Raw genomic sequence first — 49136 nt, 5'->3', positions numbered from 1 at the left:
GCCGCGCCTTGCATCTGGAGCTTTTTGAACGGCCTCGGGCGGTAGTTTATCAACACGTTTATTGCTTTTTCAATGTGTTTTTCAACACTCTCCTAGCAGCGGTGTTTTTCGACTGTAATTTGGTCTTTATGCAAGCAGGCCACCAGTGGACCCTTAATATTTTTGTCGAACTGGGAGCTGTGGGCGGAAATGCCCCCAATCCCAAGCACCACGGGATCAAAGGTCATGGCCAGGATAACTGCTCCGGGGGCGCCGTTCATACCGGCGCGCACCGTGCCCCGGCAGTGCCCTGAGATCAATACGCTTCCTCCGGCAATGACTTCCGAGCCGGCGTGAACATCACCCAGAATGACTATGCTTTCAGAACTTGTGACCTTTTGGCCCGACCTTAAGGTTCTGTTTACCAGCAGCGCCTTCTCTCCCGGGATTTCCGAGGGCAAATTGACACGGCGGCGTAATGGCAGAACCACCGGGGCCTCCCCGGAATTGCGCGGGGGCTCGGAGGTTTTGGAGACGAATTTGTTTTTTACGGCCGGAGGCCAGCAGATGTCCGGCGACGGCACCAGCCCGTAGCGCCTGCATATGTCCTCAAGCTCCATATAATTTCCCGCAGCGGCGCTCTGGTGTTCGTAAACCGCAAACTTGGCTCCTTTAAAAAAGCCCTTGGAAGATTCCATCTTTGTAAGAAGGTTCTTTTTTATTTCCTCGTATTCCATGCTTGTGTCAATAAGAATTACCAGGCCTTCCCTGGTGCCTTTTATACTTACCGCTTCACCAGACAATGGAGACAACCCCCTCCAGTATATGAGCCGATAATGGTAATTTCGATAAATACAAATTTTTTCCTCTTATTTTTTATGATGTTTGAGCCAAAATTAATTGAATAGTATATTGTGACGATATTTACGCCGGCGGGAAAATAATTTTTGGGGCTGTTTATTTAAAAAATTAATATTGGTGGAATACTAAACGCCAGAAATTGTTGTTTTAATTGTAAAGGAGGATTAGTCTAAAACCCTACATACACCCAAAAGAGCGGGGAGGTAACTAGGTATGTTTGACAGACCGTTGAAAATTCTGCTGGTTTCTTCCGAGGTGGTACCCTTTGCCAAAACCGGCGGCCTTGCGGATGTGGCCGGTTCTCTGCCCAAGGCCCTTGCAGTGGTGGGTAACGACAATATGGGAAACGACGTCAGGGTGATAATGCCCCACTATAAAGGTATAGAGGGAGCCTCCTACCGTATGGACTTTCCCGTGATGTTCAACAACAGGGCCGAAACGTCAATCATCAGAGAATCCACAATAGAGGCTCATTTTCATGGGCAGCACCGTATTATTCCGGTATATATGGTGGATAACCACCACTATTTTTACCGGGACAGAATGTATATGTTTCCGGACGAAGCCGAGCGCTACACCTTCTTCTGCAGGGCGGTGCTGGAGATGCTGCCCAGGCTGAACTGGCAGCCCGATGTAATTCATTGCAACGACTGGCAGTCAGGCCCAATCCCCTTTTTTATAAAAACCAGGTACCGGCATGATCCATTTTATGCCAAAATCTCCACCGTATTTACCATCCACAACCTTCAGTATCAGGGTAATTACCCCAGGGAGTCCCTGCGGGTACTGGGGGTGGGTGACGAGTATTTTACTCCGGACCAGCTTGAGTTCTACGGCTCGGTCAGCTTCATGAAAATGGGACTGGTATATTCCGACGTCATAAATACTGTCAGCAGAACCTATGCGGCGGAGATTCAGCGGCCGGAGCTGGGAGAGAGGATGGACGGCCTCCTGCGCAAGCGCTCACATGACTTGTACGGAATAGTGAACGGTATTAACTACCACGAATTCAATCCCAAGACCGATCACCGTATCTACCGCAATTACGATTACGATAGCATAGAGTATAAAAAGGAAAACAAATACGCCCTGCAAAAGGAGTTGGGCCTGCCGATAAGGGATGTGCCGGTGATAGGACTTATTTCCAGGCTGGTGGATCAAAAGGGACTGGACCTTATTTCGGAGATAGGCGACGAGCTTATGCACCTGGACCTTCACTTTGTGGTGCTGGGCAGCGGCGAAAAGCATTATGAGGAAATGTTCAACAGGTTAAAATCGAAGTATCCGCAAAAAATGGGGGTATATATAGGTTTTAACTCTATTCTGGCCCAGAGGATTTATTCCGGGGCCGATATGTTCCTCATGCCGTCAAGGTTTGAGCCCTGCGGGCTGGGACAACTTATTGCCATGCGCTATGGCACCATACCCATCGTCAGGGCCACCGGGGGGCTGGCGGACACAGTGCATGACTACAATCCCGCAACCGGCTCCGGAAACGGTTTTGTCTTTTCCGAATATAACGGCAGAGCCCTTTATCATGCCATTGCCAGGTCACTGAAGGTTTACCGGGACGACCAGGAGCAGTGGAGTAAACTGGCCAGGAATTGCATGGAAATGGATTTCTCCTGGGCGCGTTCGGGAGTGGAATACCTGCAGCTTTTCCAGGAAGCCATAAGCAGGCACGTGGGAAGAGCCCAAACCGCGTAATAATTGATGAAAAAAGGAGTCTGGACTTTCAGGCTCCTTTTTATGCGGTATATATTGAGGCCGGCTTTTTTAATAATTATATAAAAACTTCTGTACATCGTGTTTTTAAGTTGTTAAAATATTCAAAGAAGTCAAAAAACAAACCCGGCGGTGATGTTTTGCTGCACTCTGAAAAAGAACATAATTACGGCAACGCCCCACGGCGGGAGGTATTTACGGCGGAGCGGCTGATGCAGACAATCTTCAGCAATAATCATGAGGCCCTGCTGGTGGTCACCAGGGACGGGGTAATTAGTCAAATCAGCGCTTCCCTTGCGCAGTCCATGAACAGGCAGCCTTCTCAGTTAATTGGCTTGCCGCTGTCCGATTTAAACGGTTTTGATTTTTTAAAGAGGCTGGAAAGCGTATTGGATACCGGCAGCCAGGATATAGGACAAATAGAATTGCTTGCCGGGAGAAGCATACTGGTTGACTATATACCGATAATGGAGGGAGAAAGCGTGTCCGGCGCCCTGGCCAAGGTTACTTTTTACAGTCCGGACGGCAGCCATGAGAAAGAAGAAGGGACTTCGCCCAGGGGGAAGAAAAAGGCCCGCCAGGCGGGGCCGGGGATTTTATATACAGTGGATAGTATAACGGGATCCAGCCCGCAGATGCTGGATTTAAAGGAAACCCTATTAAAAATTTCTCCCAGAATCTCCAACGTGCTGATAAGTGGAGAGTCCGGGACCGGCAAGGAGTTGTTCGCCCACGCCGTACACGCGGCCAGCCTGCGCCGTTCGGGACCTTTTATTAAAATAAATTGCGCGGCGATACCGGAGAATTTGCTGGAGTCCGAATTCTTCGGCTATGAAGACGGAGCCTTTACCGGCGGGAAGAAGGGCGGGCAACTGGGCAAGCTGGAACTGGCCCATGGAGGTACCGTATTTCTGGATGAAATAGGCGAACTGCCGTTTTCTCTGCAGGCAAAGCTGCTTCGCTTCATTCAGGAAAAAGAGATACAGAAATTGGGGGGCAGGGAGGTGTCCATCGCCGACGTAAGGGTGGTGGTTGCCACAAATGTCAATCTGGAGCACCTTGTAAAATATAAAAAATTCAGGGAAGATTTGTACTACAGGTTGAATGTGGTAAACCTGACCATTCCTCCCTTAAGAGAAAGAAAAGAGGATATTCCCGAACTGGTGGACAAATTCGTTGATAAATTCAACAAAATGTTTGGATTTAAGGTTACAGGCGTGGCTAAAGACGTTATGCTGGCCCTGCAAAAGTATTCATGGCCGGGAAATGTCAGGGAACTGGAAAATGTAATAGAAAGATCCTTTAATGTCATGGACGGCAATAAAATAATGCTGCAGCACCTGCCGTCAAATGTAAGCTGTTTGCCCGACAAAAAAACAGGTTTAAATAAAAGCGACAACGCTTCGGGCAGTAATTTCGCCGCGGCTTTAATGGCCGGGCACAGCTTGGAGGAAATAATGGATCAAACCGAAAAGTTAATAATACTTCAAGCATTGATGATCTGCCAGGGAAACAAGGCCAGAACCTCCCAGTTGTTGAATATTTCCCGGCCGGGTTTATACAAAAAACTGATTAAATACGGGCTGGTTTAAGGGCATAATGTAAACCCGGGTTACTGTAAAAAAAATATGCCCCTGCAATTACAACGGGGGTTCTTTTTGTTTACACCTGTTGTATTAAAAAACGTTAATCGGGGTTAACGCCTTATGCTCCAATTACTTCCCTGCCGGTTGCCCTGTTAACCGTTCGGAGCGGCATTTCGACCATTGAAGACTTCCAGGATACCCTTGGCCGGAGAATTAATGGCTGCCAACATCATATTTGCAACTTTCCCAAATATCAGAAAAGACTGTCAATTAAAGGGGGAGTGGCATATGGATTTTGATCTTACCAGGGATCAAAAGATGATCCGGGACGTTGTAAGGGATTTGGCCCGGAATGTAATAGTTCCCAGGGCGCAGGAAATAGACCGCACAGGGGCTTTTCCCGTTGACATTGTCGGCAAGCTGGCGGAGCTTGATCTGATGGGGCTGCCTTTTCCCGAGCAGTACGGCGGGGCCGGGGGCGATTACACCAGTTACTGCCTGGCGGTGGAGGAAATATCCAGGGCCTGCGGTTCAACGGGGTTAACCTACGAGGCGCATATATCGCTGGGCTGTATGCCTATTTATCTTTTTGGCACGGAGGAACAAAAAACAAAGTATCTGACCAGGCTCTGCCGGGGAGAATGTCTGGGTTCCTTTGGTTTAACCGAGCCAAATGCCGGTTCGGACGCCGGGGGCACGCAAACAACCGCGGTTCGGGATGGTGACCAGTGGGTTATAAACGGCTCAAAATGCTTTATCACCAATGCCGGCTACGCGGACTTCGTAACCATAACGGCGGTGACCGATAAGGGCCGGGGTAAGAATGGAATCAGCTCCATAATAGTTCCCACCGGCACTGCCGGTTTTACCGTCAGGGCAAGCTATGAAAAAATGGGATTGCACGGTTCCAACACCACGGAACTTTTTTTCGAGGACGTGAAGGTACCCCTGGAAAACCTGCTGGGGGTAGAGGGTGAAGGCTTCAAGCAGTTTTTGAAAGTTCTCGACGGCGGCAGGATTGCCATTGCGGCAATGTCCACCGGCCTGGCCCAGGCTTCCCTGGATGCTTCAATAAAGTATTCCCGGGAAAGGACTCAGTTCGGGCAAAGCATATCTAATTTTCAGGCCATACAGTTTAAAATTGCCGACATGGCCGCAAATGTGGAACTGGCAAGGAACATGTACCTGAAGGCGGCCTGGCTTAGAGATAACAACAGGCCGTATACCAGGGAAGCGGCAATCGCCAAACTTTTTGCTTCCGAAATGGCCACCAGGGCCGCCCTTGAAGCAATTCAGATACATGGGGGCTACGGGTACATCAAGGAGTTTTCCGTGGAAAGGTATCTGCGGGACGCGAAACTCTGTGAAATCGGAGAGGGCACTTCCGAAGTGCAGCGGCTGGTAATTGCCCGTTCATTGGGACTGTAACAGGAAACTACCGGGCGCCGGGAATCTTTTAACAGCCCGGCTCCCGGCTATGTTTAGCCGGTATGAATACCGGCAATAAATTAGGGACATTGGGAAGGAGGTTTGGTAATGGAGGTCGGGAAAATTACCATAGGACAATTGGTTGACGAAATGGCTTACAGGTTTCCCGACAATGAAGCTCTGGTGTATCATGAACTGGGCATCAGATACACCTACCGGCAGTTTAACGAAATTTGTAAAAAAGTTGCCAAGGGTTTCATGCAGCTGGGTATTCAAAAGGGTGAAAATATTTCCATATGGGCAAACAATGTTCCCGAGTGGGTGCTGACACAGTTTTCCACCGCCAAAATGGGCGCCGTGATGGTAACGGTAAACACCAATTACAGAACTTTTGAACTGGAATACCTGTTAAAACAGTCTGAATCCACCACTCTTTTGCTTATTGAGGGCATAAAGGGCAGGGAGTATCTGGACATGGTTTATGAGCTCTGCCCGGAGCTTAATCAATGTCAGCCCGGCTGTCTTCAATCCGCAAAGCTTCCTTTATTAAGAAATGTAGTATTTATAGGTAAGGAAAAATTGCCTGGGATGTATAGCTGGGACGACGTTCTGGCCCTGGCCGACGAGATCGGCGACGAGCAATTGCTGGCCAGACAAAATTCAATGGATCCCCATGATGTTATCAATATGCAGTATACCTCGGGCACCACCGGATTTCCCAAGGGTGTCATGCTGACCCATACCAATCTTATCGGCAATGCCATCAGCCTTGCGGAATGCATGGCTTTTAACGAAAATGACCGTTTGTGCATCCCGGTGCCGTTTTTTCACTGTTTCGGATGTGTTCTGGCCACATTGACCTGCGTGGTGTCGGGCGCGGCGATGGTTCCGGTGGTGGTATTCAATCCGGTGAAGGTGCTGGAAGCCGTGGAGAAGGAAAGCTGTACGGCGCTGCACGGGGTTCCCACCATGTTCATTGCCGAACTGGAGGAAATGGCAAAGAAAGATTACGATACCTCGTCCCTGCGCACCGGTATAATGGCGGGGGCTCCCTGTCCCATAGAAGTTATGAAAGCGGTGGTCAATAAAATGGGAGCCAGGGAAATTTGTATTACATATGGCCAGACTGAAGCCTCTCCGGGGATTACCATGACCAGGACGGATGATCCCATTGAGCTTAGGGTGGGCACGGTGGGCAGGGCGCTGCCCAATGTAGAGGTGAAAATAGTAGATCCCGAAACAGGGGAAACAGCTCTCCTGGGGATACAGGGGGAACTATGCACCAGGGGTTATCACGTGATGAAGGGATACTACAATATGCCGGAGGCAACCGCCTCGGCCATTGACAGCGACGGGTGGCTGCATACCGGCGATCTGGCGGTGATGGATGAAAGGGGTTATTGCAAAATAACCGGACGCCTCAAGGACATGATCATCCGGGGCGGGGAAAATATATATCCCAGGGAGATAGAGGAATTCCTCTATACCAACCCCAAAATTAAGGATGTGCAGGTGGTCGGCGTTCCCAGTGAAAAATACGGGGAGGAAGTGGTGGCCTTCATACAGCTCAAAGAGGACCAGGCTTCCACGGAGGAAGAGATTAAAGAGTTTTGCAGGGAAAGAATATCCAGGTTTAAAATCCCCGCTTTTGTTTTATTTGTAGACAATTATCCCACAACGGCCAGCGGTAAAATACAAAAATATAAATTAAGGGAATCGGCTATAAAGCTTTTAGACAGGGAAAAGGCTGCTGTAATTGAAACAGCCTGATTGACAACCTTAAACGTTGATGTAAAAGCGACAAAGGCTGTATTTTGCAATAAAAAAAGACATGTAAATGCATGTTTACATATGGGGCGGGTCCAATAAATTGGGTGTGCCTCATATTTTTGTTTTATTATATATACTATTGTTTACAATTTTATGATAAGTCAGCAAACTGAAAAATTTCAAAAAATTCAAGAATAACGGGCTAATTGGGATTATTTTTAAATGTCAGAATCTTGGCAAAGTATTTGCATTTTAAAGTTCCAGTGTCCGGCGGGTTATACAGATAAAATAGATGTTTTAATAACGTCATAATCCCGCCTCCGTTTAAACTCAAATATTTAAGGAGGACTGACAGATGGCCCAGCACAATATGACCGACTATGACAAAACTTATGCCGAATTTAAACTGGAAGTACCGGAGTATTTTAACTTTGCCAGGGACGTACTGGACAAGTGGGCTTCAGATCCCGGCAAACTTGCTATGTGGTGGATAGATGACTACGGCAATGAAATCAAAAAAACCTTCAAAGAACTGTGCGACGATTCCAGGAAAGTCTGCAACATGTTGTCCGCCCAGGGCGTGAAAAAAGGTGATGTTGTAATAATCATTCTGCCCAGGCTGATTGAATGGTGGGCGTTAAACATAGCCTGCCTCAGGATGGGCGCGGTGGTCAGCCCCGGTACAACCCAGTTGACCGCAAAGGACCTTATGTACCGCTTCCAGGCTTCCGACGCGGTATGCGTTATCACCGACAATGCCCTTGCCCCGAAAGTGGACGAAGTCATCGCCCAGTGCCCCACGGTGAAATCACGCATAATTGTCGGAGAAAACAGGGACGGCTGGTTAAACTATGCGGATCTTTTTGCGCCGGCCCCGGAGCAGTTTGAGACCGTAAACACCAGAAGTGACGACAACGCCATATTATACTTCACCTCCGGCACCACCGGCTATCCCAAAATGACCGTTCATACCCATGCCTCTTATCCCATCGGGCATAAAATTACCGGTACCTTCTGGCTTGACCTGGGACCGGACGACCTCCACTGGAACCTCAGCGACACCGGTTGGGCAAAGGCTGCCTGGAGCTCCTTCTTTGGCCCCTGGAACATGGGCGCCGCCATTTTCGTTCATCACAGCCTGCGTTTTGATACCAAGAAAACCCTGGAAATATTGGGCAAATACCCTATAACCACCATGTGCGGGGCGCCCACCAACTACAGGATGCTGGTGCTGGAAGATCTTAAAGCCTATAAATACCCGACCTTGAGGCATTGCGTGGGTGCGGGCGAACCGCTTAACCCCGAGGTTATAGATACCTGGAAGGAAGCCACCGGGTTAACAATCAGGGACGGTTATGGCCAGACCGAGACCGTGTGTTTGGCCGGCAGCTACCCCTGCATTGAACCCCGCTTCGGGTCCATGGGCAAACCCTCACCGGGTTTTGATATCCAGATCATTGACGAGGACGGAAACATCCTGCCTTCGGATACCGAGGGTGACATTGCCATCAGGGTAAAACCGGTACGGCCGGTCGGCTTGTTCAAAGAGTATTGGAAAAACCCTGAGAAAACCGCCGGCGTATACAGGGGCGATTGGTACCTCACCGGTGACCGGGCATATAAAGATAAAGACGGCTACCTGTGGTTCGTGGGCCGTGCCGACGACGTTATTCTTGCCGCCGGATACCGCATAGGACCCTTTGAGGTGGAAAGTTCCCTGCTTGAGCATGACGCGGTGGCGGAGTCGGCGGTGGTTTCCAGTCCCGACGAATTGCGCGGCGAGGTGGTTAAGGCCTTCGTGGTGCTTGCCCCCGGATATACACCCTCGGATGAACTGGTAAAAGAATTGCAAGAGTATGTCAAGAGGGTTACCGCCCCGTACAAATACCCCAGAAAGATTGAGTTTGTGGAATCGCTGCCGAAGACTGTGAGCGGCAAAATCCGCAGGATTGAGTTAAGAGAAAGAGAGTGGGGTAAGAAATAGAAAAAAGAAGAAGAGAGAAAAATTAAATTGTTAACCGGCAAAGCTGCCGGTTATTTTTTTGCCTGGCATGTGCAAATGTTCACAAATGGAGCGCCGCAATAAATTATTGTATAAAAATGGACCACTCTTTTAGTCTTGAAATGAGGCGGTTTTTTGAGGGTTTTGTATTGCCCCGGGATGTATTGCACAAATTTTGCATTACATTATGTACTGCAATTATATTTTGCCATATGATGCAATTTAGCATCGGCTTTTATTAATTAATATTGGGAGCCGTGTAAAATTAATAACCAATGTAAAACGTCATTGACGATGCAATAATGCATTGTCAGGGGGCGCAACCGCGAAATAAGTCTCAAGGTGTGGATTAATTGTATTAATAAAGGCAACCGGGATGTACCGGCCACCAGCCATTTCCGCCGAAAAACCCCAGTGGTTAAAAATCAGGAGCGGATGGTTGAAATCGTGTCTTAAACGGTTGCTATAATCTTTAAATGGTGATTGAAATTGCTTTTTGCTATTGACGATTCAATGAATTTGAAATATTTTAATTATAATGACTGAATGCTCAGTCATTTAGCAAACATATTCCAAGGAGGGTTGCACCTGTCAAAAAATTGGGGATATTCCTTCTGAGATTGTTTTGAAGTAAAGCAAGGAGTTGAAGCAACAAATAAGGTTTGTCCCATTGTTGGGGAGGTGATTAATTATACCGGGAGTGTAAACAAAAGCTGACATATAAATATTTGTTTAAATTTTTCAACAATATTGCACCCCGGTAGGACAGGAAAAGAGATAGGGAATTGAAGTAATTAAAGCGCTGCTTGTGTCAATAATTATTGCACCACAATGCTGCGCGGCTGAGGCCGAAGTCGGCAAAAGACCCCTGAAAACCGCCGCCGGGAGGGAGTTCCGGCAGGCTTAAGGGGCGTGGTATGTTTTTTGCTTCTCTTCTTTTGTAAAGCACCGGAGATAACGTGATAGCGTATCTCTGTTAAAACAAGGAGGAGTTGTAATGATTTTTAAACTTACTGAAGAACAGGAATTATTGAGAAAAACGGTAAGGGACTTTGCAGAAAAAGAGATTGCCCCCAAGGCTGCGGAAATGGATGAAAAAGAAGAGTATGACTGGGATCTGTGGGGCAAAATGGCTGAAATGGGCCTGTCCGGGGTGCCTTACCCTGATGAATATGAAGGAGCCGGAATGGATAACATCAGTTACGCCATTGCGGTGGAGGAACTCAGCCGTGTATGCGCTTCCAGCGGTGTGCTTGTTTCGGCGCATACTTCTCTTTGTGCATGGCCCATATATGCTTTCGGAACAGAAGAACAGAAGCAAAAATATCTGGTTCCGCTGGCAAACGGCGAAAAAATCGGCGCCATGGGGCTGACCGAGCCTGGTGCGGGATCGGATGCGGGTTCTCTGAAAACAACGGCCGTTCTTGACGGGGATGAGTATGTTCTTGACGGCAGCAAAATATTTATCACAAACGGTTATTATGCCGATATTTACGTAATCATCGCCGCCACCGACAGAGCATTAAAACATAGGGGCATATCCGCCTTTGTGGTGGAAAAGGGAACGCCCGGATTTAGCTTCGGTAAAAAGGAACACAAACTTGGCATCAGGGCATCCGCGACCTATGAATTGGTATTTGAAAACTGCCGTATTCCCAAAGAGAACATTCTTGGCAAGGAAGGCGAGGGCTTTAAAGTAATAATGAAGACCCTCGACGGCGGGCGTATCGGTATAGCCGCGCAGGCGCTGGGAATCGCCCAGGGCGCGTATGAGTCCGCGCTGAATTACAGTAAGATTCGCGAGCAGTTTGGAAAACCCATTTCGGCAAACCAGGGTATTCAGTGGATGCTGGCGGATATGGCCACAAGGATTGAGGCTGCCAGACTGTTGGTGTATCAGGCTGCCTGGCTGAAGGACAATAATGAGAGTTATTCAAAACAGGCGGCCATGGCCAAGCTCTATGCCGCCGAGACCGCGATGTGGGTTACCACAAAGGCCGTGCAAATATACGGCGGTTATGGTTATACCAGGGAATATCCCGTGGAGCGCATGATGCGTGACGCTAAAATTACAGAAATTTATGAAGGCACCAGTGAAGTACAGCGTATTGTTATCGCGGCAAGTGTTTTGAAATAAAGGCAGTGATGGTTATTTACCTTTTATAAGCACTGGGCATCAGTCAGCAGAGCAGTTAGCAAAGGAGGAACAAAATGAAAATAGTAGTTTTGATGAAGCAAGTATTTGACACCGAGGCTAAAATCAGCCTGGACGGTAATAAAATAAACAAACAGGGCGTAAGCCTGGTAATGAACCCCTATGATGAGTACGCCGTGGAACTGGGCCTGCGCATCAAGGAAAAATTCAAGGGTGAGGTCACCGTGGTAAGCGTCGGCGGCCCTGAAGTGCAGGACGCCCTGCGCCAGGCCCTGGCCATGGGAGCTGACAAGGCGGTTCTGGTTGATCCCGGCGCCGATGAAATTGACGAGTACACCACCGCCACCATACTGGCCAAGGCCATCGGCGGACTGGAATACAACATTCTTCTGGGCGGCTTTAAAGCCATTGACGACGGCTCCTGCCAGGTTTGCGGCAGGGTGGCGGAAATACTGGGTGTTCCCGTGGTGAACATGGTAACCCAGGCCGAGGTGGAAGAGGACAAGGCGGTGGTAACCTGCGATATAGATGGAGGCAGCGCCGTAATTGAAGTAAAACTTCCTGCCATGCTGACAGCCCAAAAGGGAGAAATAGAGCCCCGCTATCCGTCCATGAAGGGTATCATGCAGGCCAAGAAAAAGCCCATGCAAAAAATAGGGCTGGGCGACATCGGCCTGGATGCGGCACAGGCGGCTCCCAAGGTAAAAGCGCTGAGCTATTCCCTGCCCGCGGCCCGGGCAGCCGGCAAATTAGTACCCGGCGAACCCGCGGAAGCCGCGAAGGAACTGGCCAGGCTCTTGAGGGAAGAAGCAAAGGTTATATAATAAAAACATTTACCGACCGGACAGGAGGTTTTAAATAATATGGCAAAAGGGATCTGGGTTTTTACAGAACAGCGGGATGGCGAAATTAAAAAGGTAACCTATGAATTGTTGAGCGCCGGCCGCAAAGTGGCCGACAGCCTGGGTGAAGAACTGTGCGCGGTGCTGCTGGGCAAAGGCGTCAGCGGCCTGGAAGGAAAGCTTGGCGAGTACGGAGCGGACAAGGTATACACTGTGGATTCCGAAGCTCTGGAAAATTATACCACCGACGCTTATACAAACATACTGGCGGACCTGGCCAAAGAGCACCAGCCCACGGCAATATTGCTGGCTTGCTCGGCCTCCGGCCGGGATGTGGCGGCCCAGGTGGCGCAGCGTCTGGGCACGGGCCTGATGACGGACTGCACCGACATGGCCCTGGAAGACGGACAACTGGTATTTACCCGCCCGGTTTACGCGGGCAAAGCCATAGTTAAGGCGGCGTGCCCCGAAGCCAGGCCGGTTATGGCCACAATTCGCCCCAACGTGCTGGCCGCGGACGCACCCCAGGCGGGCCGGGCCGCGCAGGCCGTGCCGGTTGGCGGAAATACCGGCGACATTCGCCAGGTAATAAAGGACATAGTGAAGCAAATCAGCACCCGGCCGGAACTTACAGAGGCGGATATCATAGTATCCGGCGGCCGGGGCATCAAGGGTCCGGAAAATTTCGCCCTGCTGGAAGAACTGGCCGATGTGCTGGGCGCCGCGGTGGGCGCGTCCAGGGCGGCGGTGGACGCCGGCTGGAAATCCCACTCCTTCCAGGTGGGCCAGACCGGTAAAACAGTCTCTCCGGTGCTATACATCGCCTGCGGTATTTCCGGGGCCATTCAGCACCTGGCCGGGATGAGTTCTTCCAAATGCATAGTGGCAGTCAACAAGGACCCGGAAGCCAATATATTCAAAGTTGCCGACTATGGTATCGTGGGAGACCTTTTCGACGTGGTGCCCCTGTTGAAGGAGGAACTCAAAAAACTTCTGGCATAACTCATGTTACCCCTCTGCGGCCCCTTAAAAAAGGGGGCCGCAAATTGGTGTTATTTTAGAAACCATCGGGAGCCTCATTTTATGATGACATTGATTACCCAAACCCTCCTTGTTTGAAAGTCAACAGTCAAAACTGGGGTTTTCCGGTGGTTTCTCTTTTAATATATAAAGGGTACACTAAAATTCCCCGAAGGAACGTCCAAATCTGTTAAAATATAAAAAAAGGGGCAATACCCTGCTAATCTGCCGATTAACAGGTATTACCCGGGCTATAAGCGAGGAGGAAACCCCATGTCAGAACTTATGGTTTTCGATGAGGTCAGGGAAGCCATTGTAATGTCTGGCGGCGAAGAGATACAAAAGTGCATGCAGTGCGGTGTCTGCGCCGGCTCCTGTCCCTGGGGCAGAATGGAGGAAAAATCGGAATTCAACGTCAGGTCCATGTTCCACATGGGCAGGCTGGGATACGACGGTTATGAGTCCGACGACTTTCTTTTTGCCTGCACAACCTGTAACCAGTGCGCCGTAAGGTGCCCCAGGGGTATAAAAATTCCCGAAGTGGTGCGTTCCATGCGCAGCGTTATTGCCGAAACCGGCGGAATTCCCAAGAATTTAAAGGCGGTAATAGGCAGCATCAACAGCCAGGGCAACCCCTGGTCCCAGGAACGCAGTGAGCGGGCCGCCTGGATGAAAGACATGGAAGTGCCGGAATATACCCCGGATAAGGAATATCTGCTGTTTGTGTGCTGTACCAGCGCCTACGACGGACGCAGCCAAAAGGTTGCCAAATCGGTAGTGGAACTGCTGAAGGCGGCGGGTGTGAGCTTTGGGGTAATCGGTGTTGAGGAGCAGTGCTGCGGCGAATCGGTCAGGAAAATAGGTGCTGAAGAAGAATTTACAAAACTTGCTGAGTACAATATCGATTTGTATAACAAAAAGGGAGTTAAAAAGATAATAACCACATCTCCCCACTGTTACTACACCTTCAAAAATGAATATCCGGAATTCGGCGGAGAGTTTGAAGTATACCACTATACCCAGCTTCTGGATGAGCTCCTGGCCCAGGGTAAATTAAAGCTTAGCAAGCCGGTAAACGGCAAGGTGGTATATCACGAGCCCTGCTATCTCGGCAGGCACAGCAAGGCCTTTGACGCGCCCAGGAATCTGATGGGCGCCGTGCCCGAACTGCAGCTGGTTGAATTTGACGGCAACAAGGACAACAGCCTGTGCTGCAGCGGCGGGGGCGCCAGGATATGGATGGAAACCAAGGCCGGCCAGAGGTTTTCCGATGTTAAGGTCAAGGAAGCGGCGGAAAAAGAGGCCCAGGTTATTGCCACCGCCTGCCCGTACTGCATTGTAATGCTGGAGGATAGCCTCAAGAACCTGAACAAGGACGATGTGATGACGGTTAAGGATATCAGCGAGATATTGAAGGAAAGCCTGTAAGGATGGATGACAAATCTTCCTGGTTGTTTAGAATCTATATTTCTTGACAACTTTGGAAGAATGCCCGGCAATGGAAGGTTAGGTACAATTTTCGGAAGGAACTGACTCCAGGTTTATAAGCTCCGGCAAATGAAGGTCATTTGCCGGAGCGGATGGTTTCCACCGTAAACAGGCGCTTGGGGGGGTGCCAGTTTGTGGTTTGCAACTATGAAAGAAATGTTTCCAATTTAGAGGGAGGCTAAGTAATGCGTGAAGCAGTAATTGTGGCGTCCGCCCGCACCGCGGTGGGCAAATATCAGGGAGCGCTGACCGGCGTATCTGCGGTGGAAATCGGGGCGCTGGTTATTAAAGAGGCATTAAAAAGAGCAAATGTTGACGCCAAATTGGTTGACGAGGTTATATTCGGCAATGTGCTGCAGGCCGGTCTGGGGCAGAATTCCGCCCGTCAGGCGTCCATAAAGGCCGGTGTTCCCCAGGAAGTGCCCGCCTGGACAATGAATATAGTTTGCGGCTCCGGTCTGAAGGCGGTTGGAACCGCCGCACAGCAAATCTGGGCTGGAGAGGCGGATATAGTGGTAGCCGGCGGAATGGAAAACATGAGCGCGGCTCCCTACCTGATCGATAAGGCCCGCTGGGGATACCGCATGGGAGACGGCAAACTGGTTGACGAAATGATAAAGGACGGCCTGTGGTGTGCCTTTAACAATATACACATGGGTATAACTGCTGAAAACATAGCCGAGAAATACGGAATTACCCGGGAAGATCAGGACAGCCTGTCCCTGGCCAGCCAGACAAAGGCCGTGGCTGCAATTGATGCGGGCAGATTTAAGGATGAAATAGTACCCGTGATAATTCCCCGGAAAAAAGGCGACCCCATTGTGTTTGACACCGATGAATTTCCCCGCCGGGGAACAACCATGGAAGCCCTGGGGAAATTGCCTCCGGCCTTTAAAAAAGGCGGAACGGTAACCGCGGGCAATGCTTCGGGAATTAATGACGGCGCGGCCGCGGCCATTGTTATGTCCGCGGAAAAAGCCAAAGAACTGGGTCTTAAGCCCCTGTTTGTGATAAAATCAACCGCCACCGCCGGTGTCGACCCGGCGTACATGGGCCTGGGCCCCATACCTTCCAGCAGGAAAGCCCTGGCCAAGGCGGGCCTTACCGTATCGGACATGGATCTGATTGAGGCCAACGAGGCTTTTGCCGCCCAGGCCTGCGCGGTTATTAAAGAGTTGGAGTTGCCCATGGACAAGGTAAACGTGAACGGCGGCGCCGTGGCCATCGGTCATCCCATCGGAGCCAGCGGGGCCAGGATACTTGTAACACTGTTACACGAAATGAAGCGCAGGGGCAGCAAATACGGCCTGGCAACATTGTGCATAGGCGGAGGCCAGGGAACAGCCATGGTGGTTGAAAGCGTTTAGCCCCGGCCTTAACCTTAGATATTTACAACAAAAGTTTTTAATTAACGATTTGCGCGTAATTAACAAAAGTACGGGAGGGTGCGAAATGGAAATTAAAAAGATAATGGTAGTGGGAGCCGGCCAGATGGGCTCGGGTATTGCCCAGGTGGCGGCGGTGTCAGGCTGCACAGTGATTTTAAACGATATTAAAGATGAATTTGTACAGCGCGGCATGAATTACATAGAAAAGAACCTGACCAAGGATGTAAGCAAAGGCCGGCTGGACGACGCGCAGAAGGATGCTATTTTGAAAAGGGTTATACCTTCCACCAGCCTGGGGGATGCTAAAGACTGCGATCTGGTTGTCGAGGCGGCCATAGAAAATATGGATATAAAAGGCAACATATTCAAAACCCTGGATGAAACCTGCCCGCCCCATGCCATATTGGCCACCAACACCTCATCCCTGCCCATCACGGAAATAGCCGCCGTTACCAAGCGGCCGGAAAAGGTTATCGGCATGCACTTTATGAACCCCGTTCCGGTAATGAAACTGGTGGAAGTGATTCGCGGGCTGGCCACCTCTGATGAAACCTATACCGCAGTTAAGGAAATGAGCGAAAAAATGGGCAAGGTGCCGGTGGAAGTAAACGACTTTCCCGGATTTGTGGCCAACCGCATACTGCTGCCCATGATAAACGAAGCCGTATATTGCGTGTACGAGGGTGTCGGCACCCCCGAGGCTGTGGACCAGGTTATGAAACTGGGCATGAATCACCCCATGGGACCCCTTGCCCTGGCGGACCTGATTGGACTGGACACCTGCCTTTATATAATGGAAGTGCTTCATAAAGGCCTGGGTGACAGCAAGTACCGTCCCTGCCCGCTGCTCCGCAAATACGTTGCCGCCGGATGGCTGGGACGTAAAAGCGGAAGGGGATTCTACCAGTACTAGTATTTTGTTGAAAAGTATATGCCTGGCTTAGGCAAACAGGGTTGGTGAGCATAAAGCGAAGATAATGCTCAATCCCCGGAAATACCCCCGGAACAGATTCGTATTTGGAGGTGCGGTAAATGGCTTTTGAAGCTTTATTGCTGGAAAAGGAAGATAATATTGCCCTGGTTACCATCAACAGGCCCAAAGTGCTGAACGCTTTAAACGACGTTGTTGTCAGCGAACTGGAACAAATAATGGAACAACTGGCGGCGGATAATGAGGTAAGGGTAATAATACTGACCGGAGCAGGTGAAAAATCCTTTGTGGCCGGTGCCGACATAGCTTTTATGAGCAAATTGACCCCTATGGAAGCTAAAAATTTCGCCCGCAAGGGACAGCAGGTTTTCAGTAAAATTGAAAATTTGGGCAAACCGGTGATTGCAGCGGTTAACGGTTTCGCACTGGGCGGCGGCAACGAACTGGCCATGAGCTGCGATATCAGGGTGGCTTCGGAAAATGCAAAATTCGGCCAGCCCGAAGTAAATCTGGGCATTATTGCCGGATTCGGCGGCACCCAGCGCCTTACCAGGCTGGTTAATCCGGGCGTTGCCAAGGAGATTCTTTTCACCGCCGACATGTATGACGCTGAAGCGGCACATAAAATAGGTCTGGTGAACCATGTGGTGGCACCGGAGGAACTGATTAATTTCTGCAAGGGCATGGCCAGAAGGATAGCGGCCAGGGGCCCTGTTGCCGTAAGGCTGTCCAAAGAAGCTGTAAATGAAGGACTGGAAATGGATCTGGAAAAAGCTTTCATCCATGAAGCCGACCTCTTCGGTTTGGTCTTTACCACAAACGACAGGGAAGAAGGCATTTCCGCTTTCCTTAACAAGCGTAAACCGGAATTTAAAAACAAGTAATCGAAGGAGTTCAATGGGCCGGCCAGAAATGAGCGTGGCAATTCAGTAGTCAGTAGTCGGATGCCGGGAAGAATTGGTCCGCCGGAAGACAGGGTCATGGATAATAATTCCCAATGACCGTTGCCTGACCACCGGCTACTGATTTGCCGGGCGAAGATTTTTGGGAGCGGCCGCATAGATTTGTGGCAGGCCTGGTAGTATGCGGGCCTGCCTTTTTTTGAATGGGTTGAAGACAGAAAATTTGAAATTTACAAAAAAGGAGGACTATAAATGTTTTATACCCCTGAGAGCGAAATTAACTCCAGAATAGCGGCTCTGCAGAACCTCATGAACGGGAATTTGATGGAAGGGGCGCTTATATTACAGAGCAGCGACATGTTTTACTATAGCGGTGTATTTCAAAACGGTGCCCTTTATATACCCTCCCGGGGAAACCCCTTGTTGTTCATCAGGAAAAATTACCGCCGGGCAGCCGAAGCCTCTTCCCTTGATAATGTAATACAAATAAAAAATATCAAACAAATACCACAGTTGTTGAATGAAAGAGGATACACCCTTCCCGGCGTTCTGGGACTAGAGTTGGATGTTATCACCGCCCAAATGTACATTGATATTAATAAAATTTTTGAAAACAGCAGGCTGGTGGACTGCTCCGGGCTAATCAGGAAGCAAAGGGCCGTAAAATCAGATTATGAAATTGAATTGATAAAAAAAGCCTCAGCCTTGACCGACGATTTCTTCCAGGAACTTCCCGGCATAATCGCCCCGGGCAAAAAAGAGTGCGAAATAGCCGGGGCGCTGGAGTCCGCCGCCAGGCGAAGGGGACATCAGGGTGCGGTCCGGGTGAGGGGGTTTAACAACGAGTTTCATTACGGGTGCCTTTTGTCCGGGGAAAATGGCGGGATTGCCAGCCATTTTGACGGGCCGCTGGGCGGGCCGGGGCTGAACCCCTCCTTTCCCTTTGGTTCGGGCCGCCGGGTGATTTGCATAAATGAGCCGGTAATGGTGGATTACGTGGGGGCCTTCGACGGCTACTGCGTGGATATGTCCAGGGTCTTCGTGGCCGGTTGCCTGGCTGAAAAGCTGGAAAGGGCGCACCGGACCGCGGTGGATATACAAAATTCCCTGGCGGAACAGGCAAAGCCCGGAGTCACCGGTGAAGAATTATACGAAAGCGCCCTGGCAATGGCCGTAAAGGCCGGTCTGTCCGATAATTTCATGGGGTTTGGGCAGCAGGTGTCATTTGTGGGCCATGGAGTGGGTATCGAATTAAACGAATTGCCTGTGCTGGCCAGGGGAGTAAAAACCCCTCTGGAAGCAGGAATGGTCATCGCCCTGGAGCCCAAATTCATCTTCCCCGGAGAGGGCGCCGTGGGAATTGAAAATACCTTCGTAGTCACCTCCCCGGGCCTGGAACGGCTAAGCAGCCATCCTGACGGTATCGGGTACCTGAGTTATTAAGTTATTTGCATCCTGACCGTACCGGGTTTCCAATCTATTAATCCCGAATTAATTTTTGCGACACCTGAGAACCGTCCCCTTGTCGCATTTTGGCAGCTATTCTTGCGGCCCAGAGTTGCTGTATTTCCACGTGCACTTCAACCCCGTCCGCCAGGTGTTTCTGGCTCAGTATCCTGGCGTTTTCGTGGATTAAAGGCAGTATTGACGATTTGTCGTAGGGTACAAAGAAAGTTTTAATTATTTTGCCGCCGGATAATATAACGGCAATTTTTTTTAATAATTCATTTATGTTCTCGCCGGTTTTGGCTGATATAAAGACAGCTTCCCTGTCCGCCGGCAGGTTATGCCGGCATTCCCGGTCCCGTCGGTCCATTTTGTTGTATACCATAAGGGTGGGTTTTGCTATTGCCTCCAGGGATTCCAGCACTTTTTCCACGGATTTTACCTGGGCTTCAATATTGGGATGGCAGATGTCCGCCACGTGCAGCAGCAGGTCCGCTTCAATTACTTCTTCCAGGGTGGCCCGGAAGGCAGCCACCAGGTGGTGCGGCAGGTTGCCGATAAAACCCACCGTGTCTGTCAATAGTATAGTCTGGTTGTCCGGGAGCACCACCCTGCGGGTGGTGGGGTCCAGGGTGGCGAATAATTTGTCTTCCACCAGTACGTCAGCCCCGGTGAGGGTATTAAGCAGGGTTGATTTTCCCGCGTTGGTGTAACCCACTAGGGCCACCAGGGGGAAGGGCACCTTTTTACGTCCGCTGCGCAGCAAATTACGGTGTCTTTTCACCTGGTCTATTTCATGACGGAGGTCCGCTATTCTTTTTCTTATTTTCCGGCGGTCCACTTCCAGTTTGGTTTCGCCGGGCCCCCTGGTGCCTATGCCGCCTCCCAGCCTGGACAGCTGTATGCCTATACCGGTCAGCCGGGGAAGAATATAATTAAGCTGGGCAAGTTCCACCTGTAATTTACCCTCTCTGGTTCTGGCCCTGCGTGCAAAAATGTCCAGTATCAACTGGGTCCGGTCAATTACCTTTACATCCAGTGAATTTTCGAGATTTCTTAATTGGGCCGGGGAGAGTTCCCGGTCGCAAATCACCAGGTTGGCCTGCAAATCCTGAATTGCCGCCTTTATTTCTTCAACCTTACCTCTGCCGATGAAGGTTGCCGCATCCGGCCGCGACCTTTTCTGGAGGGAGATTCCCGCCACCCGGGCGCCTGCCGTTTCCGCCAGCATGGCAAGTTCCTTCAGGGATTCCTCTATATCCAGGGCATTTTCTCCGGTTAGTTCCACACCTACCAGGTAAGCCTTTTCCGATTCGGGTAAATTATCCATGGTCATAAATATCATTTCTCCAAAACATTAGTATTTATGTAATTATTATACTCAGTGTTTGCCAAAAGGGGAAACTCCTGAGGCAACTTAATTATAAATGAATTATAGATATTGAGCAGGATTTTCTTCTATTGGTAAAAAATATTGTATAAGGGCAAAAGTAATATTGGTTTATAGAGATTATCGGGGAAAACAGATGGTGTAAGGGAGTGAAAAATATAAAAAAAGCAATCTTAATTATTGCTTTGTTTTTTATGGCGGCCGCCTGTTTTTATGTGGCAGCTTTATCCGGCGGTGAGCCGGTGCCTGTTCCGGCGGCGGTTAATAGTAATGAAGATATAATAAATGATAATAATAAAAACAGTCCGGTATTATTGAACCTTGCGGGGGATGTGCTGCTGGCTTCCGGAGTCGGCCGGGTTATGACAATGAACGGTGTGGACTATCCCTGGGAAAAGGTGGCCGGATTATTAAAAGAAGGGGATGTCACAGCGGCTAACCTGGAGTGCTGTATAAGTGCAAGGGGACGTCCCGAACCGGATAAGCAATTTACCTTCAGGGCTGTTCCCGGGGTGCTGGCCGGTGTTCAGGGAGCGGGAATAGACGTGTTTACTCTGGCCAACAACCATGTTCTGGATTTCGGTCCCGAGGCCATGAAGGACACTCTGGTTCATCTTGACAACTACGGTCTGGCTTATACCGGAGCGGGCATGAATGTAAACTGTGCGACCATGCCCGTGATTGTTGAAAAGAAAGGCTTAAAGGTGGGTTTTCTGGCTTTCAGCAGGGTTTTGCCCCGTGCTTCCTGGGCCGCGGGGCCTAAAAGATTGGGGATAGCCAGCGGGTATGACCCCGGGCCGGTTAAGGATTCTGTTAAATCCCTGGCAGGCCGGGCGGATTTCGTGGTGGTAAGTTTGCACTGGGGCAAAGAAATGGCCGATTATCCCCGCAAGGAGGATGTGGGCTTCGGCCATATGCTGGTGGATGCCGGGGCGGATGTGGTTTTGGGGCATCACCCCCATGTGATTCAGGGCGTTGAGTTCTATAAAAACAAAATGATAGCATACAGTGCGGGGAATTTCATTTTTTCACCTTCATCCACCAGGGCCCGGGAAGGTATGATAATTCAAGTTGAAGCGGAAAATAAAAAAATTGGCCGGGCCAGGATAATACCAACTGAAATTATAAATGCGCAAACCCACATTCTACAGGGACAACAGAGGGAAAGGGTATTGCAGAGGGTGCGTGTCCTGTCCGGCGGGATGAACAGCACTGTGGACCCGGAGGGTTTTGTCGAACCCATAAAAAGGGTTTGATTGGGGAACATACCGTATAAGTTTGAAAAAAACGGGTAATTGGCCTTGGCATAAAGGTTATTATGGAAAATAGCGTATAATTTGGAGGAAGAAGTGCTGTATACAGCTGTAACCGCGGCCCTGATTCTGGACAATGACAGGGTATTGCTGGCTCAAAGAAAAAGTGGCGCGCAACAATCTTTAAAATGGGAATTTCCCGGAGGGAAGCTGGAGGCCGGTGAAACTCCCGAGGAATGCCTGGCAAGGGAGATTAAGGAAGAACTTGATATTGATATTCAGGTGAAGGAAATTTTTACCGCGGTTGCCCACAGTTATGGTGATAGAAACATACTGCTGCTTGCCTACCTGTGCCGGAGGACGGGGGGTACCCCCTCTCCCAGGGATTGTAATGATTTTCAATGGGTTTCCCTAAACAGTTTGTTAAAATATGACCTGGCGGAGGCGGACCTGCCCATTGCCATAAAATTAATGGGGGAGAGATGTCATCATGCGTAAGGAAAGACCTTCTTTTGATAATTTCAAGCAATGCTTTAAAGACATTATTAATGAGTATTCACCGGGAATAGAAGTGCCGGACAGCACCAAATGGACTGAAATAGCCGACGGGGAGACCAGGAATAAGATACTCCGAAGGATGAAGGAAAGAATGGAAGTGGAGTATGGGGTGGAGCTGGTTATAGCGCCGGAAATTTACAATCTGGACACTTCCCTGGAGGGACTTTTGGCCAGGCTGCACCACGTTTTTTCCACGGTTTACCTCATGGAAAGGATAAATGACAAAATAAGGGCCAGGCAGCATTGAGTTACCATGTTTTACAGCTTGGTTAACAACCGGCAGGCTTGTATAATTATAGGCGGACAACCATTAATCAGGCCGAATCCCTTAAATACAGGGTACGGGGGAATAAATACAAGCGGGGTGAATCCGCGGCCTTTAAAGTTGAGGTGAATTATAAGGGGCCGTGGTAGGGTGACTCCCATCCGAATCCATCAACTAACCCCGGAGGCAGTACGGGAGGGCTGACAACTTGAAAGCGACGAAGAAGATGCTTACCTTACTGTGCCTGGCGGTTTTTATTATGCTACCCGGTGCGGCCAATGCCGTTAGCCATGTTGTAGAGCCGGGGGAAACCCTTTATACCATCGGACAAAAATATGGAGTGACCTACCAGAGGATAAAAGAGTCTAACGGATTGAAGAGCGACAGCATATATCCCGGGCAGCGGCTGAACATTGAAAATGGATTAAAATACACGGTAGTACCCGGAGACAGCCTGTACAATATCTCCAAAAAATTCGGCGTTACCGTAAATAAGCTGATGCAGGATAACGGCCTGAAAAATTCCTACATATATCCCGGACAGGTGCTGGCAATAGGCACCGGCGGTACGGCACAGGCCCAGTCTTCTCCCAGCAGAAGCGGCTATGCCGGCAATTCCACGTCCAGATCCGAATTCGACCTGCTGGCCAGGATAATTTCAGCGGAAGCGGATTCAGAGTCGTACGAAACAAAAGTTGCGGTGGGCGCCGTGATCCTGAACAGAACCAGGAGCGGACTGTTTCCGGATACTATACCAGGGGTTGTATACCAGGTTGACAACGGCGGCAAATATCAATTTGAGCCGGTTTTGAACGGATGGATTAATCAGCCTGCCTCCCAGTCGGCCATGAATGCGGCCCGGGACGCCTTAAACGGCTGGGACCCCACAAACGGTGCGCTATATTTCTTTGAGTCCTGGGTTCCCAACAATTTTCTTCAATCAAGACCTTTGAGCAAGGTAATGGATAGCTTTACCTTCACCTATTAATGAATAAACGAAGGGCCGTCACCCTTATATTGGGGACGGCCCTGATTTTATTTTTTATGGGTTGAAAAAAAACTTAATATATAAGTTAATAAGTTAAGAGCCTGACCCCGGGTTGAATAAAAACCTGCCAGGAAGGCAAGGGCTCCTGCCAGTGCAAGAAAGGCCAGATACATTTTAATGGTTATCATAACTGTTGTCCGGGGACATATTCTCCTCCGCGTGGTTAATCATTTCCGCAACCAGCCTCAGGGTGGCCACGGTGTTGGCGGCAAGCACCTCATAAAGTAAAAGGGGCAGAACATCCTGAATGTTGGCGCTTATTTCCTCTGAAGCCACTTTTTTTTGTATGGCGTCGCCGGCTTTATTCAGGCAGAGGTTCACCAGGGTTTGAATTTCATCCTGGCGCTCTTTAACAAATAAATCAACGTCAATTTTCAAATAATCACTTCCTGTCGGTATTATGTACTTTTATGCAGCTATTCCATACCTTTTGGGAAATAACCTGCCACCCTTTAAAATTAAGCTCCGGAAGCTGCCTTTGAATCGTTTGCCACCGGTATTGAGCCCACAAGCCGCAGATATTTTTGGGGAAGTCCGAAAAAGTGCCCGCCGGATATTATCTTATCAAGGTATTTTTTTGAAGGCAAGGCTATTTCTGCGGGAAAGGACTGATAGCATTCGGCGCAAAAAAGCCCGAAGGAGGTTTTTACAGGCACCCGTACCCTTCTGCAGTAGGGTGTTACTTCCACATTGTCCAGGGCGCTCCAGTGCTCCGGCTTAACGTGATATAAAGCCCCCCATACGGTGCTGTTTTCGCAGCGCCTGAAGCTTGCCTGCCCCCCGCCCCATTCGGCTGAATACCGGTCGAAGGCCAATCTGAAACCGTCCAGGGCTGCCCGGCAAAGGTAATGGCTGCCCGGGCAGCGTTTTAAGTACATTTGTTCCGGGTCCAGGTCGCAGCCGTATGCGAAATACAGCAGCCCCGAAGCGGAGAGTTCCCATAAATGTTCCGCCACCAGGGCGTCCGCGCCGGGAGGGTCATTAAGATTTGTATGGAACCTCCTAATCTCCAGAGGTTTTGTCCGGTCGTTCTCAAAGGTCACTACTCTGTCTTCGGCTACAAGGCTTAAAATTACGGGCTCCAGCATATCCCGGGTATATCCTGATCTTTTGGCGATGGTATCGAAATCAAGGGCATTGTCGGCGTCCCTGATCACTCCCAGTATCAGTGTTTTATCATCCGGAAGTTTAATATCTTTAAAATTCATATAATCTCCCCCACAAAAAAACTAATTCCAAAACATATATTTCCTTCCACCTTTGTCCGGGAGCCGTCTCCTTTGCCGGTCAAAATTGGGGCGGTATTTGGAAGGTTTAGTTTATCCCTTTGAGTTTGCCTTTGTAAGCCAGGCAGGCCAGAACGTACATGGCGTGAGACCAGTTCAGCGGTAGCACCCAGGCCGGCCCGCCGGTGTTTTTATCCGCCTGCTCCGGCAAAAGCCCTGTTTGTGAGGAGTTTCTTTCCGCCCACCTGATTAATTCTTCGGCTTTTTTTCTTTCCCCCTTGAGGGACATATATATTGAAAGCCAGAGGGTGCATAAAACCCAGGGGTTGCCGCCTGCGTACCCATCCCACTGGTAGCGGTGGAGTCCTCCTGCCTGATGATTTCCCAGGTGCTCCGTTATTTTTTCCACTGTGGCCGACATGCGCGGGTCGCCGGGCGGAAGAACGCCGAAGGGATAGCACAGGCCCAGCAGGGCGCTGTCAATCCTGTTGTCCCTGGGGACCATATAGCAAATATTGGGTATCCCCGGCATTTTTATTTCGCTGGCCTGCAGTCCTTGCTCCCTGGCGTACTGATATTCCTCCAGGCAGACCTTTCTGTTGATCGCCCTGGTGAAAGTGCCCAGTTCCTCAGACCACTGGTGCTTTAAAATACCCTGTTTAACTTTTTTTGCCGCGGCATCCCATTTGCCGGCCAGTTCCGCTTCATTTTTTACCCCGGCCAGGGCGGCGGCCTTGTTCAGGCCTCCCCAAACAGCCGCGGCGGCGTATGCGTTCTGGCTGAACTCATCCTCCCACAAATCCATGCCGGGTATGGGGAGGCCGTTATCTGGCGACAGGTTTGCCGCCAGATAATCAGCCCCGGCCACCAGGGAAGTCCAGATTTGATCCAAAAAGCCCCTGTCGCCGGTAAGCAGGTAATGGTGGTGGTATCCCCAGAGCACGGCTCCCGCCTGATCTATTTGCCGGCCCCAGGTGGGCGCCCAGTCGCCATTGAGAAAATATCTCTGGTTCCAGCTGCCGTCGGGGTTTTGCACCCGGGAGGCAAAACGGTAGAATTGGCCCGCCTCATGGTGAAAACCCGCCTCGTCAAGGGCGGCGGCCACGAACATGCCGTCCCTGGGCCAGCAGTAGCCGTAACCGCCGGAAGCCGTATAATTGGAATCGAATTCCGGCGCGGCCAGGGAACCTCCGTTTTCTTTGTCCGACATGAGTTTTATGGCCAGCAGCGACCTGTTATAAAGAGCAAAGGGCTGCGTTTCCGGGCCGGCGACCCGGGGGGAGGAGGCCAGCCAGCCGTTCCAATAGCTTTTTGTTTCATCATAGTGGCTGGAGTAATCCCCGGCGGCAATTCCGGACAAGGTGGAGTTCAGTGAATAGTCGTCGTGAGCCGCTGCCAGATAGAGGGTCACCCTTTCTTCGGATTCCGGATTTAAGGTGTCTATATTCCAGCCCAGGGCGCCGGAACTGCTTTTAATATTATCCATGCCTCCCCAGAATTCTCCCCTGGAGGCCGTCTCAAAGGGGTCTGACGGGGCGTTTTTTCTTCCGCAGTGAAATCCAAAGGGTTTTTTCCCCTCAAGGGTCAGTCCCAGGTATACGTTTCTCCTGAACTGAATTAGAAATCCCTTATCCGGCTCCACGTACATTCCGTCCTGTATTTCCGACTCGTTAATTGTGAAGGAGCAATACACTATAAATTTAAAATCTCTCCGGTGATTAAACAAATTTTTAATTTTATACGATCTGAGCAAAATATCCCGGTGTGGCAATACCAGATCAGTCAGCTCAATTTTAATGCCGTTTTCATGATTGCTCATAGCTGTTACCAGTATGTTGGTGCCGTCAACATACTGCTGACTGTATTCCCAGCCTGCGCTATCCAGCCACAGGGTGGGCTGAGGCGGTTCCTGAAGGCCGACCTTTAAAACACCCATATGCTGTCCCCAATCAATATTGGGCCAAAAGAGCCTGTTCAGTTCACCATTTGATTTTATGACGGCCAGCATATTGCTGTTGCCTGCGATTCCTCCGGGCATGACGGGGTAACGGTTATCCATGAGACATTCCTTTCAATAAATGTTGTTGGAGAATATTATACTCCTATCCGGTTTGAATGGGTTATATTATAGAACCCATATTATTATATAATTAAATATTACTCGCAAAAAACAGGCTTGAATAAGCCTGTTCCCCGGCAAAATTTAATGGAGCCATTTTCCCCGGGCCCTGCCCCGGGGAGTATAACCGGTGTGCAGCAGTTCCTTGGCTTTGGGGCTCAGCGGGTGTCCCAGATACTCCTTATAAAGCTGGATAACTGCCGGATTTTCGTGAGACTTCCTCAGTTTTTTGTTAAGGTCGATTTGATACAGGGATTTAGCCCTTATTTTCGCCTGTTCCCGGTTGGCATTCTCCGGCTTTTTCTTTTCCGGAATGGGCTGTCCTCCACCGCCCACGCAACCGCCCGGGCAGGCCATTATTTCAATAAAGTGGTATTGGTCTCCACCCTTTATCTTTTCCAATAGCCTCCTGGCGTTCCTGGTCCCGTGGGCCACCGCCAGTTTTAGCTGCTTGCCTTTAATGTCCACAGTGGCTTCTTTAATGCCCCTTAATCCCCGCACCTCTTTAAATTCCAGTCTGCCGCCCGGCTCATCGGAGCCTGTAAGGGCAAGGGCCGTCCGGATAACCGCCTCGGTAACACCCCCGGTTGCCGCGAAAATGGCGCCGGCCCCGGTGGCAAAGCCCAGCGGCCGGTCAAAATCCTCATCAGGCAGTTCATCAAATCTTATCCCGGCGGAGCGTATCATCCTGGCTAACTCCCTTGTGGTCAGAACGTAATCCACATCCCGGCCTCCGGGTGTGATCATTTCCGGCCGGGCAGCCTCAAATTTTTTGGCGGTGCAGGGCATGACAGCCACCACCACCATTTCCTGGGGATTTATTTTTATTTTTTCGGAAAGATAGTTTTTAATCAGGGCTCCGAACATTTCCATGGGAGATTTGCAGGTGCTGAGGTTTTCAATGAATTCCGGGTAAAAGTGTTCGCAGTATTTTACCCAGCCGGGGCTGCAGGAGGAAATAAGGGGCAGTTTGCCGCCCTTTTCCATTCTTTCCAGCAGTTCGTGGGCTTCCTCCACGATGGTAAGATCCGCTGCGAATTCCGTGGAAAAAACCTGGTCGAAGCCAAGCCTGCGCAGGGCGGCGGCTATCTTGCCGGTTACCCTGGAGCCGGGAGGAAGACCGAAGGCTTCCCCAAGGGTTACCTGTATGGCTGGAGCGGTTTGTACCACCACATATTTTCCGGGATCTTCTATGGCCCTCCAGACATCATCAATATATTCCCGTTCAGAAAGCGAACCGGTGGGGCAGTTCATAACACACTGCCCGCAGCTGATACAGTCCACCTTTCCCAGATCCTTCATAAAGGCCGGTGCTATTACAGTTTCAAAACCCCTGTTTTTGGCGGAATAAACGTTCACACCCTGCACTTCCCGGCATACGGCCTCGCAGCGGCGGCATTTCACGCATTTATTATAGTCCCGCACTATAAACGGGTTTTTGTTCTGCAAGGGATATCTCTTTCGCTCTCCGGAGACCCTTATTTTTCGTATGCCCATTTCGTCGGCCAGCTTCTGCAGTTCGCAGTTAAGGTTGCGGGCACAGGTCAGGCATTGCATGTCGTGGTCCGACAGCATCAACTCCACCACCCGCTTCCGGGCCCGCCTGGCCCTGGGGGAATCGGTGTATACCTTGAGTCCCTCGCTGACCGGGTAAACGCAGGAAGCCTGGAGGCTTCTTCTTCCACCGGCCTCCACTTCCACCAGGCATACCCTGCAGGTGCCAGCCTGATTTATATCCTTTATGTAGCAGAGGCTGGGTATTTTAATGCCTGCCGCCCTGGCCGCCTCAAGTATATTGGAGTCTTTTTCAGCCGTTACTTCCCGGTCATTGATATACAGCCTGACTGTTTCTTTCCGGCCCGCAAGAAATTCAGGGGCCGGAGAGGTTCCGGGATTAAGAGCTGTTGTGGTCATAGTCGTTACCTCCGTTAAAACTGCAATTAGGAGAATGTTGTAAAAGTATATGATCTATTCTTTTTCCCGGGCCTAAATTTATACCAAAAAAAGACCGCCTGCTTTGAGGCGGTCTTTTCCAAAAAACTGTTTTACAATTTAGTTAACTCATCCCTGGTTATAAAGCTTTTTGTTCCACACACGGGGCACTGGTAGGATCCGTAATTTTTTATGGATTTTGTCACAGTGCCGCAATTGGGGCATTTATAGGATATTACCTCCAGAAAAGAGCCGCTGACCAGGAGTCCCACGGCGAAAAGCCCCGCCACCGTTCCGCTGACCACGTGCGGCAGGCCTGCCGCAATTCCCGCGCCGGCGGTGATAAAAATAAGTGCCGCAAATCCTATGAGCCTTACCAGAACCAGCATTAATTCAAGGCCAGGGTTTTTTATTTCTCCGGAATGATACGAGTACAAGCGTCTTACCTCCTCCCGTATGTCTATATTGCTACTATTTATTCGTTAGATGTGCGATAATTCCTGCCGAAAGTGTAATTATTAATTTAATCGGCCGGATTAATAACGGAACAGGCGAGAGGCGAAAGTTATAGCGGGCCTGTGAAAAAAGACCTATTTACATAGTAAGGTTTTTCTAATAAAATGTGGAAAATGTCGAAAGGCAGTCCTTCCTTTCATGTGTTAGGGGAGGTTTTTTTGTGTTAGAGAAATTACGGCTGTAAAAATTGAAGGAAAGAAGTATATACGCAGAGAAATATTATGCGTTATGCATAATTTAGCCGTTTCTTATAAATTTTTGCTATACAGGCAGGAAAGGTGCTGAAATATATGGCTTCTGGCGAGGGGATAAACAGCATTAAGGTTGTAATATCCAGGGACAAGCTCACCGCATGGATTTCCGCCTCCGATGAGGAAGCGAAATATGAGAAGGAAACGCTTATTAATGAGCTGAAAAAAGCGGGGGTAGTTTTTGGTGTTTTAAGTGATGAAATCGATAATTTTATTGCTGTACCCTCCAAGGAACAGGTGGTTGTCGCCAGGGGTGTGCCCCCTACACCGGGGGTTGATGAAACGGTTGAACTTTTCTTCGCTTCCGAAATGACCCATGATAATGTAGATGAAATGGATACCGTGGATTTCAGGGAAACCAGCAAAATAGTTTCCATGGACGAGGGAACGCTGCTTGCCAGGAAGCTGCCCGGCACCCTGGGTTCGGACGGGCTGGGAGTCACAGGGGAAATATTGCCGCCGCCCAAGCCGAGAAGCGCCCAGCTTACGGCGGGTAAGGGCGCGGAGTTGTCTGAAAACGGAGTGGAGGTTTATTCCACAATTAGCGGTAGACCCTGGGTAAAAGTCGCGGGAACCGGCCGCACGGTGGGCTGCGATTCCGTACATGTCCAGAGCGGTGATGTGGATATTAAGACCGGCAACCTCAGGTTCAAGGGCGATATCAAAATAACCGGCAATATCCAGGAGGCCATGGAGGTGCAAGCCGCAGGAAATATTGAGGTTATGGGGTTTGTAACCAGGGCCACGGTAATTTGCGGGGGCAAAATGGTTATCCGGGGCAATGTGATAGGAAGTAAATTAAGGGCCGGTATAATATTTCCCGGAGCCAAAAAGATAAGTTTTGTTCTGTCGGATATATACGCGGAGCTTGTTAACCTGGCCAAGGCCATTGAGCAGCTTAAAAAAATGCAGAATGTCGATGTGGGAAAGCTGGATTTTGGCAGGCTGCTGCTGGGTTTAATGGACAGCAGGTTTAAAAATTTGCGCCCGCTATTAAAAAATATCAATAACCTGGTGGATAATCAAAGCGAGGATATTCCGGAGGAAATATCCGAAGCAGTGGAATCTTTGAAATGTTTAAGCGGTTTAAGCTGTGCCACCGTTGAAAATTTCAGCAAGGCTATCAGAGCCGTTTATGGCGCCCTGGAATTTTTATCCGAGGGCAGAGAACAAATGAGCAGCAGTATTTTTGTCCGGGCGGCCATGACTTCGGCCATTCAGTCGGCCGGGAATGTCAATGTAACCGGGCAGGGCTGCCTTAACACCACCATAAACGCCGGTGGAAACGTGACCATAAAAGGGTCTTTCAAAGGCGGGGAAATACTATGCGAGGGCAACGCCGAAATACAGGAATTGGGGAGCGAACTGGGCATACCGCCCGTGGTGAGAGTTGGCGAACGCAGTTATATTAAAGTTGAAAAGGCTTTGCCCGGTTCAGTGGTGCAGGTGGGTAAAAGCAGGATAACCATCACCAGGGAAATGGGCTCCTTTAAAGCCAAGCAAAATAAGGACGGCCAGATGGAACTTTTTTAACATGAAAAACGACATTAGTATTAAGTGGATATAAAAGCACAATTACCCTTAAAAAATAATTTAAGAATGCCGGCAACAGGATAATGTACAGGGCCGGTGTGGCGGCAAAAATGCTGGGAATGATAGAAGGGCCCATAGTTGTGGGAGTGCCGATTTCAGCACATTCAAAAAACATTTATTTTGACCGGCAGGAAAAAAATAAATAGACATTTTAGGGCCGCCGTAGGAATACGGCGGCTTATGACAGAATGGGGGAGAAGAATTGCTTAAAATAATTTTTAACAGTGTTGGAAAAAGCGTTTTATGGACGGTTGTTTTTTTATGTTTATGGGCCGCCCCTGCCTTTGCCCTGCCCACCTCACAAATGGTGGATTCCTTTACGGTGACCTCGGGGGTGGAAATGCAGACTCACAGATCCAGTTCTGGGGGAGGTTCGGTTACTGTTTACGTTTTAAAAATAGATTTGTCCAATCCCTACGTGAAGTTAGATACCATTGTTGGCAGTAATGGGACCCTTGAAAAAAATCAGGGGGTAACCGACATGGCTGTAAGGTCAAGGTCGGTGGCCGCGGTTAACGGGGATTTCTTCCAGATTGGCGGTGACGGGAGACCCATAGGTCTTACATACAGCGATAATAAAATAATAACCTCCCCGGCCATGAGGTCGGACATGTACGGTTTTGCCATAACCAACGGTAAAAAGCCGGTGATTGATGTTTTCAGCTTTTCCGGCAAGGTTACCGCGCCCGGAGGAAACTCTTTCCCCCTGGCGGGTATAAACAAACCGCCTTACCTCATTTCCGGCGGCGCTTCCTCCGACACCAACACCCTGCAAATGTACACTCCCGCGTGGGGTCACGGCAGTCGGGGGGGCAGCGGCCTTGCGGATGTGGTGGAAATGGTGGTGTCCGGAAATGTGGTAAAGGAAATAAGAAAAGGCCTGGTGGCCACCACCATACCCGGGGACGGCTATGTGCTCCGGGGGCAGGGGCCGGCGGCGTCCTTTTTACAAAATAATTTCCACCCGGGCGATCAGGTGGGGGTGGAATACTCGGTGGGGCCCGTTGACGATATATATTCCGCGGTGGGCGGACAGGCGGTGCTCATAAAGGACGGCAGCATTCCCAACAGCTTCACCCAGGAAATCAAGGGGCGGGTGGCCAGGACCGCGGCGGGCTATAGCACCGACGGAAAAACCCTTTACCTGGCCTGCGCCGAAAGAAGCAGTAAAAGTCAGGGCATGACCCAGTGGGAAATGGCATACTTCCTTTTATCCCTGGGGGTAAACCGGGCCGTCAACCTTGACGGCGGCGGGTCCACCACCATGGTGGCCAGGCGTTTCGGGGAGGAGAGCCCGGTGCTGATTAACGTTCCGGAAAAAGGGAGCGTGCGCAGTATTCCGACTGCCATAGGGATTTACAGCACGGCTCCTCCAGGTGACTTTGCCGGATTGCTGCTAAAAAGTCCGGCAAAAGTGCTGGTGGGGGTTCCGGTTAATTTTAGCGCCAAGGCCTACGACCAGTATTTCAACCCCTACAGGCTCGCCCCGGGGGATGTGGTGTGGACTCTAAAAACAGGGGAAGGCCAGGTTAACGGCGGGGAAATAACCTTTGAAACCGGCGGGCCGGTTACCGTGGCCGCTAAAAAGGGAGACTATGAAAAGGCGCTGTCCATAGATGTATTTGATGAAAATGACATAGCCAAGCTGGTGGTGGAACCCGGGTCCATAAAAACAACCCCCGGTGCCGTGGTTCAAATCAAGGTAAGCGCCCTGTGCAAGGACGGAACGGTATTTGATCTAAAACCGGGGCAGTTTAATATCGCGGCCGGGGATGGAACCGGAACCGTGGCCGGGGACAGGTTTACAGCTTCCGCCACACCGGCGGCCGGGGAATTGTCGGTCAGTTTCAGGAGCCTTACAATTCCGGTTCCGGTTGTGGTGGCGGAGAAGGAACAGGTGGTGGGGCGTGTTCAAAAGGGAGCGCCGCTGTCTTTAAAACTGGGTAATTATTTCAGCATAGATATAAAAGACGGTTCCCTGCCCGACGGTTCAATGGTAACGGTTGAGCCTTTAGAGCAATTGCCCGGGGAAATACCGGAGGGTTACGAAAAAATATATGGCGTTAAATTTTCCACGGACGGCGGTTTGACGGAACTTTCGGAACCGGCGGAGATAAGCTGGTACACCGATGCCGCAAGCCCGTCATTATTCCAGTGGAGGGACGGCAATTGGCAGGCTATAACGGCCGCTGAAACTGGACAGCGGACTGTCGGCGCGGCTATCCCGGCCATGGAACCGCTCCTGCTTGCCGCTCAGCCGGACAAATCATTTTCGGATATGAAAGGCCACTGGGCGGCCAATGATGTGTCATTGCTGGCAGCTAAGGGTATTGTGTCAGGTTTTCCGGGAAATGTTTATCTGCCCCAGGAAAAGGTCACCAGGGTCCAGTTTGTAACCATGCTGGCAAAGGCCATGGGCTGGCAGCCCGTGGAAGGTGACAGCGTATTTTCGGATAATGACATTATTCCATTATGGGCCAGGGGCTACCTGTCCGCGGCGGTGCAGAAGGGCGTGGTTTCAGGCTACAAGGACGGAAGCTTTATGCCTTCGAAAACAGTGACCCGCTCGGAGATGGCCTCAATGATCAGCAGGGCGCTGGAGCTGCCCCAGGCCGGCACGGATGTTATAAACAGCTTTAAGGACAGGAATAAGATTGACAATTGGGCGGTGGATCCGGTGGCAAGGTCTGTTGCCGCGGGCTTGTTCAGGGGGGACAATAAAAACATGTTCAATCCCGCAGGCTTTGCCACCAGGGCGGAAAGCGCCGCTATCATAGCCAGGTCACTGGAATACAGCTTATACAAAGATCAGATAATACCGCCCAATAATTAAACGGCTGTTATTTTAATTCCCAATGCCGGGGGAGGTTTTGGGGAACGTCTTCCGGCATTATTTTATTAAGACAGGAGAATGGCTATTGGGCAGGCAGAAACGAAAGCTGGAGCACCTGAAACTGGCGCTGGAGCTGTCCGACGGAGTCTATCCCTCGGGATTTTCGGATATTTTTCCGGTGCATATGTCCGCCCCGGAGCTGAATTATTCCGATGTGGATACATCCTGCCTCTACATGGGTAAAAGGCTGGCGGCCCCTCTGATGATCAACGCCATAACGGGAGGCCATCCGGAAACGGCCTGGATAAACAGGGAGCTTGCCGCCGCCGCGGGACAGGCAGGTATTGCCATGGCCGTGGGCTCGCAAAAGGCGGCCTTAAACGATTATTCCGTAAGGGAGACCTTTTCTGTGGCCAGGGAGGTTAATTCTGACGGGCTTCTGCTGGCCAACCTCGGGGCTTGCTGCACCCCCGGGGAAGCTTTATCCGCTGTGGAGATGATTGCCGCCGACGGATTACAACTGCACCTGAATGTGCCCCAGGAAATTATCATGCCGGAAGGGGACAGGAATTTTAAGGGAGTACTGGCGAATATATCGACCATTATTAATACTGTTTCCGTGCCGGTTATTGTCAAGGAAGTGGGGTTCGGCATGTCCAGGGAGACGGTGCTGGCCCTTCATGCCGCGGGGGTAAGAAACATAGACGTGGGAGGCAGGGGGGGCACGGATTTTGTCGCCATAGAGCTTTCCAGGACCAATAAAAAGTGTTTTGACATGGAAGGCTGGGGTATACCCACTGCCGTAAGCCTGCTGGAAGGATTGAGTCTCGGACTGGAAATTGATTTTGTCGCCTCCGGAGGGCTGCGCAGCAGCTTGGACATGGCCAGGGCTCTGGCGGCCGGGGCCGCCATGACCGCCATGGCCGGACCCTTCCTGAAGTCCCTGGTGGAGGGCGGTGCGGGTGAGCTGGAGAAAAGCATCCGGTATTTAATACAGGGCCTGAGGAAAATAATGCTGCTTACCGGCTCAGCCAATATCCGGGAATTGTCCCGGAAACCCATTGTGATTACCGGCCCCACGGCGGAATGGCTGGAAAGAAGAGGCGTGAGCATAAACAGCTACGCCAGAAGGAGCCATACGGAGGTTTGAAATTGCTTAATGGAAATATAGTAAAAATAGACTGCAAATCTCCTGAATGGTCCGGGCTAAAAGGTGCGGATTGGAAACTGGGAGAGCTGCTGGACCTGCTGGGGGATTATACCCTAAACCTGAAAACCGATTATTTCGGGTCCCTGGTGAGGTCCATCCTGGGCCAGCAGCTTTCCGTCAAGGCCGCCGCCACCATATGGAACAGAACTGTGGCCCTGTGCGGCAAAATTTCCCCGGAAACCGTATTATCGCTGGATGCGGAAAGGTTAAGGGAAGCAGGCCTGTCAAAATCTAAAATTTCGTACATAAAAGACCTGGCCCAAAAAGTTTTGGACGGGGAAATATTGTTCCAGGAGATAACCGGCCTGCCGGACCAGCAGGTTATAGAGAATTTGACCAGGGTCAAGGGTATCGGAAGGTGGACGGCGGAAATGTTCCTTATTTTTTCCCTGGGCAGGCCGGACGTGTTTTCCCCGGACGATTTCGGATTGCGCAGGGGGATAAAGTGGCTGTACGGGCTTGATGATTTACCCGGCAAAGTGGAAGTGAGGGAAATGGCGGAGAACTGGAAGCCTTTCCGCACGGCGGCGTCACTTTACATCTGGGAGGCAATCAACAGGGGACTGGTGGACGGCGGGTATAAAATATCAGCCCGATAAGGCTTTTGCATGGCAAATTAGGTAATAAAAGATGTCGGAAATATCTAGGCAAAAGCATCTTTTCAGCCATCATTATCTTCATGCAATGCTTATCTGCTATGCCGGATGAATGGCAATCAAAGATAACTTCATCACAGGAATGGATAAGCCAATCCGCATAATGCATAAACAATTATCCTGAGCTCCAGTTAAATGCGGTCGGCTCCTTTTCGGGGGAAGGCAAAATAAACGGTTTGTTGATGAATACATTAAAAACACGCATTCCTCCTTTTAAGGTGTTCTTCTGATAATCGCCGATAATTTCTTTTCTAAGTTATGAAATAATATAATGAAATACACCACTTGAAAAAATAATATCGAACTTCGTTTCAAATCTGAAATCCAAAATATTCGCTTCGGATACATTAACATTGACATTCTGCAAATTCCCAAGACGTATAGTTTTTCGATGCTGGAGTCCGCAATATCAAAAGCGTGACAGAATTCTTACCTTCCCCACAGCCAACATCCAACAATCTTAGCGGCCTAACAGGAGGCATTGCTTCCAAAACACGATAACAAATTTTTGATGGTTTAAGTCCCCAATAGTATTCGTCTTTCTTATATTCATCTTCATAAATCGAAATTTTTTTTATTATAAACATACGATAAGTAAATTAATATCGGTATCAAGAGCAAAAATTAAATTAGACAGCAATGAAATATTGGGGCATGATTGCCCTGTAAGCCATTTCGATACAGCCTGAGAGGATATATTTAGTTTTTAAGTCAGATCTTCCTGGGTGTACTTTTCTGCTTTCGAAATTTAGCAATATTTTGTGTCAAAAAAGTATTCATAGCATGCTCCTCCTTGGCTTAATGATAATGGAATTGTTCTATATATCAATAACTTATAAATAGGGATAAATCATAGATTCAACTGATGGCGGAAATAACATTCATAACAAAAGCTGTCGCATCAAATCTGATGCGACAGCTTTCGGCAAACTGGTGCGAGTACTCTTATAGCATTTATTCAAAAAACCAGTAAAATCAATGGTCGATGGTAATCATAAGGCATTATTTACACTTAAATTCAAAATGAAGCCACTAAATAGCAGTTGTACCATGATAAATGGCATTCATTCAAAATATGTATTAAAATGTCAGTTCGTCTTAGATTTAGTTGGAAACAATGTATATCACCAAATTTCAAAGGATATTTTAGGAGAAACCGCTCGTTTATCTTTCTTATAAGTCTTACATAGATACGCTGGGAATCACAGAAAATACGCAAAAAGGATACGGCAGAGGCTACCGAAATACCACAAGGTATGGTATGATAAAAATGAGTAATTATATCCAATTGAAGGGAGGGAGCAAGATTTGATTTCTAATAATGTAATTCTAAATCGGCTCTTTACCCAAAATGTTTTTTTTGACATGCTATATGATAGCAATAATATTACATATAACACGGTTATTCAACGGTATGTGGACGATCTGGAAGCTAAGGATAACGGTGAACTTATAAGTGAGATATATGAATTTATATCTAAATCGTATCGAAATGAGTATTTTTATCAGAACACTTTACTTAACAAATTGCTATTGGGAAAGCATAGTATAAAAACCACAACAGCCTTAACACAAATACCGATAAATAAATCCAAAGCAGATTTCATACTCATTAATGGTAAGGCAGTTGTGTATGAAATCAAGACTGAGTTGGACTCCCTAGACCGTCTTGACACTCAGTTGAGAGACTACTATAAGGCATTTAATCATGTATGTGTCGTTACATCCGGAAGCCATTATGAGCGTGTTCTGAGTACTCTTAAAGATACGCCTGTAGGGATTTACGTGCTGACTAGGCAAAATACTATAAGCTCGTCTATGAAGAAAGAGCCTGTTGCAGATAATTCAAGTTTAGATTATACGGTTATTTTTAAGGTTTTACATAAACAAGAACATAAAAATATTCTAATGCGATATTATGGCAAATTGCCCGTTACTTCACAGGTGTTCTATTATAACGAGTGCCTAAAGTTGTTTTCTCAAATTCCGATTCTCGATGCATATAATATGACATTAAGGGAATTGAAAAAGAGAAATAAGATATTAGTTGGTGAATTTCAGAAAGTTCCATATGAATTGAAATCGTTGATATATTTTTCCCATCCGTCAAAGGCAGATTGGAAAGCGCTTAGCTGCTTTTTAAGTAAAAAATATGGAGGGTGAAGCTATGTACTTCCCGTATGTTCGTGGTCGGCAATACGAATTACTGGCGCTGCGTGAATTAGCGGTTAACAATCTTTTAGGTGATCATATTATTCCGATTGTTGAACCGGTAAAGCTTTCCCCTACTTTGGTCAATGCAACGGCAGAGTATATCAAGGTGCAGCACCCTATTGCCATTATAAGAAATCCTGCTGTCGGAACATTCTTAAAAGATTGGAAAGACGTTAAGGACGATACGAAAGAAGCCGGATACAAGCAGAAATTCTTAAACCAATATGCCGATCCGTTGGTAATTAAATCTGTAATCATGCAGCGGAACGCAAAATCCTTACTTGACCATTGGGACAAGCAAGGTGTGGATAAATCTGAGTTACTGGTAATTAACATTGATCGAGGGTTTTTAGACTTGTATGAACACGCCTTTGGTGCGGTCGTTCCTAAATATGTTTTGATACTTGATGAAAGTGTGTTTAGACGCAAAGTACGGCATCATAAGGTTTTACTGGACGATAAGTTTGAAAAGCAAGATCGGAATGCGGATTATCAGGAAATAACTGATGAGTTCTTTTCTGATGACCATCTTTATTATAAGGATGATGGTTTCGTTGGATTTTCAGATTATTCGGTGGTGGGAAACGAATATCTTGAAGCGGGATTTGCACCGTATGCTGTTGCAATACACATTGTTTACTTTACACTGGATAAGATGCTTCGCGTGAAACACTTTGTGTCTGATTCTAACGAAGATATAACAAACCCTGCCTTGAAGTATTATGAGGCAGTGTCAAAGTTAGCCGTTTGGTATAATTTGAAACCGCATCCAGTTGAAATGACATTGGGATTACAGACTTTTTTGCAGCACTATAAACAACAAACATATCCTGGGCTCGGAACAGTCAAGAAATTGTCTTTAATGCACCATCTTGAATTAATGGCTAAATACTTGAACGAGGTTAGTTGATATGTTTTGTTGTACCAACTGCTTTGCTGATTTCGAGGTGAAGGCCATAATTGGCGGCTATAATTTCACAGGAAGTTGCGATTTTTGTGGAAAGTACAATGTTCATGTATACGAGATTGGCAGAAACCAAATCCTATCTGAGCTTTTTGATGGGCTTTTGGACATCTATACCCCCGCAGCCAGCTTACCTGACAATTTTCCCAAAGACCGTACGGATTTGTTGAAGAACATACTATACTATAACTGGAATATTTTCGCTGTGAAACCTAATTGTATTTATAAATTGATAACTGCCATCTGCGCTGAGAGATATAAAGAACAGCCCGGATTATTTGATAGCCCTATCGGAATCTTACAATGCCACGACCACGATTATTTGGAGACTAATGCCATTCTTAAAAACCATTGCTGGAGCGATTTTGTTGAAGCAATAAAGCACAAGAACAGATTTCATAGCGACTACATTAATACGGATGTACTCTACACTTTTCTAAGGTGTGCAAGAAAATCATATAAAGCAGGAAAGGTGTTCTATCGGGCAAGAATAAGTCCGACGGATAAAGGCTATCCACGGAAAGAAATGAGCGCCCCACCAGATGCGAAGGCAAAAGCCGGGCGAGTTAACCCAGAAGGAATTAGTATTCTATATCTTGCTAATTCAAAAGATACTACCTTTTATGAAATAAGGGCAGGAGTGTATGACTATGTTACAGTCGGCAAGTTTAGACTTCAAAAAGATATTGAGGTTATAAATTTTGCTGAAGTTGATAAAATTAGCCCATTTATTGGCATTGATTATGGTTTTGATTTCACACAGTATGCAACGAACATTGAGCATCTAAAAATGATTGGGCAGGAAATAGCTAAACCACTCCGCAACGATAACACACTTGATTATTTGCCGACGCAATATATAAGCGACTATCTCAAGAGTAAGGGCTATGACGGTATTGAGTATATAAGTACTATGTGTGAAAATGGCATCAATTTGGCCGTTTTTGATCAAAGTTTGTTTAAATGTATTGATACCGCTGTATACGACGTGAAGTCCATTTCTTGCTCTTATGATAAGATTAAATAGTTCTTTAAAAGGAAAGACATCCACTAAAGTGGTTAAGTGATGGTGGTGAACTTGATTACAGGGTTTTCAACCGAAAGAACTGCGGAATACATAATCTTACATGATTTGTATGAGAAAATAAAAGACCAATGCTCTTTCTTCTACCCCTTTTTCTATCAAAGAAATAGAGATGATACCAATCTTTCCGTAAAAAAAGAAATAGAAGGATTACATCTTATAATTTGCTTTGCAAGGAGGCCGAAAACTAACGTTCCTTATTCAAGCTATTCTGTGGTCATATTCAGGCAGTCAATTTTTGAACATGTTAATTATTTTTCAGCTTTAGGTATTCCGTCTATTGTTGGAGCGCCAATTGGAACAGGTATAGAAGAAATTGGATTTGGCTCAAAATGTCTTTGGTTTCAACTGCGCCCAAGAAAAAGAAGCAGATTATGTCGCTTATGAATTCTTTGATGGTATAATTGCTTCAAATCAAATAGATGATATAAGTATATTAGATAATTGCCGTCTTAAGGAGGTACTTAAGACAACACATCAGTATAAGTGGAATGAAATACTTACCATAGCTCGTGAATGGTATTTCTATTTCAAGACCACTCGACCAACTGGATTGTTTTATACTATTCCTGGGCAAAAGCCTGTTTTTATAGTATACAAAATAGATAATTAAACATTTACATCAGATTGTAGTTCGTGCTTCCAAAACCAGATATATCAAATGGTTTATCTCATGGCTAATTGAGATACTTATTGTAATCCTTTTGACTTGAAGAATAAGTCGTTTGCATCTTGAACACGAGTGTTCTTATAGCATTTGCGCACTGAAAAAAAACAGCAGTATCACAAGGCATAGAAAGAACCAGAGCAGTCAAATTCGACTGCTCTGGTAGTGGTGGAGATGATGGGACTCGAACCCACGGCCTTCTGAATGCGAACCAGACGCTCTCCCAGCTGAGCTACACCCCCGCAATATAAAATTTTTATATTGGCCCTATTGATCCTCAACGGCAAAATATACTCTACCACAAAATCAAAGGTTTATCAAGCTATAAATTTGCCTGCGGCCGGCTTTTTACTGCTTTGAGCAACTTTTTTGGGAAAAAGTAAAAATAATTGGTGTAATAATCATGCTAATGAATTAAAATACTTATGGGGAGCTCATGTTATGGGCTGAGAAAGGGCTGTCAAGCACCTGACCCGTGAACCTGATCGGGGTAATGCCCGCGTAGGAAAGGTTTGATGCTTGTACGGCACACCTCGCCTATGGGGTGTGCCTTTTAATTTGTACGAATTGAGGGAGTCATATGCGTTGTGTCATACTGAGCGGCGGGTCCGCCGGTGGGCTGGACTGGCTGGCGGGTGTCATCAGACGTGGTGACCGGGTAATCTGCGTGGACCGGGGAGCGGACTACGCTGCCAAATTGGGATTGCTCCCGGATTTGATAATCGGCGACATGGACTCCCTGGACAGCCAAACCCTGCTGGATTTTTCCCGTCGCGGCGCGGAGATTAAAACCTTTCCCGCCGAAAAGGACGAAACGGACACCACCCTGGCCCTGGCCGAGGCGCTGGCGGGCCAGCCGGACGAGGTGGTAATACTGGGCGCTCTGGGCACCAGGTTCGACCACTCACTGGCTAACGTTCATCTGCTGCGATTGGCCGGAGACAAAGGGGTGCCGGCCAAAATAATCAATCAATTCAACGAAATAAGCCTGGTTACGCCGGGTGAGCCGGCAATATTGAAAGGCCTGCCCGGAGAGACTTTTTCCCTGCTGCCGCTGACGGCGGAGGTGACCGGTGTTAACGTTACCGGCGCCCGGTGGCCGCTCCGGGACGCCGTGTTCAGCATAGGCAACCCTTACGGGATAAGTAATGAGGTAGCTGCGGACAGGGTGGAAATATCCATCACTTCCGGACTTCTTTTGCTGATAAAAATAAACGAGAGGGGTGAAATGAATTGCCGGTGATAAACGTCAGCTTTCAGGTACTGCCCCAGGTGCCGGACGGAGATACTTACGCCGTCGTGGACCGGGCAATTGAAGTGGTGCGGAATTCAGGGGTCAGGCACGAAGTCGGCCCCATGGAAACAACCATGGAGGGTGAACTGGATCAATTGCTGGAGATAGTCAAAGAGGCCCAGCAGGCCTGCATAGACGCCGGGGCAAAGCGGGTCATGACCATTGTGAAAATTGACTATGCCCCCGGGGGTGTGACCATGGAGGAAAAGGTGGGTAAATACAGGAATGTCCCGTAATAAAAACGCGGCGGCCCCCGTGTTATTCATACTGGCCGGCATAGCCGTCTGGCAGGGGGCGGTTACCTTTTCAGGAATCCAGCCCTGGCTGCTTCCGTCGCCGCTAAAGGTAATGGCAACCCTGTGGGAAATGCTGCCCCTTTTGGCCAAACATTCCGGGAGCACCTTGCTGGCGGCGGTTTCCGGCCTGCTGGCGGCGGTGCTGCTGGCCCTGTGCCTGGCTGCGGTAATGGATCTGTCCCCCTGGTTCAAACAGGGATTATACCCGTTACTGGTGCTTTCCCAAACCGTGCCCATCATATCCGTTGCCCCGCTGTTTTTAATCTGGTTCGGGCTGGGTTTGTTCCCTAAAATTGTGGTTGTGGCACTGGTTTGTTTCTTTCCGGTGGCGGTCAGCACGGTGGCGGGCATGGAAAGCGCCGACCCGGCCATGGTGAATTTGCTGAAGGTGATGGGCTCCAGCCGCTGGCAGATAATCAGGCTGGTTCGATTGCCCGCCGCCCTGCCGTCTTTTTTTGCGGGCCTGAAAATAGCCGGGACCTATGCCGTAATGGGAGCCGTAATAGGAGAATGGCTGGGGGCCAGCAGCGGGCTGGGGGTTTACATGACCAGGGCCTCCCACTCCTACCAGCTGGATCGGGTTTTCGCGGCTATTTTCGTAATTTCTCTGGTCAGTTTGCTGCTTTTTTTGCTTATAACTTTATTGGCCAGGCTGGCCATGCCCTGGTATTACAAAGAAAGGAATAATGATAATGTTTAAAAAAATTTTTTTAGCCGTAATGCTTGCAGCCCTGATAATGTCGGCGGGGTGTTCCGGGGGCGGCGAAAGCAAACAGCCGCAGGATGTGACGGTGATGCTGGACTGGGTGCCGAACACCAACCATACCGGCCTTTATGCCGCCCTGGACAAAGGCTGGTACAGGGAAGAGGGATTGAACGTAAAAATAGTGGAGCCCACCGAGGGGGGCACCACCCAGCTGGTGGCAACCGGAAAGGCGCAGTTTGGGGTAAGCTACCAGGAGGACGTGACCCAGGCCAGGGCCAGCGACGTTCCGGTGGTTTCCATCGCGGCGGTGATTCAGCACAATACCTCGGGTTTCGCCTCCCAAAAGTCGGCGGGCATTGAAAGGCCCGGGGACATGGAGGGGAAAAGGTATGGCGGCTGGGGTTCCCCCACCGAGGAGGCGGTGCTTAAAGCAGTGGTGGAAAAGGACGGAGGGGACTTTTCCAAGGTAAAAATATTTAACATCGGAACCTCGGATTTCTTTACCGCCATCGGGCGGGATGTTGATTTTGCCTGGATTTATTACGGCTGGACCGGCATCGAGGCTGAACAGAGGGGCATGGAGCTGAACTATCTGGAACTGCGTAAGCTCGATCCCGCGCTGGATTATTATACCCCGGTGCTTATTGCCGGGGAAAAACTGGTGCAGGAAAATCCGGAGCTGGTTAAAAAGTTCATGCGGGCCACGGCCAGGGGCTACCGGTTTGCCGGGGAAAACCCCGACGAGGCCGCCGGGATACTGCTGAAACATGCCCCCGAGCTTGACCGCAAGCTGGTGCTGGCCAGTCAGAAATATTTAAGCCCGCGTTACCGGGACGATGCCGCGCGCTGGGGAGAGCAGAAAACAGAGGTCTGGGAGAATTACGCCCGCTGGATGAATGAGCGCGGATTGCTGCAGAAAATGATAGAGGTGGACAAAGCCTTTACCAACGAATTTCTGCCCCGCTAGGAGAGTGTTGAAAAACACATTGAAAAAACAATAAACATGTTGATAAACTACCGCCCGAGGCCGTTCAAAAGGCTCCAGGTGCAAGGCGCGGCAAGGTCTCAAGCGGAGCGCTCTTATGGTACGCTCCAGCCTTGAGGGCGCAGCCGCAACGCGGCGGAGGGACTTTTTCAACGGCCTCCCGGAATTCCGCCTATATATTTTTAACCCCCGATGGGAGTGCAACATGGCTATACTAGAGCTGGTTAACCTGACTAAATACTATGAAGTGAATGGAAACAGGCTGCCCGTGCTGGACGGAATCTCGGCATCCCTGGGAGAAGGAGAGTTTGTCGGTTTGATCGGGCCCAGCGGCTGCGGCAAAAGCACGCTGTTTAACATCATCTGCGGCTTGGTGAAGCCCGATGGGGGAACGCTGCTTTTAGACGGGCGGGAAGGGGGCAGCCCCCGGGATGTGGTATCTTATATGCCCCAAAAGGATCTTTTGTTTCCCTGGCGCTCGGTGCTGGATAATGTTGTCCTGGCCCGGGAGGTAGCCGGGGAAAACAGGGAGGCGGCCAAAAGGGAAGCCCGTAGCCTGATGCCTCTATTTGGCCTGGAGGGCTTTGAAAACAGTTTCCCGGCCCAGCTATCCGGGGGCATGCGTCAGCGCGCGGCAATGATGCGCACGGCCCTGGCCCGGCGGCCGGTCTGGCTGCTGGACGAGCCCTTCGGGGCGCTGGACGCCATTACCAGGAAAAGGATGCAGCGCTGGATACTGGAGGTCTGGGAAAGGTTTAAACAAACGGTTTTTCTGGTCACCCACGATATCGAGGAGGCGCTGTTCCTGTCGGACCGGGTGTATGTGCTTACCCCCCGGCCGGCCCGGGTGGCGCTGCATCTGGAGGTTGGGCTTTCCAGGCCGCGCAGCGCCGGGACAATGACGGAACCGGAGTTTTTAAAGCTTAAAAAAAGATTGATGGAGGTGCTGGAATAATATATTAAGGTTCCTTTTTGTCCGGTGCGATGCTGTTGAACACAGACATTCCGCCCAGGGTTACCCAGGTTAGCCCCAATCCCAGGCCAACGGGAATGGCCCACCAGGTTGAGCCGGTGCGTTTCCGGGGTAGGCCGCCTTTACCTGTCATGTTTAATTTATCACCACCGTGTTCTTTAATAATGATTCATCATTTACCCCTTGGGCTGCGGTACAACTTTCGGGCCTGTACGGGAATGTGACCGCCCCGGTACCCCATACCTGAAGGATTCCCCGTTCTACTGTTGCGGTATCCGTAAGTCAGGTATACAATCAGGCCTATGGCAATCCAAACCACAAACCGGACCCAGGTTAACGGGGGCAGGTTCAGGGCCAGGTATGCGGTTAATACTATTGTCAGCACTGGGATTAGCGGCATCAGGGGCAGACGGAAGGGCCGCTGCAATCCGGGATTGGTGCGGCGCAGGATCATGGCGCCCAGGGAAACCACGATGAATGCGCTCAATGTGCCGATATTGGCCATTTCCGCCACCAGGCCGATGGGCAGAAAGGCTCCGATTAATGCAACAATGGCACCGATTATGACGCTGTCCCATACTGGCGTTCTCAGGCGCGGATGCAGCCAGTCAAAAATGGGAGGAAGCAAATCGTCCCTGGCCATGGCAAAAAATATCCTGCTCTGGCCGTACATGGACACCAGCAGCACGCTGGTCAGCCCGGTTAAAGCACCCACGGAGACCACTGCCGAGGCCCAGGGGATGCCTGCCCTGAGCAGTGCCGTGGCCACAGGGGAAGCCGTATTCAATTCGGTATATTTAACCATTCCCGTTAATATCGCTGCCACAACCACGTAAAGAATCGTAGAAACAGCCAGGGTCCAGATAATCCCCCGGGGCAAGTCTCTTTGTGGATTTTTAACCTCCTCGGCGGCTGTGGCCACGGCGTCAAAGCCAATATAGGCGAAAAATACAATGGCGGCGCCATGGATTACCCCTGCCATACCATAAGGCAATACCGGCTGCCAGTTGGCGGGATCAATATGCCTTGCGCCCAGGGCAATAAACAAACCGATGGCCGCTAGTTTGCCCGCCACAATAATTTTGTTGGCAGTGGCGCTATGCTGGGTGCCGGTTACAATTAATGCGGTAATCAGTAAAACTATCAGTGCGGCCGGAACATTCATAATGCCGCCGTCAAGGGGAGAAGAGGTATAGGCGGCGGGCAGGGTTATCCCCAGTGATTTCAGCAAATCTCCCAAATAGGAACTCCAGCCAATGGAAACGGCCCCGGCAGCCACCATGTACTCCAGGATAAGATTCCAGCCCACCAGCCAGGCAACAATTTCCCCCAGGGAAACGTATGCAAAGGTGTAAGCGCTGCCGGCGGACGGGATGGCCGCCGCCAGTTCCGCATAGACCAGTGCCGCCAGGCCGGCTGTGATACCTGAGAGTATGAAGGAAAATATTACTCCCGGGCCGGCGTAATTGGCCGCGGCCACGCCGGTAAGCACAAAAATGCCGGTGCCGATCACAGCACCGACACCCAGGGCGGTTAAATCCAGAACCCCCAGGGTGGGCACAAGTCCGCTCTTGTTTTCCTTTTCAGGGTCCAATACCGCTTCCACAGGCTTTTTACGCAGTATACCCAAGGTTTTAATCACTTCTTATCATTATCATATCCTTTATATTTTATAAAAAAGGGATGCCGTCTGTTCCTACCTATTTTTTACGGGTGGTTTTTTTTTATTCCCAATTTCCCCGGAGGAAGACAGATATTGCCATGTATTGTGTACGGTTTTCAGTGGAACCCGTTTCTGATAATATAGCTGTAATAAGCTGTTTTTTTGCTGGAACAGGGTTTTGGCAAACCGCAGTTGGCTGCTGGAAATGCCCGTTAAATAAAAATAATACCGTTAGGAGAAAATTCTTTGTTTTACATCAACCCTTTTGATTATGTAAACAAAAATGATGTGAGAAAACGCGTTCTAAAAATAAAGAAAAAAAACCAGGAATTAAACAACCGCCAGCTTTGCGAAATGGTAATAAAAAACAAATCCCGCTGGTGTGCGGCCAGCGGGGCGGTGACAGCCCTGCCCGGAGCCTTTCCGGGGCTGGGAACGGTGGTGGCGGTATTAGGGGGAACAGCCCTGGATATAACCGCCCTCAGTTATTTTATGTCCGAAATGATACTGGAGATGTCCGCCATATACGGCCGGGACCTGAATATCCCGGCGGCTTCCCGGGAGGCCCTGTGGGTATTTGTCTCAGCGGTGAGTTCCGATCTGGCCGGGAAGGGACTGGCCAGGGCGGCGGCAGCCCGGATGGGCAGGCAGGCCGTTCTCAAATTGCTCCAGGAACTGCTGCTGTCCCTGGGCATCAGGGTAAGTCAGCGTTCCCTGCTGAAAATCATACCTGTGCTGGGAACTGTTATTTCCTCGGCGGTCAATTATTACATCTGCAAAAAAATAGGCGCCATAGCCGCCGATTATTATGAAAAGAGCAGTTTCAGCGAATGGCAGGGAACAACCATCGATATATAGCGCCCGGCGTCTGATTAGATCTGCTATTCACAAAACATTTAGCTTCCTCCAGCGGGATTTTGACGGCTCGGGAAGGAACCACGGAAGCCAGCAATAACCGGTATTCCAACATATAGTTAATTAAGTGGGAACCGCTATCAATTTTCCTGCTCCTCCGTGTTATCCAACCTCATTATTCTTTCTGGATTTCCACTATGATATAATTTTAATCAAGTTATGGGAATTGTTGGGAGGTTGTTTTCATGAAGGTTCCGAAAGTCAAGGGTAAGAATATCACAGGTGCGGGTTCCGGTGACAGTTACTCCGTAGTCCTTGTCCCTAATGAAATGCTGAACTACATCAAAGAGAAACTTGGCAATGAGGTACTTTGGGTATACGATGATGATTCTAATGAACTATTTCTTGTTAAAAGACCGGAGTCGTACACAGACGCACTGACCGGCTTGGGAGAAGATATGTGGAAAAATGCTGGCGGAGTGGACTATCTCAAGCGGGAGAGGGACGAGTGGGACGACTGATTGAACGAGTAAAGAAATATAAAAATATAGCCATTGATACAAATTCCTTCATATACCTGATGGAAAAACATCCACGATATCTCGTGGCAGCAAGAGAACTATTCCAACAGATTGAGTTAGGACGCCTTTCCGCCCTTACATCAATGCTGGTTGTTACGGAACTGCTAACAAAACCCCTGAGAGACCGGAATAAGACACTTGCCAACATGTATTTGGCTTTTTTGAGTACCTTCCCCAATCTGCAGCTGAAAAACATTAGCTATAGTATTTCTCTAAAAGCCGCTAAAATCAGAGCTAAGCATGGACTTAAAACGCCTGACGCCATTTTTTTGGCTACAGCCATCGTGGAAAGAGCAGAAGTATTTATCACCAATGATTTCAGGTTAAAAAAGATCGAAGACATTGAAATTATTTTATTAGATGAATTTGTAGACCAAATCTAGCACTAGGAGAGTGTTGAAAAACACATTGAAAAAGCAATAACCGTGTTGATAAACTACCGCCCGAGGCCGTTCAAAAAGCTCCAGATGCAAGGCGTGGC

At 49.2% G+C, this 49136-nt stretch carries 44 protein-coding genes, 1 tRNA gene and 2 riboswitches; of the genes, 34 read left to right on the top strand and 11 right to left on the bottom strand.

Annotated elements, in window-relative coordinates; genetic code table 11:
- Window positions 1-92: 92 nt before the first annotated feature.
- Window positions 93-782 carry a septum site-determining protein MinC gene (locus DCCM_RS10695; protein ID WP_104372388.1) on the bottom strand — a complete coding sequence of 230 codons (690 nt, stop codon included), beginning with the start codon at window positions 780-782 and terminating at the stop codon, window positions 93-95.
- A 271-nt stretch (window positions 783-1053) separates the two neighbouring features.
- Between DCCM_RS10695 and glgA the strand changes: the two genes are divergently transcribed.
- The 13 genes from glgA to DCCM_RS10630 all read left to right on the top strand — a co-directional run bounded on the left by glgA (window position 1054) and on the right by DCCM_RS10630 (window position 19520).
- Window positions 1054-2547: a glycogen synthase GlgA gene (gene glgA, locus DCCM_RS10690; protein WP_104372387.1), complete on the top strand. Its 1494-nt coding sequence runs from the start codon at window positions 1054-1056 to the stop codon at window positions 2545-2547.
- A 158-nt stretch (window positions 2548-2705) separates the two neighbouring features.
- Window positions 2706-4157, top strand: a complete 1452-nt coding sequence (locus tag DCCM_RS10685) for a sigma-54 interaction domain-containing protein (protein ID WP_104372386.1) — start codon at window positions 2706-2708, stop codon at window positions 4155-4157.
- 282 nt (window positions 4158-4439) lie between these two features.
- Window positions 4440-5579: an acyl-CoA dehydrogenase gene (locus DCCM_RS10680; protein ID WP_104372385.1), complete on the top strand. Its 1140-nt coding sequence runs from the start codon at window positions 4440-4442 to the stop codon at window positions 5577-5579.
- A 108-nt stretch (window positions 5580-5687) separates the two neighbouring features.
- Window positions 5688-7349: an AMP-binding protein gene (locus DCCM_RS10675; protein WP_104372384.1), complete on the top strand. Its 1662-nt coding sequence runs from the start codon at window positions 5688-5690 to the stop codon at window positions 7347-7349.
- Between the two features lie 355 nt (window positions 7350-7704).
- Entirely contained in the window at window positions 7705-9333 is a 1629-nt protein-coding gene (locus tag DCCM_RS10670; RefSeq protein WP_104372383.1) for an AMP-binding protein, read from the top strand.
- A 1015-nt stretch (window positions 9334-10348) separates the two neighbouring features.
- Entirely contained in the window at window positions 10349-11488 is a 1140-nt protein-coding gene (locus DCCM_RS10665; RefSeq protein WP_104372382.1) for an acyl-CoA dehydrogenase, read from the top strand.
- 74 nt (window positions 11489-11562) lie between these two features.
- On the top strand, window positions 11563-12330 hold the full coding sequence (locus DCCM_RS10660) for an electron transfer flavoprotein subunit beta/FixA family protein (protein WP_104372381.1): 768 nt from the start codon (window positions 11563-11565) through the stop codon (window positions 12328-12330).
- Between the two features lie 39 nt (window positions 12331-12369).
- Window positions 12370-13350 carry an electron transfer flavoprotein subunit alpha/FixB family protein gene (locus DCCM_RS10655; protein ID WP_104372380.1) on the top strand — a complete coding sequence of 327 codons (981 nt, stop codon included), beginning with the start codon at window positions 12370-12372 and terminating at the stop codon, window positions 13348-13350.
- 291 nt (window positions 13351-13641) lie between these two features.
- Complete coding sequence (locus DCCM_RS10650) at window positions 13642-14796, top strand: (Fe-S)-binding protein (RefSeq protein ID WP_104372379.1); 1155 nt, start codon at window positions 13642-13644, stop codon at window positions 14794-14796.
- Between the two features lie 245 nt (window positions 14797-15041).
- A complete protein-coding gene (locus tag DCCM_RS10645; RefSeq protein ID WP_104372378.1) occupies window positions 15042-16223 on the top strand; it encodes an acetyl-CoA C-acetyltransferase in 1182 nt (393 codons plus the stop codon).
- Between the two features lie 85 nt (window positions 16224-16308).
- A complete protein-coding gene (locus tag DCCM_RS10640) occupies window positions 16309-17157 on the top strand; it encodes a 3-hydroxybutyryl-CoA dehydrogenase (protein WP_104372377.1) in 849 nt (282 codons plus the stop codon).
- 119 nt (window positions 17158-17276) lie between these two features.
- Window positions 17277-18059 carry an enoyl-CoA hydratase-related protein gene (locus tag DCCM_RS10635; protein ID WP_104372376.1) on the top strand — a complete coding sequence of 261 codons (783 nt, stop codon included), beginning with the start codon at window positions 17277-17279 and terminating at the stop codon, window positions 18057-18059.
- A gap of 270 nt (window positions 18060-18329) precedes the next feature.
- Complete coding sequence (locus DCCM_RS10630) at window positions 18330-19520, top strand: M24 family metallopeptidase (protein ID WP_104372375.1); 1191 nt, start codon at window positions 18330-18332, stop codon at window positions 19518-19520.
- Window positions 19521-19557: 37 nt separating this feature from the next.
- On the opposite strand, the gene hflX is transcribed toward DCCM_RS10630, so the two are convergent.
- Complete coding sequence (gene hflX, locus DCCM_RS10625; RefSeq protein WP_307718814.1) at window positions 19558-20859, bottom strand: GTPase HflX; 1302 nt, start codon at window positions 20857-20859, stop codon at window positions 19558-19560.
- Between the two features lie 203 nt (window positions 20860-21062).
- On the opposite strand from hflX, the gene DCCM_RS10620 reads away from it, so the two are divergent.
- From DCCM_RS10620 to DCCM_RS10605, 4 genes are all read left to right on the top strand, one after another.
- Window positions 21063-22169, top strand: coding sequence for a CapA family protein (locus tag DCCM_RS10620; RefSeq protein ID WP_104372374.1), 1107 nt, complete (start codon window positions 21063-21065; stop codon window positions 22167-22169).
- A 93-nt stretch (window positions 22170-22262) separates the two neighbouring features.
- Entirely contained in the window at window positions 22263-22664 is a 402-nt protein-coding gene (gene mutT / locus DCCM_RS10615) for an 8-oxo-dGTP diphosphatase MutT (RefSeq protein WP_307718813.1), read from the top strand.
- Window positions 22657-22971, top strand: coding sequence for a hypothetical protein (locus DCCM_RS10610; RefSeq protein ID WP_104372373.1), 315 nt, complete (start codon window positions 22657-22659; stop codon window positions 22969-22971). The genes mutT and DCCM_RS10610 overlap by 8 nt, the downstream gene beginning before the upstream one ends.
- A 60-nt stretch (window positions 22972-23031) precedes the next feature.
- A riboswitch (cyclic di-AMP (ydaO/yuaA leader) is annotated at window positions 23032-23193 on the top strand.
- Between the two features lie 4 nt (window positions 23194-23197).
- Window positions 23198-23977 carry a LysM peptidoglycan-binding domain-containing protein gene (locus DCCM_RS10605; protein WP_231702742.1) on the top strand — a complete coding sequence of 260 codons (780 nt, stop codon included), beginning with the start codon at window positions 23198-23200 and terminating at the stop codon, window positions 23975-23977.
- Between the two features lie 174 nt (window positions 23978-24151).
- Here the strand turns inward: DCCM_RS10605 and DCCM_RS10600 are convergent, their stop codons facing one another.
- The 5 genes from DCCM_RS10600 to DCCM_RS10580 form a co-directional block, all read right to left on the bottom strand.
- Complete coding sequence (locus tag DCCM_RS10600; RefSeq protein ID WP_104372371.1) at window positions 24152-24415, bottom strand: hypothetical protein; 264 nt, start codon at window positions 24413-24415, stop codon at window positions 24152-24154.
- A gap of 80 nt (window positions 24416-24495) precedes the next feature.
- Window positions 24496-25245: a gamma-glutamylcyclotransferase family protein gene (locus DCCM_RS10595; RefSeq protein ID WP_104372370.1), complete on the bottom strand. Its 750-nt coding sequence runs from the start codon at window positions 25243-25245 to the stop codon at window positions 24496-24498.
- Window positions 25246-25351: 106 nt separating this feature from the next.
- Window positions 25352-27322: a glycoside hydrolase family 15 protein gene (locus DCCM_RS10590; RefSeq protein ID WP_104372369.1), complete on the bottom strand. Its 1971-nt coding sequence runs from the start codon at window positions 27320-27322 to the stop codon at window positions 25352-25354.
- 144 nt (window positions 27323-27466) lie between these two features.
- Entirely contained in the window at window positions 27467-29296 is a 1830-nt protein-coding gene (locus DCCM_RS10585) for an NADH-dependent [FeFe] hydrogenase, group A6 (protein ID WP_104372368.1), read from the bottom strand.
- Between the two features lie 131 nt (window positions 29297-29427).
- A complete protein-coding gene (locus DCCM_RS10580; RefSeq protein ID WP_231702741.1) occupies window positions 29428-29751 on the bottom strand; it encodes a TFIIB-type zinc ribbon-containing protein in 324 nt (107 codons plus the stop codon).
- A 369-nt stretch (window positions 29752-30120) separates the two neighbouring features.
- Between DCCM_RS10580 and DCCM_RS10575 the strand changes: the two genes are divergently transcribed.
- The 5 genes from DCCM_RS10575 (at window position 30121) to DCCM_RS10555 (ending at window position 36316) form a co-directional block, all read left to right on the top strand.
- Window positions 30121-31614: a flagellar assembly protein A gene (locus DCCM_RS10575; RefSeq protein WP_128739133.1), complete on the top strand. Its 1494-nt coding sequence runs from the start codon at window positions 30121-30123 to the stop codon at window positions 31612-31614.
- Window positions 31615-31697: 83 nt separating this feature from the next.
- Window positions 31698-31820 carry a DUF2148 domain-containing protein gene (locus DCCM_RS10570; protein WP_104372366.1) on the top strand — a complete coding sequence of 41 codons (123 nt, stop codon included), beginning with the start codon at window positions 31698-31700 and terminating at the stop codon, window positions 31818-31820.
- Window positions 31821-31876: 56 nt separating this feature from the next.
- Window positions 31877-34507: a phosphodiester glycosidase family protein gene (locus DCCM_RS10565; RefSeq protein WP_104372365.1), complete on the top strand. Its 2631-nt coding sequence runs from the start codon at window positions 31877-31879 to the stop codon at window positions 34505-34507.
- 85 nt (window positions 34508-34592) lie between these two features.
- Window positions 34593-35657, top strand: a complete 1065-nt coding sequence (gene fni / locus DCCM_RS10560) for a type 2 isopentenyl-diphosphate Delta-isomerase (protein ID WP_231702740.1) — start codon at window positions 34593-34595, stop codon at window positions 35655-35657.
- 2 nt (window positions 35658-35659) lie between these two features.
- Window positions 35660-36316 (top strand): DNA-3-methyladenine glycosylase family protein, encoded by a 657-nt coding sequence (locus tag DCCM_RS10555; protein ID WP_231702739.1) that lies wholly within the window; start codon window positions 35660-35662, stop codon window positions 36314-36316.
- 404 nt (window positions 36317-36720) lie between these two features.
- On the opposite strand, the gene DCCM_RS19270 is transcribed toward DCCM_RS10555, so the two are convergent.
- Window positions 36721-36855: a hypothetical protein gene (locus DCCM_RS19270; RefSeq protein WP_231702743.1), complete on the bottom strand. Its 135-nt coding sequence runs from the start codon at window positions 36853-36855 to the stop codon at window positions 36721-36723.
- Between the two features lie 826 nt (window positions 36856-37681).
- Between DCCM_RS19270 and DCCM_RS10545 the strand changes: the two genes are divergently transcribed.
- The 4 genes from DCCM_RS10545 to DCCM_RS19010 all read left to right on the top strand — a co-directional run bounded on the left by DCCM_RS10545 (window position 37682) and on the right by DCCM_RS19010 (window position 41248).
- Window positions 37682-38536, top strand: coding sequence for a sce7726 family protein (locus DCCM_RS10545; RefSeq protein WP_174705154.1), 855 nt, complete (start codon window positions 37682-37684; stop codon window positions 38534-38536).
- 4 nt (window positions 38537-38540) lie between these two features.
- On the top strand, window positions 38541-39497 hold the full coding sequence (locus DCCM_RS10540; RefSeq protein WP_104372362.1) for a sce7725 family protein: 957 nt from the start codon (window positions 38541-38543) through the stop codon (window positions 39495-39497).
- A gap of 1 nt (window position 39498) precedes the next feature.
- The gene (locus DCCM_RS10535; protein WP_104372361.1) at window positions 39499-40578 is read left to right on the top strand and encodes an RES family NAD+ phosphorylase; all 1080 of its coding nucleotides are present in this window, start codon (window positions 39499-39501) and stop codon (window positions 40576-40578) included.
- A gap of 379 nt (window positions 40579-40957) precedes the next feature.
- A complete protein-coding gene (locus tag DCCM_RS19010) occupies window positions 40958-41248 on the top strand; it encodes a hypothetical protein (protein ID WP_104372360.1) in 291 nt (96 codons plus the stop codon).
- Window positions 41249-41468: 220 nt separating this feature from the next.
- On the opposite strand, the gene DCCM_RS10525 is transcribed toward DCCM_RS19010, so the two are convergent.
- Window positions 41469-41544, bottom strand: a tRNA-Ala gene (locus DCCM_RS10525).
- Window positions 41545-41718: 174 nt separating this feature from the next.
- Window positions 41719-41827: riboswitch (TPP riboswitch) on the top strand.
- A gap of 55 nt (window positions 41828-41882) precedes the next feature.
- Between DCCM_RS10525 and DCCM_RS10520 the strand changes: the two genes are divergently transcribed.
- From DCCM_RS10520 to DCCM_RS10500, 5 genes are all read left to right on the top strand, one after another.
- Complete coding sequence (locus tag DCCM_RS10520; RefSeq protein WP_104372359.1) at window positions 41883-42545, top strand: thiamine diphosphokinase; 663 nt, start codon at window positions 41883-41885, stop codon at window positions 42543-42545.
- A complete protein-coding gene (locus tag DCCM_RS10515) occupies window positions 42536-42832 on the top strand; it encodes a thiamine-binding protein (RefSeq protein ID WP_104372358.1) in 297 nt (98 codons plus the stop codon). Before DCCM_RS10520 ends, DCCM_RS10515 begins: the two co-directional genes overlap by 10 nt.
- Window positions 42822-43592: an ABC transporter permease gene (locus DCCM_RS10510; RefSeq protein ID WP_104372357.1), complete on the top strand. Its 771-nt coding sequence runs from the start codon at window positions 42822-42824 to the stop codon at window positions 43590-43592. Before DCCM_RS10515 ends, DCCM_RS10510 begins: the two co-directional genes overlap by 11 nt.
- Entirely contained in the window at window positions 43585-44565 is a 981-nt protein-coding gene (locus DCCM_RS10505; RefSeq protein ID WP_104372356.1) for an ABC transporter substrate-binding protein, read from the top strand. Before DCCM_RS10510 ends, DCCM_RS10505 begins: the two co-directional genes overlap by 8 nt.
- Before the next feature lie 223 nt (window positions 44566-44788).
- Window positions 44789-45538, top strand: coding sequence for an ABC transporter ATP-binding protein (locus DCCM_RS10500; RefSeq protein ID WP_104372391.1), 750 nt, complete (start codon window positions 44789-44791; stop codon window positions 45536-45538).
- Between the two features lie 4 nt (window positions 45539-45542).
- Here the strand turns inward: DCCM_RS10500 and DCCM_RS18600 are convergent, their stop codons facing one another.
- Together DCCM_RS18600 and DCCM_RS10495 are read right to left on the bottom strand one after the other, a co-directional pair.
- Window positions 45543-45689 carry a hypothetical protein gene (locus tag DCCM_RS18600; protein WP_165792108.1) on the bottom strand — a complete coding sequence of 49 codons (147 nt, stop codon included), beginning with the start codon at window positions 45687-45689 and terminating at the stop codon, window positions 45543-45545.
- A gap of 39 nt (window positions 45690-45728) precedes the next feature.
- Window positions 45729-47198 (bottom strand): amino acid permease, encoded by a 1470-nt coding sequence (locus DCCM_RS10495; protein ID WP_231702738.1) that lies wholly within the window; start codon window positions 47196-47198, stop codon window positions 45729-45731.
- A gap of 267 nt (window positions 47199-47465) precedes the next feature.
- On the opposite strand from DCCM_RS10495, the gene DCCM_RS10490 reads away from it, so the two are divergent.
- The 3 genes from DCCM_RS10490 to DCCM_RS10480 all read left to right on the top strand — a co-directional run bounded on the left by DCCM_RS10490 (window position 47466) and on the right by DCCM_RS10480 (window position 49038).
- The gene (locus DCCM_RS10490; RefSeq protein ID WP_231702737.1) at window positions 47466-48077 is read left to right on the top strand and encodes an EcsC family protein; all 612 of its coding nucleotides are present in this window, start codon (window positions 47466-47468) and stop codon (window positions 48075-48077) included.
- Window positions 48078-48319: 242 nt separating this feature from the next.
- Window positions 48320-48595, top strand: coding sequence for a hypothetical protein (locus DCCM_RS10485; protein WP_104372355.1), 276 nt, complete (start codon window positions 48320-48322; stop codon window positions 48593-48595).
- Entirely contained in the window at window positions 48583-49038 is a 456-nt protein-coding gene (locus tag DCCM_RS10480; RefSeq protein WP_104372354.1) for a type II toxin-antitoxin system VapC family toxin, read from the top strand. The genes DCCM_RS10485 and DCCM_RS10480 overlap by 13 nt, the downstream gene beginning before the upstream one ends.
- The last annotated feature ends 98 nt before the right edge of the window (window positions 49039-49136 follow it).

Origin of the sequence: Desulfocucumis palustris, from assembly GCF_002933875.1 — a bacterium.
Classification (GTDB): domain Bacteria; phylum Bacillota; class Desulfotomaculia; order Desulfotomaculales; family Desulfocucumaceae; genus Desulfocucumis; species Desulfocucumis palustris.
Note: the sequence above shows the minus strand (reverse complement) of the source record. Positions and strands in the feature narration are given on the sequence as shown.

Excerpts from the sequence above, each read along its gene's own strand:
- DCCM_RS10535 (WP_104372361.1), top strand. The coding sequence starts at position 39,499 with ATGTTTTGTTGTACCAACTGCTTTGCTGATTTCGAGGTGAAGGCCATA.
- DCCM_RS10630 (WP_104372375.1), top strand. The coding sequence starts at position 18,330 with ATGTTTTATACCCCTGAGAGCGAAATTAACTCCAGAATAGCGGCTCTG.
- DCCM_RS10640 (WP_104372377.1), top strand. The coding sequence starts at position 16,309 with ATGGAAATTAAAAAGATAATGGTAGTGGGAGCCGGCCAGATGGGCTCG.
- DCCM_RS18600 (WP_165792108.1), bottom strand. The coding sequence starts at position 45,689 with ATGACAGGTAAAGGCGGCCTACCCCGGAAACGCACCGGCTCAACCTGG.
- DCCM_RS10575 (WP_128739133.1), top strand. The coding sequence starts at position 30,121 with ATGGCTTCTGGCGAGGGGATAAACAGCATTAAGGTTGTAATATCCAGG.
- DCCM_RS10540 (WP_104372362.1), top strand. The coding sequence starts at position 38,541 with ATGTACTTCCCGTATGTTCGTGGTCGGCAATACGAATTACTGGCGCTG.
- DCCM_RS10635 (WP_104372376.1), top strand. The coding sequence starts at position 17,277 with ATGGCTTTTGAAGCTTTATTGCTGGAAAAGGAAGATAATATTGCCCTG.
- DCCM_RS10520 (WP_104372359.1), top strand. The coding sequence starts at position 41,883 with ATGCGTTGTGTCATACTGAGCGGCGGGTCCGCCGGTGGGCTGGACTGG.
- glgA (WP_104372387.1), top strand. The coding sequence starts at position 1,054 with ATGTTTGACAGACCGTTGAAAATTCTGCTGGTTTCTTCCGAGGTGGTA.
- DCCM_RS10680 (WP_104372385.1), top strand. The coding sequence starts at position 4,440 with ATGGATTTTGATCTTACCAGGGATCAAAAGATGATCCGGGACGTTGTA.
- DCCM_RS10665 (WP_104372382.1), top strand. The coding sequence starts at position 10,349 with ATGATTTTTAAACTTACTGAAGAACAGGAATTATTGAGAAAAACGGTA.
- DCCM_RS10505 (WP_104372356.1), top strand. The coding sequence starts at position 43,585 with ATGTTTAAAAAAATTTTTTTAGCCGTAATGCTTGCAGCCCTGATAATG.
- DCCM_RS10510 (WP_104372357.1), top strand. The coding sequence starts at position 42,822 with ATGTCCCGTAATAAAAACGCGGCGGCCCCCGTGTTATTCATACTGGCC.
- DCCM_RS10590 (WP_104372369.1), bottom strand. The coding sequence starts at position 27,322 with ATGGATAACCGTTACCCCGTCATGCCCGGAGGAATCGCAGGCAACAGC.
- hflX (WP_307718814.1), bottom strand. The coding sequence starts at position 20,859 with ATGACCATGGATAATTTACCCGAATCGGAAAAGGCTTACCTGGTAGGT.
- DCCM_RS10585 (WP_104372368.1), bottom strand. The coding sequence starts at position 29,296 with ATGACCACAACAGCTCTTAATCCCGGAACCTCTCCGGCCCCTGAATTT.
- DCCM_RS10500 (WP_104372391.1), top strand. The coding sequence starts at position 44,789 with ATGGCTATACTAGAGCTGGTTAACCTGACTAAATACTATGAAGTGAAT.
- DCCM_RS10610 (WP_104372373.1), top strand. The coding sequence starts at position 22,657 with ATGCGTAAGGAAAGACCTTCTTTTGATAATTTCAAGCAATGCTTTAAA.
- DCCM_RS10595 (WP_104372370.1), bottom strand. The coding sequence starts at position 25,245 with ATGAATTTTAAAGATATTAAACTTCCGGATGATAAAACACTGATACTG.
- DCCM_RS10645 (WP_104372378.1), top strand. The coding sequence starts at position 15,042 with ATGCGTGAAGCAGTAATTGTGGCGTCCGCCCGCACCGCGGTGGGCAAA.
- DCCM_RS10570 (WP_104372366.1), top strand. The coding sequence starts at position 31,698 with ATGTACAGGGCCGGTGTGGCGGCAAAAATGCTGGGAATGATAGAAGGG.
- DCCM_RS10660 (WP_104372381.1), top strand. The coding sequence starts at position 11,563 with ATGAAAATAGTAGTTTTGATGAAGCAAGTATTTGACACCGAGGCTAAA.
- DCCM_RS10655 (WP_104372380.1), top strand. The coding sequence starts at position 12,370 with ATGGCAAAAGGGATCTGGGTTTTTACAGAACAGCGGGATGGCGAAATT.
- DCCM_RS10675 (WP_104372384.1), top strand. The coding sequence starts at position 5,688 with ATGGAGGTCGGGAAAATTACCATAGGACAATTGGTTGACGAAATGGCT.
- DCCM_RS19270 (WP_231702743.1), bottom strand. The coding sequence starts at position 36,855 with ATGCCTCCTGTTAGGCCGCTAAGATTGTTGGATGTTGGCTGTGGGGAA.
- DCCM_RS10650 (WP_104372379.1), top strand. The coding sequence starts at position 13,642 with ATGTCAGAACTTATGGTTTTCGATGAGGTCAGGGAAGCCATTGTAATG.
- DCCM_RS10485 (WP_104372355.1), top strand. The coding sequence starts at position 48,320 with ATGAAGGTTCCGAAAGTCAAGGGTAAGAATATCACAGGTGCGGGTTCC.
- DCCM_RS10670 (WP_104372383.1), top strand. The coding sequence starts at position 7,705 with ATGGCCCAGCACAATATGACCGACTATGACAAAACTTATGCCGAATTT.